This is a genomic window from Massilimicrobiota sp. An134 (assembly GCF_002160815.1).
Classification (GTDB): Bacteria; Bacillota_I; Bacilli_A; order Erysipelotrichales; family Coprobacillaceae; genus Allocoprobacillus; species Allocoprobacillus merdigallinarum.
Genome location: NZ_NFLH01000020.1, coordinates 1 through 45,294 on the forward strand (window position 1 = coordinate 1; position 45,294 = coordinate 45,294).

The window sequence follows — 45,294 nt, forward strand, 5'->3', positions numbered from 1 at the left end:
TTTATCAGTCATAATATCTTCACCTCGATATAAGTATAGCACTGATGAAAATATCATGTTTTATTTTAAAGGGCTTTAACACCGTTTTTATGGAGTTAAAATCAATTACCAACATTTAATTGAAGTTAGATTTAAACACAAAAAAAGCTTTCTAGATATAAATTACAATTTCTTTATTTCAATCTATTTGTCTTACATATATCCTATTTCTCGCTAAAATATTTTCCAATCTTAAACATAAAGATTTTATCTTTATACCCATTCCCACCGTTCTTCTATATTTAGATTCCAATACAACATTCCTTCATCCTTCACAGATAATTTAAAAATTAATATAAAAAACTTACTCAAAACGAGTAAGTTATTCATGACTAGATTCAAATTGTGACTGATAAAGATCAGCATAGAAGCCACCTTTTTCCAATAATGACTCATGATTTCCTAATTCAACAATATCTCCATCTTTCATCACAATAATAGTATTGGCATCTTTGATTGTAGAAAGTCTATGTGCAATAATAAAACATGTTCTTCCTTCCATTAATTTGTCCATACCACGCTGAATTAAAACTTCAGTTCTGGTATCAACAGATGATGTTGCTTCATCTAATATTAATATCTTAGGATTAGCAAGGAAAGCTCTCGCAATCGTTAATAACTGTTTTTGACCTTGAGATATATTACTAGATTCTTCATTAATGATGGTATCATATCCATCTTCCAATGTATTAATAAAATGATCAGCATACGCCAAACGACAAGCTTCATACATTTCTTCATCTGTAGCATCCAATTTTCCATATTTTAAATTTTCACGGATTGTTCCACCAAATAGCCATGTATCCTGCAAGACCATTCCAAATAGACTTCTTAAATCACTTCTAGCAAAATGAGTAATATCTTCACCGTCAACTAAAATATGTCCACCATTCAATTCATAGAAACGCATCAACAATTTCACAATGGTTGTTTTTCCTGCACCCGTTGGCCCAACAATAGCCACACTTTGTCCAGCATGAACATGCATAGAGAAATCATGGATAATGGTTTTTTCTGGTGTATAACCAAATTGAACATGATTGAAAGTAACACTTCCCTGCATATGGTTAACTTGTTCGCTTGTGACTAAAGCGTGTTCTTCTTCCATTTCTGTTTCATCTAAAAATTCAAAAACACGTTCAGCAGCAGCGGCTGTAGATTGTAATTGATTCATGATTTGAGCCAATTGTGTAATAGGCTGATTAAATTGACGCACATACTGAATAAAAGCCTGAATATCTCCAATAGAGATCATATTTCCTGTTGCTAAAAATCCACCTAATAAGCAGACACCAACATATCCAATATTTCCAACAAATGTTGTCAGTGGCTGTAATAAACCTGAAAAGAATTGTGACTTCCAAGCTGAATTATATAAATCATCATTATATTCTTCAAATCTGGCAACAGAATCCTCTTCACCATTAAAGGCTTTGACAACCTGATGAGCACCATACATTTCTTCAATATGACCATTGACATTTCCTAAACTTGTCTGTTGAGAAATAAAGTATTTTTGTGTTCTTTTCATGATTTTTGACATGAAAAACATAGAAACAGGTAACACACATAATGCTAATAATGTCATTGGAATACTGATTGTCAGCATCATGATAAAAATTCCAATAACCGTTACTGAAGATGTCACGATTTGCGTTAAACTCTGATTCAATGATTGAGCAATCAAATCGACATCATTTGTTACACGTGATAATGTATCGCCACTCGAATGTGTATCAAAATAACTGAGTGGCAAACGATCCATTTTTTCAGAAATTTCTTTTCTAAAATCATAAGCAACTTTTTGCGAAATACCAGAAGTTAAAAATCCTTGTATATAATTAAGAAGTGCACTTAATAAATAAATACAAACCAGGAAAAAGAGAATCTGGAAAATAGCATCAAAATCAATACCACCAGTATGTGTGACTTTCGCCATAATTCCTTCGCTCAATTTATCTGTGGCTTGAGCTAAAACTTTTGGTCCAAAGATTAAAAAAACAGTTGAACCCGCAGCAAATATAAAAATAAATATAAATTTCACATAATAAGGTCGTAAATGAGCAAACAATTTTTTAATTGTTCCCTTAAAGTCCTTAGCTTTTTCATTAGACATCTGTCTACCACCCATATGTCCTCTAGGCATTGGCTAATTCCTCCTTTGAAAGTTGTGAATAAGCAATTTCCTGATAAACCTGACAATTCTTCATCAATTCATCATGAGTTCCTTTTCCAACAATTTTTCCATCATCTAAAACAATAATCTGATCTGCATCCATGATAGAAGCGATTCTTTGTCCAACGATCAAAACAGTATTTTGATTTTTTTCCATCAATTGACTTAATTCTTTTCTTAAAATAGCATCTGTTTTAAAATCCAATGCTGAAAAACTATCATCAAAAATAAGAATTTCTGGATTTTTTGCTAAAGCTCTGGCGATAGCTAAACGTTGTTTTTGTCCTCCAGACACATTTGTTCCACCTTGTGAAATAGCTTCATCTAAACCATGTGGTTTTGCATCAACAAATTCTTTTGCCTGAGCCACACGAATGACTTCATTTAATTCTTCATCAGTAGCCTCATGAGCGCCATATTTTAAATTGGAACGAATCGTTCCTGAAAATAAGACTCCTTTTTGAGGAACAACACCAATACGTTCTCTTAAATCATGTTGATTCACATCTTTGACATTGACACCATCAACAATAACCTCACCTGCAGTGACATCATAAAAACGAGGAATCAAATTGATTAATGTACTCTTTCCTGAACCCGTTGAACCAATAAAAGCCGTTGTCTGTCCAGGTTTAGCTGTAAAGCTAATATGACTCAAAACAGCTTCATGAGCTCCAGGGTATTGAAATGAAACATCCTTAAATTCAACAACACCTTTTTGTTGTGAATCAAATTCAACAGGTTGTTTTGGATCTTGAATTGTTAATTCTGTTGATAAGACTTCATAAACACGATCAGCAGCCACACTGGCACGAGGAATCATAATGAAAATCATCGCAATAAATAAGAATGACATAATAATTTGCATTGCATATTGAATAAAGGCCATCATTTCTCCAATCGCAATATTTCCTAAATCTAATTGTTGAGAACCAACCCAAACAACCAAAACAGTCGCAAAATTCATGATAAACATCATGATTGGCATTAATGTTGCCATAGCGCGGTTAACAAATAAGTTAACAGTTGTTAAATCATCATTAGCTTTATCAAAACGTTCTTCACTGTGCTTTTCATTTCCAAAAGCTCTAATAACCAAAACTCCAGTTAAATTTTCACGCATTGTTAAATTCAATCTATCAATCAAAGACTGAATGACCTTAAACTTAGGTAAAACAACTTTCATCAAAACCATAATGACAAGTGTAATGACAATGAGAATCATTAAAATAATCCATGTCATTGATGATGAATGCGTAAAGGCTTTGATTAATGCACCAATTCCCATCATAGGTGCAAACAATACAATTCTCAGTAACATAATCATTAACATCTGAACTTGCGTAATATCATTAGTTGTACGTGTAATTAATGAAGCTGTTGAAAATTTATTAAACTCGCTATTTGAAAAACTTTCAACTTTCTTAAAAACTGCTCGTCTTAAATCTCTCGCAAACCCAGCCCCTACTCTTGAAGATAAAAAGGCTGAAGCCATAGCTGCTAAAGAGCCTAATAAAGCAATGCCTAACATCTTTAACCCAGCTACAAATATATATTGTGTCTGTATCTGGTCAACATCTGCTCCTAAAGCCATATATTCATTTTTGACACCATTACCTGCAGCGACAAGCATTGTTGATTCACCCATTGTCTCAATTTGGGCATCAATTTTCTCTGTCATCTGATGACGTGTCTGTTCATCCATCATTTCAAAAACCTGATAAATATCCATCCCCTCAGGAATATTTTGAAATTGTTGCTGATATTCCTTTGAATTGGGATCCATTGAATCAATGGCAGAAACCATTAACATAGGTTTTATTAATGCACTTTCTAATTCTTCTGTTTCTTTTTGAGAAAGATCATGAAGTACATAGGCATCCTTTATTTTTGGAAATTTATCTTTTATATCTTGTGATAAATTGTCGTAAGAAGTCAAAGTATAGCTTGATTCAATCGTTTCTTTTTGCTTGTCATCAGCAAAAATCAAGAGATGTTCAAAAGTATCCTGACTATAAACATCACCTATTGATGTATCAAATCCACCAGCTTGTATCCCATTTGTTACAATATCACTCATATAATCTGGTAAGGCCAATTCTGATTGAGATTGAATAAAAACAAATCCAATACACAAAATGATTGGTAACCAAAACTTATATGCAAATTTTCGTAACTTAATCACTTGATTTCCTCCTTTAAATTCCTTTTTATTTTTTTGACAACATTCAAAACAGCCATATAATCTTCATCTGTCATCCCTTTACAGACAATCTGATGAACATGATGAAAATCTTTCTTCATCTCGTCAATGACTGCTTCTCCTTGAGAAGATAAAACAATATAATAATATCTTTTATCATCTTCATTCAGCTTTCTTTCAATAAGCCCCATATCCACCAATCTTTTGATCCTTACTGAAAGCGTAGCTTCAGTAATACGAAGTTTCTGTGCAATCTCTTTTTGATTCATCTGTTGATGAGCAATCAAAAAAATCAATTTTGCCTGTTCCACTGTTAAATGATGACATTTTTGAGAGGTTAACTTTTGAATCATTTTATGAATCTCTCGCATCTCCTCCATCATTTCACTAAAACAATCATATTCCATCAAATCCCTCCTATTACTTAGCGTACTCATCATTATACTTAGTATACTAAGTATTGTCAATAAAAAAGCGAATCATCATGATTCACTCTTTATTCTCTCACTTGTCCCTGACCATAGATTTTATATTGATATGATGTCATTTCTAACAAACCTAATGGTCCTCTGGCATGTAGTTTTTGCGTGCTGATACCAAGTTCCGCACCAAAACCAAATTGTCCTCCATCACTAAAACGTGTCGAAGCATTATGATAAACACATGCTGAATCTATACTATTTAAAAACATATGGGCAGTATCCTGATTTTCAGTAATAATAGCTTCAGAATGTTTAGTAGAATACTGATAAATATGTTCAATAGCCTCTTGTAAACTATCCACAATTTTAACAGCCACAATATAATCGTCATATTCTGTCGCATAGTCTGTTAATGTAGCTAACTGACATGGAATGATCTTTTGAACTTTACTATCCCCACGTATGTCAACACGTTCATGAAAAGCCTCATACAATAATGGTAAATACGTATCCGCTATATCCTGATGCACGAGAATGGTTTCAATGGCATTGCAGACAGATGGTCTTTGAATCTTTGCATTGACGGTGATATCTATGGCCTTTTTCAGATCTGCTTCTTTATCAATATACAAATGACAATTTCCAGCACCTGTTTCAATAACAGGAACAGTTGCATTTTGCACAACATGCTGAATTAAGCCAGCTCCTCCTCGTGGCACGACAACATCCACATAACCATAAGCATGAATCAATTCATCAACCATTTCTCTTCCACCATAGTCAATCAATTGCACACAATCAACAGGTAATGTCTCTTTGATGGCTTCTCGCATAAGCTTTGTTAAAATGCGATTAGAATGCATAGCCTCTTTACCACCTTTTAATACACAGACATTTCCTGATTTGATACATAGACAGGCTATATCAACTGTTACATTTGGTCGAGATTCATAAATGATTCCAAAAATCCCAATAGGAACACGCACTTGTTTAATAAGCAATCCATTAGGTCTTTTGATCTCTCTAATTATATCACCAACTGGATCATCTAAACTTACTAATTTCAAAACATCATCTGCCATTGCAACAATTCTATCTTCATTCAGCAACAAACGATCAACCATCGCATCTGACATTCCTGATGCTTTTGCATGTTCTATATCTTTTTGATTTTCATTGATAATCTCTAAGACATGGTCTTTTAAAGCTTGAGCAATCTTTATTAAAGCCTGATTTTTAGATTGCGTATTCATTGTCATCATGTGACGGCTGGCTTGTTTTGCCTGTGTCAATTGTTTGAAAAGTTGTTCATTCATGAGATTCACCTCCTAATATAACCATATTATCAGCATGAATCACTTCATCATAATCATAACTTTCCAATATATTTTTAATATCCTGACTATGATGTCCTTTGATTAATGCGATTTCAAAACTTGTATACTGTACAATCCCTTTTGCAATTCTTTGTCCTTGTTGATTCATAACATCCACAACCTGTCCCGCTAAAAACTGTCCATGAACATCACTAATGCCTGAAGGCAATAAACTTTTATGATGTCTTAAAGCTTGACACGCCCCATCATCAACAATAATTTCACCTTTAGATTGTGTTCGATAAGTTAACCAATGAGCTTTCGCATTAAGATGTTTACCCGTTTTCCCATTAAACCATGTACCTTCTTCACACTCATCAAAAATATGCAACAAACTCTCTTTCTTTTGACCATTTACAATCACCATATGCTTACCATAATCATTCACAATTTTCGCTGCTTTAATTTTTGTAGCCATACCACCTGTCCCTAATTTTGAAGTTGAACCGGAAGCCATGTTTTCAATCTTTTCATCAATCTGTTCAACATATTTTAAAAGCTGAGCCTGTGGATTATGATGAGGATTATCCGTATATAAACCATCTATATCACTAACCAAAATCAATAAATCGGCATCTATCACAGGTACTAACAATGCAGATAAAGTATCATTATCTCCTACTTTAATTTCATCTACTGCCAAAGCATCATTTTCATTCACAATCGGTATAACCCCATAATCAATTAAAGCATTCATTGTATGTGAAAGATTTAAAAGACGTTGACGATGATCAAAATCATCATGGTTCACTAAAACCTGTGCACATTTTAAGTGAAACAGTTGAAATATTTCTTCATAAATCTGCATCAGCTGTGCCTGTCCAATAGCCGCTAAAGCCTGTTTTTGTGGTAACGTTTCAGGTTTTTTCTCTAATTTCATAGCCCCCATTCCAGCACTGATGGCACCTGAAGAAACGACCACAACTGTCATTCCCTGTTCAATTAATTGCGCTATTTGCATCACTAAATACAAAATCTTTTGTTGATCTATATAACCATTGGCATGACACAATGATGATGAACCAATCTTAATAATGACTTTTTTGATATTTTTAATCTCTCTCATGATACTCATTCCTCATTTCCTTATAAAATAAGTATTTTGCGATTTCAAATCTTCCTTTAAAAACTTCAATATATAAAAATAAAGATGTCACAATACAAAACAACATCAAAATATCATTTAAATGTCCAATCCATAAAACAATACAACCAGTTATAACCCAATAACAGGCATGACGTAAAATATATAATATATACAGATGAGCAAATTGAAAAATTCTTGTTTTCATCAATTGAATTGAATAGCTCATACATTCGCTCCATGAAAGTTCTTCTAATTCCATCATATAAGGAACAGGCATAAATAATGCTGTTAAAAAAAGATAAACGGCAATACAGATCAGAATATTACCAACTAGAAATATATTTTGTAAAATCAATGCTATATATTCAAATTGAGGTACAAAATATTCTGTTTGTATTAATGTATTCCCCAATGACGAAAACCATTCAATAGAAAATTCTGGTATCAATTCATGAATTGCCAAAAAAGATGGTAAAAAGCATATAAGCGTACACAAAACAATAATAGCTTTACGCATTAAATATGCAGGAGCTACTTTGGGAAAACAGAAAATACCATTCAATGAATCATGATAATCAAGAACCGGCTTTTCTTCATCAACCAGTTTCATTGCACATTTCACATAACCATGACTTATTGGACATAAAAACAGTGATACAAAAAAAGAGAAAATACCACTTCTTAAATATTGTGCTAAAATTCCAACATATCCAACATAGAAAAATTCAGGAATAACCTGTTTTTTATATTTTTGATATAACTGATTAGATTGTTGTTTAATGACATGAATATCCATAAATCTATCTCCTTGTTGAAAACATTATACACAACTTCCTATCATTTGTAAAAGAAGTTCATGAAAAATTATTTTTCTTCACAAAAAAAAGGCAGTTGAATACAACTACCTTATTCTTCTGCAAATTGTGCATTATATAATTGACTATAAAACCCATTTTGAGCCAATAATTCTTCATGTTTTCCCTGTTCTACAAGGTAACCATCTTTAATGACTAAAATCAAATCAGCATTTTTAATTGTGGATAAACGATGCGCAATCACAAAGCTTGTACGACCTTTCATCACATTTTGCATAGCATCCTGTAATCTCTTTTCCAGTCGTGTATCAACCGATGATGTTGCTTCATCTAAAATCATAATTTGTGGATCTTTTAACATCGCTCTGGCAATCGTCAGTAATTGCTTTTCTCCTTGAGAAATATTATTGGCTTCTTCATTCACAATCATATCGTAGCCATCTGGCAATGTTCTGATAAAATGATCCACATTAGCCTGTCTAGCTGCCTCAATCACTTCATCTTTTCTGGCATCTAAACGTCCATAATGTATATTTTCATAAATAGTCCCATGAAATAGCCATGTATCCTGCAAAACCATCCCAAACATAGAACGTAACTGTTCTCTTGGAATCTGTCGAATATCAACACCATCAATGCGAATGCTACCAGAAGTTACATCATAAAAACGTAACAACAAACTAATCAATGTTGTTTTTCCTGAACCCGTTGGCCCAACGATAGCTACCATCTGTCCACTTTGAATATCAATATTCAAATCATGTAAAACTTCTTTATCATGATATCCAAAACAAAGATGATCAAATTGAACATGCCCTTTTGCATGAGTTAAGGTTTGTGGATTTTCAACTGGTTTTTCTTCAGTTTCATTTAAAATTTCAGATATTCTATGTAAAGCCGCAAAAGCCGATTGAATTTGTGAAGATAAATTGCTGACTTGAGATATAGGATCATTAACCTGCCATATATAGCGGACAAAAGCCTGCAATTCTCCTACAAGTATACTGCCATTTAAAACAAATAAGCTCCCAACAAAACCAATTGTTCCAATAACCATATATGTCACAAGAGAAATACATGGTGAAATAATTGATGACATAAATTGGGCCTGAAATGCATTACGATAAAGTGTCTGATTGATATCTTTAAATTTTTCAATAGCATCTTGTTGTTTATTAAACAAAAGAATTTCACGATAACCACCATACATTTCGGTAATAGCACCATTTAAGTTTCCTAAAGCATCCTGCTGGGCCTGGAATTTCTTTTGTGAACGTTTAACAATAATCTTGGTAATGACCAATGCCACAGGAATGATCAATAAGACAATGCAAGTCATGACAATATGTATACGTACCATCATGACAATAGCTAAAATCAGCATCAATACACCTCTTATGATTTCCGTGAGTGTCTGTTGTAAGGCATTCGAAAGTGTATCTACATCATTTGTAATACGACTTAAAACATCACCATATTTATGTTTGTCAAAATAACTAACAGGTAATTTTCTAATCTTTTCTTGCAGGGCATTTCGCAAATCATGCATCGTTCTTTGAATAGAATTTGTCAAGGCTGTAATTGTGATAGACTGAGATATTGTCTTTAATAAATAAATGCCAAACAACATCACCATAATATGAATCACACGATCAAATTCAACGTGTGCTCCTGGCACATTATTCATCATAGCCATCGCATCTTCCATCAATAATGAAGTCATCATTCCTTCAATCATAGGTGCAACAGATAATGCAAAACATGTCACAACAATCATGAATATAGCGATAATAAATTCCCACTTATAGGGCGATAAAAACGGAGAAATCTGTTGGACTGATTTTTTAAATGTCTGCCATTTTTTACTCATAGTTCAATTCCTCCTCACTTAATTGTGATAAAGCAATTTCATGATAAATAGGACATGTCTGTAAAAGTTCCTTATGTTTTCCATGCCCCACAATTTGCCCCTCATCCAATACAATAATCTGATCAGCATCTTTAATCGTTGAAATTCTTTGAGCAACAATGAAAACAATAGAATGTTGCGTTTCTTCTTTTAAAGCATGACGTAAAATGGCATCCGTTTTATAATCCAGAGCCGAAAAAGAATCATCAAAAATATAAATCTCAGGTTTTCTGATTAAAGCTCTCGCAATACTTAAACGTTGTCTTTGTCCTCCTGAAACATTCGTTGCACTTTCTGTAATCATTTCATCAAAACCATTTGGTTTTTCCATAATAAAATCATAGCTTTGAGAAACTTCAGCAGCATGTTCTAACTCTTCTAAAGTTGCATCAGCCTTTCCATAACGTAAGTTTTCAGCTATTGTTCCTGTAAACAACATAGCTTTTTGAGGAATAAAACCAATTTTATTTCTCAAATCATCAATACGATAATCCTGTATATCAATACCATCAATAAGTATCTCTCCACTACTGATATCATAGAAACGTGGAATCAGATTAATCAGTGTACTTTTACCAGATCCAGTACTTCCAATAAAAGCAATCGTTTCTCCTTCATGGGCTTCAAAAGAGATGTTTTTTAAAACAGCTTCCTCACCATCAGGATAAGCAAAAGTCACATTTCGAAAAGATAAATGATGTTGAGATGTTGAAGACTGTGGTGTTTGTAAAACATGATCTTTAATATCACTTTGCGTTGATAAAACACTCATAATACGTTTCGCTGAAACAGCGGCACGTGGATACATCACAAACACATTACAAAATAACATCATTGAAAACATGGCATGGAAAAGATATTCCTGAAAAGCAATGAGTTTTCCAACCTGTAATGTTCCAGCATCAATCATATGACTGGCTACATAAAAAATAACAAGTGTAACCAAATTCATTAAAAAATAAAAGATGGGCTGAGTTAAAAGCATCAGTTTAAAAATCTTTCTTGTATAACTTGTAAATTCATCATTTGTCTGATTAAAACGAGCTTGTTCATAAGCATCATTATTAAAAGCTCTAATGACCTTTAAGCCTGATAAATTCTCTCTTGTAATACGATTTAAACGATCCAATGATAACTGCTGTTTTTGTGACATTGGTTCTGATATTTTAGCTACCACGATAACCCCTACAACAATCACTGGTAATGTTGCGGCAATAATCAAAGAGAGTTCCAATGATGTACGCATTGTCATAAAAACACTAATGATAACCATAACTGGTGTTAATAAAGCTGTTCTCAAGATGACATTGACAAACAGCTGAATTTGAAAAGCATCATTATTTGTACGTGTAATTAATGATGAAATCCCAAAATGATTAAATTCATGTGGTGAAAATGTTTGAATATGACTAAAAATATCATTTCGCATATCTCTTGTAATAGATGTTGAAATTTTCGCACAACAATACCCTAAAACAATAGTTCCTGCCACTCCAATGATTGAAATCACAATCGCTAGAAACCACATAGAATAAAGATATTCCACATTTCGATTGGTAACCCCATTGTCAATCATATTGGCAATGATTGTTGGTAAACCTAATTCAACCAAAGCAAAGCCAAAGACAGATATAATATTTAAAATCAATAACTTTTTATATCTTTTGAGATAATGTAATATAAGTTTCATATAGTTCCCCCTTCCTTTTTAAACAGTATTAATCTTATTATATACTAAATAAAAATAAGAGTATAGCTCTAACATCATTCTATTAAAAAAAGAATATCAACAAGATATTCTTTCTCTTCTTTACTGCTCTATTTCACAAGTGAATGGAGCATCTTTTAATCTGATAAAATAACCTTGATCATGTGAACAAACTGGACATAATTGAGGGGCACGTGTTCCTTCAAAAATAAATCCGCAATTCAGACACATCCAATAACAAGGCTGTTTGGATGCATAAAGTTGTCCATTTTCCAACAACGTCGCCATTTTTTCAAAACGATCACCATGTGTTTTTTCAATTTCAGCAATATTGAAAAAATCCTGTGCAATCTTATGAAACCCTTCTTCTTTTGCAATCGCTCCAAAATTCTGATAGACATCTTCATATTCTTCATATTCATTATGTCTGGCACTCTTTAATAATGATAAGACATCATCATAAGTATCAACAGGATATCCTCCATCAATCACAATCGTTTCACCTGTTAACTCTTTTAAATGATTGTAGAAGATTTCAGCATGTTCCTTTTCCTGATTGGCTGTAAAATAGAAGACATCTGCCAACATATGATGACCTTTCTTGGCTGCCAATCCTCCTGCAAATGTATAACGATTTCTCGCTTGTGATTCACCTGCAAAAGCACGCATTAAATTATCTTTTGTCTGACTATTTTTAAAATCCATATTTTCACCTCATCAAGAGTATGGACATTATTTTCATAAACATTCGCTATTTTTTATTTTTATTTTGAATCCACCCCATAATAAGTGTTGAAAATTTTGTCAGCATCCAAACAATGATGACCATCCATAAAATCCATGCAAAAATACCAATCATATCAATTTGAACCCTAGCCAGATATAATTGCTTGCCTATCCCATGTTGGGCTGAAACAAAAACTTCTGCCATGACACCGACTTTAAAACTTAATGGTAAACATGTCTCAACAGCTGATAAAATATAACCTTTAATCAATGGTAAATAGGCATAACGAAGATTATAGTACAAAGGATGATGATACAAGGTGATGATATCCTGTAAATGCTTACATATCAGACAAATATAAATAACCTGATACAATTATTAAGGGCTAATCTTGCAAAACTCTTAAACATGAAAGATGAATTCAGGAGACTCATAAATAAAATAATAAGAAAAGCCTCAAAAAATAAAGAGCCTATTCGACCCAATAGACTCTTTGGAAGATGGAATGTCTATACCAAGAAACCAACAACACTCAAATATAGAGTTGATGGCAAACGAAATCCCAAAGTTAGAAAAATGAAAAAGGGATATTTACGTATAAAACGCTAATCGGTAGTATAGACATCATTTTCTAAAAAAATTATAACTTAAAAACTTAAAAAAATCATTAAAAATGATCAGTATCTTTTTGTGCTTTTTTAGCACAGAAAGAAAAAAGGGAGAATTTTGAATTTGATCAAATATTCTCTCTATTTTAATGTCATTAAATTGACGACATTGACTAAGATTCAGTTCTTTTTTGTTGCGGTAAAACAATTTCAATCGTTGTTCCTATATTCAATTCACTCTTCAATGAAATCGTACCTTTATAATGCGATACTATATGTTTAACAATAGCCAAACCAAGTCCAGTTCCTCCGCGCTGTTTACTTCTTCCTTTATCCACACGATAAAATCTTTCAAACACACGTGCCTGATCTGCAAGTGGAATACCAATACCCGTATCTTTGACAACAATTTTCATACCATCGCCTTGCGCTTCAATATCCACAAAGACACTTCCATGATCTTTATTATACTTAATGGCATTTCCTATAATATTGTTTAATAATGTATAGATTTGTTGATGATTTCCTATATACACCATATCTTCAAAAGAATATTCCATATGGATATCATGTTTCGCTATTTCTACTTCATAACTTTCTAAAACTTCGTCCACGATACTTCGCATTTTAATTGGCATCATTTCTGCTTCAATATCCATACTTTCTAATCTTGACAGCATCAATATATCATTAATCAATCGTGACATACTATCAACTTCTGTTTGAATCTTTTCTAACATAACTTGTTTTTGACTTTCATTTTGGACAACACCTTGAGCCAATAAATCACTATATCCCCTAATAGATGTCATTGGTGTTTTCAATTCATGAGAAACATTAGAGAAAAATTCACTACGCATTTTTTCTGCTTTTTTCGATGCCGTAATATCCACAAAAAGCAAAGTTGTCCCAAAATCAACTCGTGAAATATAACAAGCATAAATATTATGATCTATTTTTAGCTCAACCTGTTGTTTTGTAATGTTATTTTGTAAAGCTTGTATAATATCAGGAAAATAAAGATAATCTAAAATACGATCATGTACTTTCATATCTCCTAATATAGATATTGCCTTTTCATTAATACTTAAAATTTGATAGTCTTCATCCAATAAAACAAATCCCTCATTCATTTGTTTTAAAATTTCATCTATTTTAATACGTTCCAGTTTGACCTGACGCATAGATTTACGTAATCGATGTGATAAATTATAAATCGTGTCTACAATCACATTAAATTCCTGATAATCATAATCCTTCAAATCAACTCTAAAATCTTTACTCATATGATCAAGACTTTCACTAATTTCAATAATAGGTTTAGAGATTGTCACTGCCAGCTTACGTGATAGTATAAACGCAATTAAAAACGAAATAATACTGCTTACTGCAAAAGCTGGAATTAACGAACCTAAATAATCAGTAATACCGTGATAAGGAATAGCCAGTCTAATTATATAGTCTTCATGATTATATAAAGCTACATAAAGTGTATCCTCACCTGTTGTTTCAGATTTTCTTTGAGCATATCCTTCACTGGATTTTAAAGCTTCCTGAATTTCCTCACGATTCAAATGATTTTCAGATATAGAATCTTTTGCCGTATCAGCAACAACATTACCTTCAAGATCTATCACACTAATACGTGTATCATCACTATATGCCAAGGGATTTAACTTTTCAATTTGTCCATCAAGCGGCTGCTGATAATCCAAGGCATAATCGATCAGTTTTAAAGAATACAGCATATCGTGTTCAGTTGTATCTAAAATGCTATTAGATAACAGCGCTCCAGAAATCACACAACTGCTTAATAATGCAACAACCAGAATCACAATAAAATAACGGAGGATAGATTTAGTCATACTTATCCTCCTCTTTTTCTACAAAACGATAACCCACCGAACGAATTGTTTTAATATATTTTTCTCCATCATCATTTAACTTCTTACGAAGTGAACGAATATGAACATCTAATGCTCTTGATTCCCCAATAAAATCATATCCCCAAATATTATTTAATAATTCATCTCTTTCGACAACACGATCTTTATTTTCTATTAAATAAACAAGCAATTGATATTCTTTATGTGTTAAATCCATAGTTTCTTGATGATGTTTTACCACATGTGTTGACTTGTCAATAGATAAGGATGGTGTTCTTAAAACTTTTGATTTAGGATGAACTCTTCTTAATAATGTACGAACGCGAGCACAAAGCTCCAATACACCAAATGGCTTTGTCATATAATCATCACTACCACTATCTAAGCCATGAATCTTATCAATTTCACTATCTTTGGCACTTAAAATCAAGATAGGCATTTCTGTATTTGTTTCTCTAATCTTTTTGACAGCAGAAATCCCATCCATCTGTGGCAACATCACATCAAAAATAGCTAAATCTGGTGCCTCTCTTTTTATTTCTATTATAGCATCAATAGCATTATCAAATAGTGTAACCTGATAACCATTAGATTCAAGAGATAGTTTAACTATCTCCTGAATATTTTCATCATCCTCTATGACAAAAATACGTTCGTTCATTGTTAACCCTCCTAAATCAATCTTTGATCATTCACTGAACCAGTTTGATTAAATTCTAACCATTCACAGATATTGACTGCATGATCTCCAACTCTTTCTAAGTATTTCGCAATCATTAAGAAATCAATACAGTAATCAATTCTTTCGCTGTTTTCTTTAATAATTTCTGCAACTTCCTGTTTCACTTCTTCAAACAAAGCATCAATTTCATCATCCATGCTTTTCACTAAACGTGCAGTAGATAAATCTTTTTTAATAAATGAATCTATAGATTCATGAACCATAATTTTAGCCTTTTTAGCCATTGTCGGAATATGCTCAACAGTCTTATAAGCATGTTCACCTTCAAAATTCATAATAATTTCTGCAATATCAGCAGCCTGATCCCCAATTCTTTCCAAATCAGTAACAATTTTTAAAGCTGTTGTTACATTTCTTAAATCAGTTGCGATAGGTTGTTGACGTAAAATCAAATTAAATGCTCTTGATTCAACAGTTCTTTCCATATCATTAATTAAACGGTCATTTGTAATAATCTCTTTTGCAAGAGCTTTATCCTGATGTTTAAAAGCATCAATCATATTTTCAATAGCAACTTCTACAAGATGCCCCATTTTTGTTAAATCAACATTTAACTTTTCTAATTCTTCGTCAAATAGTTTTCTCATCATTTTACATACCTCCATTATATTTGTTTTTCATGCAAAACACAACTCTTAACCAAAACGACCAGTAATATAATCTTCTGTACGTTTATCTTTAGGCATTGAGAAAATGTCCTTTGTTTCACCATATTCTACCATTTCTCCAACCAAGAAGAAAGCCGTATAATCAGCAATACGTGATGCCTGCTGCATATTATGTGTGACAATTGCAATTGTATATTTATCTTTTAATTCCATTAATAACTCTTCAATTTTCAATGTAGAAATAGGATCCAAGGCACTTGTTGGTTCATCCAATAAAATGACTTCTGGTTCTACCGCTAAACATCTTGCAATACATAAACGCTGTTGTTGTCCACCAGATAAACCAAGTGCTGATGTATGCAAACGATCTGCAACTTCATCATATAAAGCTGCTGCTTTTAAACTTTTTTCAACAATTTCATCTAATTTCTTTTTATTTTTAATACCATGAATTCTTGGTCCATAAGCAATATTATCATAAATACTCATTGGAAATGGATTAGGTTGCTGAAAAACCATCCCTACTTTTTTACGTAACACTGTTGTATCAACACGTGGATCATAAATATTTTCTCCATCTAATGTAATTTCACCATCAATTTTGACATTATTTACATAATCATTCATTCTATTTAAAGTCTTAAGAAATGTAGATTTCCCACATCCTGAAGGACCAATAAATGCTGTGATTTTATTTTCTACAATATCTAAATTCACATCTTTCAATGCATGTTTTTCTCCATAATGAAGATTTAAATTTTTAGAACTAATTTTTACACTCATTTTTTTAACCTTCCTTAATCAATTTTATTGACATCAAATCTTTTAGAAATCCATTTTGCTAAGAAATTCAATACTAACACAACAACAATTAAAATTAATGCAATGACAAAGGCAACCTCATAATTCGCTTTTGCCATTTCTAGATAAAGTTGAATTGTTAAAGTTCCACCACTTGAGAATAAGTGTTCAAATAACCCTCTAGGTAATGTTGCTAAACTTCCTGCAGTGAATAGTAATGCAGCTGATTCAGCAACAATTCTTCCCATTGCCAAAATGATACCTGTTAAAATTCCAGGAATCGCACTTGGTAATAAAACTGTACGAATCATATACCATTTTGTCGCTCCAATTCCTAGTGCTGCTTCACGATAACTTTTTGGTACTGCCTGCAAGGCAACCTGTGTATTTCTAGAAATGATTGGTAAAATCATAATAGCTAATGTTAAGGCTCCTGTTAAAATAGAATAACCTAATTTTAATAAATTTCCAAAAAACAACATACCGAATAAACCATAAATAATAGATGGAATACCAGCTAAAACTTCAGTTGTAAATGAAATGATTTCAACAAATTTCTTATTTGTTGCATATTCATTTAAGTAGATTGCTCCCCCAATACTAATAGGACCAGCGATCAATAATGTCACAACAATCATATAAACTGTATTAATAATATTAGGTAAAATCCCTACTGTATCCTTTAATACACTTGTTGTATTGACAAGATATCCAAAATTGAAGCTTGGAATACCTCTTATTAATATATAACCAATAATAACGATCAATAGACCAACAGAAATGAAAGTGGATAATTGAATAAGAAAACTTAAGACTTTATCACTTAATCTACTTTTTTTATCAAAAATACTATTTTCCATCTTCTCCACCTCGTTTTAAAATAAATGTTAATATCAAGTTAATTGCTAAAATAAAGATAAATAATACCAAACCAATTGTAAACAATACTTCACGATGTGTTCCTGAAGCATATCCCATTTCAGAAACGATACCAGTTGTTAAGAAACGAACTGAATTGAATGGTAATGGGAAATTGACTGAGTTCCCTGCCACAAGCAAGATAGCCATAGCTTCACCAATCGCACGACCAACTCCTAAAACAATCGCTGACATAATCCCATTTTTAGCAGCTGGTAAAACAACTTTAAAAATTGTCTGCATTTGACTTGCACCTAGCGCCAAAGAACTTTTACGATAATCATCTGGTACTGATTTTAATGATGTTTCCGTAATATTAATTAAAGTTGGTAAAATCATAATGGCCAAAACCAAAATAGCTGAAATCAAATTGGCTCCACCTGTAAATTGATGTGTTTTTGATCCAGCAAAAATAGCCAGCTCCAATTGATACATTAATGGATTGATAATTAATATTCCTAAAAGTCCATAGACGACTGATGGAATCCCTGCTAACAATTCAACTGCTGATTTTACAATATTTCTCACTTTTGGATTAGCAATTTCAGCTAAGTTGACAGCTGTTAAAATCCCAATAGGAACTCCTATCAAAATCGCAAAGATTACCCCAACAATTGATGTTAAGATTATATTAAGAATTCCATAATGTGGATCAGCCGCAGTTGGTGCCCATACATTGCTGAATAAAATTTCAGTTAATCCAACTTTAAAAATAGCTGGCGTTCCTGAAACAAACATATACGCTGTAATCCCAACAACAGCTACAATAGAAACAACAGCACAACAAGTAAAAATAATAGACGCTATTTTTTCTACCATTGATTTTGTTTTTCTATTTGCAATAATAGATATCATCTTCTTTTCCATATTTAACCCCTTCTTTTATATATAGCTCCACAAATCAATGCTAGTTTATATCTTTTCATGTAAAAGAAATAGCAATATTTTGTATAAAAAATGTTAAGATTATGTAAAATATTTAAATTTCTATGTATTTAATCCATGATTTTTGATGTTTTTTTACATTTGTTTCTTTACTTTTTCTTTACAAACAGTATAACTTTAAAATTTATTTTTATACAAAAAAAGAGGCATAACCCTATGCCCCTTAAAAGACTATTTTGCTGAAACTAAACCAACAGATGAGATAACTTCTTGTCCTGCATCACTATTAATGAATTCAAATACAGCTTGAACTTGTGCTGATTGTTCACTGATTTCACCTTTAGTTGCCATAACGAATGGTCTTTGTAAAGTATATGAACCATCTTTTACTGTTTCTTCACTTGGTGCAACACCATCTAATTGTAATGCTTTAACTTTATCATTTAATGCATCTAATGAAATATATCCAATTGCTCCTGGTGTAGATTGTACAGCTGCAGCAACTGCTCCAGTTTCATTTAATGTTTGAGCTAATTGACATTGATCAGCGATATCTAAGATTTCTTCAAATGCATCTCTTGTTCCTGAACCACTTTCACGTCCAATAACAACGATATTTTGGTCAGCTCCACCAACTTCGCTCCAGTTAGTAATTTTTCCAGTGTAAATATCTTTTAATTGTTGAGTTGTTAAATTTGTAGCTGTGTTCGCTGTATCAGTAACAACTGCGATACCATCTAAAGCAACAATGTTTTCTACTAAACCACCTGCTTTTTCTTCATCAGTTAAAGCTCTTGATACATCTCCAATATCAGCAGTTCCATTTGTTACTGCTTCAACCCCAGCACTTGAACCTGTAAATTGTGGTTCTAATTGTAAATTTGGATAAGTTTCTACAATACCTTCTTTTAATCCATTAACAAGTTTTTCCATTGATGTTGAACCATTTAAAGCAACAGTTCCACTCACATCTCCACTTCCTGAAGCAGCCGCATCGCTACCTCCATCATTATTTCCGCATCCTACCAAGCTAAAGCTTAATACACATGCTAATAATAAAGCTCCGAATTTTTTCATATTTTAACCCTTCCTTTTTATCATTTATCATTCGTCTTTATTGACAAACATAGTGTATATCTTTTTAAATGGTGGAAAAATCATATTTTTGTATAAAATTTGTTAAGATTATGTAAAAGCACATGATTATTGGAAGCAATAATCCAAATAAAATCCTAAGCCTCCGCTTAACACATAAACTTTCTGATATCCTCTTTGCATCAGAATTCTAGCACAATTATAAGCTCTGACTCCAACTGCACAATATATCACAACGGTCTGTTTTGGATCTATTTCCTGATAACGATGAATCAATTCACCGTATGGAATATGATAAGATCCTTCAATATATCCAGCTTTTCTTTCATCGTTTTCTCTGACATCCAATGTGATGACATGATCTTTGATTTGTTGATATTCATCAGGCAGCATCAACTGTATATAACCATTTTGCATATTCTCAGCGACATATCCTACCATATTGATTGCATCCTTAGCCGAAGCAAACGGTGGAGCATAAGCGATATGAAGATCTTTTAAATCCGTTACTTTCCCATGATAATGAATAGCTGTGGAAATCACATCAATACGTTTATCAACACCTTCATAACCTATAACCTGTGCTCCTAATATGTTCTGTTCAAGGTCATAGATCACCTTTATTGTCAGTGGCTTGGCTCCAGGATAGTATCCCGCATGGGATTTTTGTTGGATAATAACCACTTCATAATCTTGATGTCTATGTAAATCTTGAGCCTGTAATTGTTTTTCATTGAAGCCGGTGCTTGCTGCGGCCATCTCAAAAACTTTAATAATACTACTTCCTAATGATCCTAGATATTTTTGAGGATGCCCTGCCAGATTATCTGCCAGAATTCGACCTTCTTTGTTAGCCGGACCTGCTAAAGGTATCATTGTTTTTTGATGATGAATATAATGTTCAACTTCAATCACATCTCCAACTGCATAGATATCTGGAATATTTGTTTTTAAATATTCATCTACAACAATACCACCTCTTGCATTACAGTCAATTCCAGCTTTTTTAGCTATTTCACTTTGTGGCTTTACACCGACTGAAAGAATGACCAAATCATAACTTTTTGTAAAAGAGTTCGTTTTGACTTGTATTTTGGATTGATGATCTTCAAAAGCTAATAATTCTGTATTCAAATATAAATGAATACCTTTTCGATTTAAATATTTATGTATGGGCTGAACCATCTCAAAATCTAAATTATTTAAGATTTGTGGTCCTTTTTCTATAACATCAACATCTACATTCAATTCTTTTAAATTTTCAGCTGTTTCAATCCCTACAAAGCCTCCACCAATAATACATGCTGTGTGAATATTTTCCAGTTCCACTTTTTGGCGTATTTTTTCAAAATCATCAATTGTCCATAATTGTTGAATATCAGGATGATCAATTCCAGGAATCGGCAATTGAATAGGCGATGATCCTGTCGCAATAACCAGCTGATCATAATTTTCTTCATAAGTTTCTCCTGTCATATGATTATAAACGGAGATACTCTTGTTTTCAGGATGAATCGCTGTGACTTCACTCGCCACTCTGACATCAATCTGAAAACGATCATAAAATAACTGTGGTGTCATCAACAGTAAATCATCTTTACCTTGAATTTCACCAGACACATAATAAGGCAATCCACAATTGGCATAAGATACATAATTTCCCTTTTCAAAAACAATCATTTCTACATCTTTATTTAATCTTCTCAGTCTGGCAGCTGTTGTGGCTCCAGCAGCTACACCTCCAATAATTAAAACTTTCATTATCTTCACCTTCCTATTTTTATTGTAAAGAACTTTTGATATAAAGTAAAATAACGTGCATTAAAAAAGGCATTTTATGAGTTTTTCATAAAATACCTGACGACTCTATAAATCACATATTCCTTTGCCTTCTCCGTACATGCTATACCAGTCGGCATTGAAATCATCTACTGCTTTTTCTATGCTTGGATTCTTGAAAATCTGTTTCAAGATCTCTACTGGTGCTGTAATGGACTGCGCTCCATAATTGAAGGCTTCTCTAATCTGTTGCACTCCCTTGAATGATGCTGCGACTATCTTTGTATCATATCCATCCATGACAATACGATTTGATAATTCATTGATGAGCTCCATTGGATTTGCTCCTAGATTCCCAATTCTATTGACATATGGTGCAATATAGTCTGCCCCTGCTGCCAGTGCCATATAAGCCTGCATCAAATCATAGACAGCTGTCGCTGTGACATGAATGTTTTCTTCCTTCAACATCTTAATCGCTTTGATTCCTTCATAAGATACGGGTACTTTGATATAGACCTGTCTGTCTATTTCTTCAAGGATTCTATGTGCTTCCTTGACCATGCTTTGACAATCCTTAGAAATCACCTGAATATGAAGACTTCTATCCTTTCCAATAATATCTCTGATTGCTCGCATATGTGCAAAGAAATCCTCTGGGCTTGTCTTCTTGACAATAGAAGGATTGCTTGTGACACCTACGATAGGCATATAAGAAACGGCTTCCTTAATTTCTTCTAAATCAACTGTATCAATAATAAATTCCATAATCTTCTCCCTATAAACTTTGTTCTGTTCTTCCAATAATATCATCTTGTGTTGCTTTTGATAACACATTAAAGAAAGCTGAATATCCTGCCACTCGCACAATTAAATCCTTATGCTTTTCTGGATGTTTTTGAGCATCAATTAAAGTTTCTTTAGACACAACATTATATTGGACATGATATCCTTCTAATCTATTAAAGAATGTCTTCATCAACATTTCCAGTTTCTGTTTATTTTCTTCTGTTGATAACATCTGTGGTGTTACTTTCTGATTCAATAAAACACCACCCGTAATTTCATGAGTTGGTAATTTGGACACAGATTTAAAGACCGCTGTTGGACCACTTTTATCACAACTATGTGCTGGTGAACATCCTTCTGCCAATGGTGTATGAGCATGTCTACCATCTGGTGTTGCCATCGTTCCAAATCCCTGCCCTACATTAGCGGAAATAGAGGATGTTCCAGCATAACGAATACCTCCAATTGGCCCTCTGCCATAACGCGTATTTGGATACTTTTTCATTTCATCAATATAAGATGCATAGGCATCAACGACCAACTGATCCACTTCATCATTATCATTACCATATTTAGGCGCTTCTTCAATCAACATTCTTTGAATTCTTTGACTTTCTTCACTTTGAAAATCATCAACTAAAGCATCCCATAATTGTTGTTGAGTGATTTTCTTTTCATCAAAGACAAGTTTCTTAATTGCTGCCAGACTATCAGCCATATTCGCAATACCTACCTGCAATCCTGAAATGAAATCATAGACAGCTCCACCTTCTTTAATTGTCTTTCCACGACCAATACAATCTTCAGTAAGGGCTGAACATAAAACATCAGGAACATCTTTTTCAGAAGCTAAATCAATTGCATTTTCAACAATCACACTCATACGTGTTAATTCTCTGACTACCTGATCCCATACTTGCATCAATTCTTCATAAGATTTCATTTCTGTAAAATAACCACATTCTTTTACAAAACGTTTTCCAGAAGTCATATCCACCCCATTATTCATCGCAATCAATAAAATTCTTGGGAAATTCATATAACTCATACCTGTACAACGATAACCCCATTTTCCTGGCACTGCTGTTTCCACGCAACCAATTGCAGAATAGTTATAAGCATCTTCTTCTTTGACACCTTTTTCAATAAATGAAGGAATAATCACTTCATCATTATTAAAGGCTGGCATACCAGTTCCTAATTTCATCACTTCAATAGCTTCATCAAAAAATTCCTGATTGATATGAGCATGGTATCTCACCGTTAAGTTTGGCTGAGGCAATCTTGTTTGTGCCACTGACTTCAAAACTAAGAAAGATAATTGATTCACGGCATCTTTTTGATCTGTTGTCTGTCCTCCAATTGTCACATTTTGATACATTGGGCTTCCAGCACTTGAAAATGTATGAGCCTGACTACGGACTTTATTGATTGTGAGAGTCTTAATCCATAAATTTGTTAGTAATTCAACTGCTTCATCTTCTGTGATAATATTGTTATCTAAATCATGTTTTAAATAAGGATACATATATTGATCAAAGCGACCATATGATAATGAATGTCCATTAGATTCAATCTGTAAAATCAATTGAATAAACCATACTGATTGAATCGCTTCATGAAATGTTTGAGCTGGCTGATAAGGCACTTTGTCACAAATACGACTGATTTCCAATAATTCTTCTTTTCTTTTTCCTGTTTCTTTTTCAGCTTTTTCTTTTGCTAGAACACTAAAACGCTTTGCAAATGTTTTGACTGCTTCAATAACAATCAATACTGCATTATAAAATTGATATTTATTAAGATTTTCAGGAACACATAAATCCAAATGATTTTTGATATCTAAAACTCTGTCTTCATAACCCTTTAAACCGATTTCTAAGACTTTTTGATATTCAACAGCCAAATGAGCATCTCCTGAATTCAGTTTCCCTTCCATACCAAAAAATCCTGTTTCCATAAAAACACTGACTTCTTCAGGAAGTAAAGCTTCACCTTTAGCTCTTAGATTATTATTTTCCCAAAATGGCGCAATAGAGCGTAAAGCTTCTTTTGTTTCTTCTGTAATATAAAAGACATCTCCATCACGTTTTTCAAACGTATCTAATTCATCCATAACAAACTTCATTGTATACTCAGGAAAGATCGGTGCATCTTTATTTGATGAAGCCTGATTTCCTACAATTAAAGTTTCATCTTCAATATAAATAGACATTTTTTCCAATATTTTTTTTAACATATAGGCACGTTTCATGACAGGTGTCTGATTCTTATATTTCTCATAAGCTTCTGTCACAAGCAATGCACGCTGAGCATCAATATAAGGTTTCTTATCCAATACAGCTTCTCTAAAATGATTCATACGTGGTGTTAAATCACCAAAATGTTCAACATTCTTCATTTTTCTTCTCCTTTTTATTTCATTTGAAAGTTTTATGTGTTTCATTTTCAAATATATCTTAACATATATCTAATTAAAGTCAATATTTATTTGAATAAAAACATATTATATTTCATTTGTAACTTATTTATTTACTATTTAAAACATTTGTGATAACATATAATCAAAAGGAGAATGACTATGACAAAAGGTATCATTTTTAATATTCAAAAATTTAGTATTCATGATGGCCCTGGTATCCGTACAACAGTCTTTTTAAAAGGTTGTCCATTAAGATGTGAGTGGTGTTCTAATCCGGAATCACAAAATGAAAATATACAGATTCTATGTCATCACGACACATGTTTACATTGTTGCCATTGTGTAAAAACTTGTCCTCAACAAGCAATCTCATTTCAGGATGGATATATCCATGTTCATTTTGATCAATGTATTGGTTGTTTACAATGTGTTCAGCAATGTCCTTCACATTCTTTATCATGTGAAGGAGAGTATCAGGACATTGATGAAATTGTTCGTATCTGCAAACAGGATCTTCCTTTTTATGAAGAATCTCAAGGTGGCGTGACGATTTCTGGTGGTGAAGGTATGGGACAACCCCAATTCGTTGAAGCACTCATTCAGGCATTAAAAAAAGAACATATCCATACTGCAATTGAAACGACAGGATATGTTCCAGAAGAAACATTTCAACATTTAGCCCCACAGTTTGACCTTTTATTATTCGATGTCAAGCACTACGACAGTCAACAACATTTCTTAAAAACTGGCGTTCATAATGAACTGATTATAAAAAACTTAACCTGGGCTTTTCAACAGGGTATAGATATATTACCACGTATCCCTGTCATTCCTGATTTCAATTATTCTTTAGAAGATGCAAGAGGACTTGCTGGAATGTTACATAAGATTGGATTAAAACGTGTGCAACTCTTGCCTTTCCATCAATTTGGTGAAAAAAAATATGACATGTTGAATAAAGAATATACCTATAAAAATCAAAAAGCCCTCCATAATGAGGACTTAAAAGATTATCAGCAAATTTTTATTGATGAAGGTTTAGATTGTTTTATTTAGGAGCATTGCTCCTTTTATTATACCTTTTTGACAATCACATTTTGACTTTGTAAATATTCTTCACTTTCTTGAGGAATCATTCCATCTGTAACAACACAATAGACATCTTGTGTGGGCAATAAATTAACCAAACCTACTTGTTGAAACTTAGAAGACTCTGTCACAACAATCACATGAGCAGCCTGACGAGCCATATCTCGCACTGTTTCACTACGCATATAATCATTTCCAGTAAATCCCGTATTTCTTGAAAAACCATCTGTACCAATAAAAAACTTATCAACAAAGAACGCTTCAACGCAACGTCTTGTCATTGGACCTACAACAACCTGTGCTTCTTTTTGATATTCTCCGCCAAGTAAAATCAGTTTGACTTGAGAATATTGACGAATGTAATCAGCAATAAAAGAAGAATTCGTAATAATTGTAACATCTTTTTTTGTTGAAGCAATTTCTTGAGCCAGTAAGGCACAACAGGAACCAGATTCAATCATAATTGTTTCACCATCTTCAATCATCTGACAAGCTGATTTGGCTAATTGTTGTTTAATATCATAATGATAGGCTAATCTATTATTCATATCATCCTGTCCATTCAGCGTCGCAAAGCCATGTTCTCTAACAATCAATCCTTTTTTCTCTAACATATCCAAATCTTTACGTATTGTCACTTGTGACACACCAAGATTTTGAGATAATTCTGTAACATCCACTTTATTCTTTTCAGTTAATAACTCCAATATTTTTGTATGACGCAATTCCATTTTCTTCATATTCATCACCTTAACATTTAGATTATCACATTCAACTTTCAAACGCAACTTTATATACCAAAGAAAAAAAGTAATCCGAAGATTACTTTTTATCATACACAAAATGTGTCTGTTAAAGGATAGAATATATCATAGTTACAAGTATGTCTAGATCTAATCTGGCTTTTTAATCTAAAATGACGATGAATAGGAGTATGAGGGCAACTATTTCTATCATTCATATCCTCTTTTATTCTTTATATATCTTTACACGCTTAGATATATCGGTTAGGATTTGCTAACTTTTAGATATTATTAATAGTTAGCTTTAACTAACTCTATAATCAGTATACTATATATAATAAATTTGTCAATAGTTTATATGATTTTTTAATCAATAAATTCATTGTTTTCCTTGTTGATTCAGCTATCAAAACATATTAAAAAAGATGTTATAAAACATATCATCTATAACATCTCTTGATTACGATCATCTTCGACACTTTTCTATGAACAACTTATTGATTGAATATGATAACCAGCACTTTTTACAGCCTGATATAGCTCATTATCATTGATTTCTCGATCATAGAAAATCGTCGCTGTCTGTGATTGAAGATCAACCTTTGCACTAACTCCATCAATCTTATTTATAGCATCCATGACCTGTTTGGCACAGTGATCACAATGCATTCCTTCAATTTTTAATAATTTCTTCCCAATAACAGGTGAAGTCAATTTCTTTTCTTGCATATCTAAACTTTCATGATTTCCACCACAACATGCTCCTTCACCTTTAAAGTGTCTGATACTTCCTTTTAATGCAAATCCTAATAAGACAATCACAATAATGATAATAATGGCATCAACCATGACGATCCCTTCTTTCCTGGAACTTTAAATCACGACGCTTATGAAACCACTTCTTTATTCGTTGAAATCCTAGAAAGGCTAACATTCCTATAATATAAACACCAATCACAATGATGAACATATAAAACATTGAACCTGTTGAATTACCCATCTATAATTTCCTTTCTTTTTTCATTTTATCAGCAAAATATGTTTCTTTTAAATGACTCAAATCTCCACACCCACTACATCCATCACATATTCCATGACAATCATTTTGTGCTCCATTTTTCTTTTGACGATGTCGCTGAAAAATGACAAATCCACAATATCCTATTATCAATATAAGCACAATTATATCTGCCATTTTTTTCAACTCCTTTGATATGTCAAAACTGGACACCAAGGTATCCAGTTATTTGATTATGAATTCACTTGAACTGATCTTCTTGAATAAACTTTTTGATTTTTATATGGATCAGGTCTAAACAATAAGAATAATATCACAGCTGCTAAGACAAATGCAATAGCAGTCCAGATTCCAAAGGCTCCTCCCATCAGGAATGTTCCAATCTGATAAATACATAAACATACAACATAAGCGAAGACATTTTGGAAAATGATGGCAAACCAGAACCATTTACGAGATTGCATCTGTTGAGCCATAGTTGCAATAGCCGCAAGACATGGTGAATCTAATAAGTTGAAAATCAAGAATGATAAAGCAGATAAAGTTGTAGGGAACCATGCTTGGACACCTTGAGCAACATTGACTGCATCTTCGACATCTCCAGCAACATTCGCCAATAATCCCATTGTTGAAACAATCGCTTCTTTCGCTGTAAATCCTGAAAGCGAAGCAGCCACTGCCTGCCAGCTTCCAAATCCAAGTGGTGCAAAGATTGGAGCAATCAATCCACCAATCATTGCTAATAAACTATCGCCACTCTCTACTAGTCCAAATTGTCCATCTACAAATCCATATGCACCTAAGAACCACATCACAACACAAGCTAAGAACAAGATTGTTCCAGCTTTAATAATAAATCCTTTTAATCTTTCCCATACATGTAATAAAACTGTTTTGGCAGATGGAATATGATATTGTGGTAATTCCATAACAAATGGTGCAGGTTTTCCAGAGAATGGTTTTGTTTTCTTCAAAATAATAGCAGCAACCAATACGGCAACAATTCCCATAAAGTACATCATTGGCGCAACAAATGAACTTTCTGTATATCCAGCTGCTTCTCCTGCAATCACACCACCCATCAGTGCAATAACAGGAAGCTTCGCACCACATGGAATGAAAGTGGCTGTCATGATTGTTAAACGACGATCATTATCCTGTTCAATTGTTTTAGAAGCCATGATTCCTGGAATACCACATCCTGAAGAAATTAATAATGGAATAAAGCTCTTTCCAGATAATCCAAAATGTCTAAACACACGATCCATCACAAATGCAATACGAACCATGTATCCACAATCTTCTAAAATGGATAGGAATAAGAATAAAATAGCCATCTGTGGTACGAAACCAAGTACAGCTCCTAAACCACCAATAATTCCATCGACAACAAGTCCCTGAACAACTTCTCCAGTTCCAATACTTGTCAAGAAAGATCCAACAGCATCCTGAATCGCTACAACAAAGACATCATTTGTCCAATCTGTCACCCAAGTTCCTACTGTTGTGACAGATACATAATAAACAATAAACATCACAGCAATAAAGATAGGAATACCTAAAATACGATTTGTTACAATTTTATCAATTTTATCTGATACTGTTAATTTTTCTCCACCTTTTTTTACAGTTGTAGAAATAATTTTTTGAATAAATTGATAACGTTCATCAGTGACAATACTTTCCATATCATCATCATGTTTCTTTTCCAATGCTTCACGTTGTTGATCAATAAGAGTTTTATTCTGAATTTGATTTCCAATACTTTCAACAACTTTACTATCATTTTCCAATAATTTAACAGCGTACCATCTCTTTTTACCTTCACTCATAGAAACAGGAAGCAATTTTTCAACTTCTGCAATAGCTTTTTCCAATTCAGAAGAGAAGATATCTTTTGGTAAAGCCACTTCTTTTTTACGCGCAACTTTAATTGCTTCATCCATTAAATCATTTAACCCTGTCTGTTTTAAAGCTGATGTTTCAATAATTGGACAATTCAATAACATTGAAAGACGTTTTGTATCAATCTTAATATTTCTTTTTTTCAATAAATCAGCCATATTTAAAGCAATCACAACCGGTACCCCAGTTTCAATCAATTGTGTTGTTAAATATAAGTTTCTTTCAATATTTGTAGCATCAACCAAATTAATAATAACAGCTGGATTTTCATTTAAAATATAATCACGGCTGACCACTTCTTCTAATGTATATGGTGAAAGAGAATAAATACCAGGTAAGTCGGTAATAATGATATCTTCATCTTTTCTCTTCCCTTTTAATTTTCCTTCTTTTTTCTCTACTGTAACACCAGGCCAGTTTCCAACATATTGGTTCGCTCCAGTAAGAGCATTGAACATTGTTGTCTTTCCACAGTTAGGGTTACCAGCAAGAGCAATTTTCATATTCATAATCCAATACCCCCTCTATTTCACTTGGACACACTGCGCATCCATTTTTCTTACAGATAATTCATATCCTCTGACTGTAATTTCTACAGGATCACCTAATGGTGCAACTTTTCTAATATATAGACTCGTTCCTTTAGTGATTCCCATATCCATGATGCGTCGTTTATAAGCACTGTCCCCTTCTATTTTTGTAACAGTGACTGTACTTCCAACTTTCGCTTCACTTAAATTCATCATCATCTCTCCTCCCTTTTCAAACACCCTAAAAGCTATACCATGATATGACGTGCCATATCTTTGTTAATGGCAATTCTAGAATCTTTAATATTGACAATGACATTACCTTCAATGGCAGATAAAACAGTAATTTCACTTCCAGCAACGAAACCAAGATTTTCCAAAAAACGCCTTGTTTCTTCATTGCCACCTATTCTGCGAATTGTATTCACTTCTCCAACACCAGCTAATGTTAATGGCATCATAATCATCCCTTCTTTATATTAGTGTATGCTAACTCTTTGTTAAAAATATAAGTTAGACTTTACTAACCACATCATTAGAATACTCTTATTTCCTATCATTGTCAATATTCAAAAGCAAAAAAGTAGCTATTTTCATGTATTCATGTATAATAATTTTTTTAGTTAACTTGATTTCAATTATCATTATATTCATTGAAAACCTCATTAAACATGCATTTTGTGATAAAATACTCTTATATGATCATTTTGTTATTCTTATTTCGACATTAAAATGTAATATATTACATCAGTATTTCATATCATTTATTAATATAATGTTCAACTATTTAGTATTCTAAATCACACACCCTCATCTTTTATAAACCCAAATATTCTATTTTATAAGTATTTAGAAGATTATAAAGCAAGAAAAAAATAGAGTTGACCATGACTAACTCATAATATATGATAATATTGTAAAAGCTTTTACACCATATTTAGGAGGAAAATTTTATGAGAACAAACAAATTTACAAAAGGGCATAAAATCAAATGTACATTAGATTATACAGTGTCTTTAGTTAGTGGTCGTGTCCTTAATGGTGGACATATTACCAATACTGAACATGTCACAATTGTAAGATGATTATGTTAGAATTATGTTTTGATATCAATACATATCATATTTTGAAAATTCTTCAAGCTGAAAATGTTATTGATTCTTTTCATCGGATTATATATTTATATGATGATTTATCCATTGGTTCTTTGAATGTTAAAAATCTAGAAGAACGTATAACTTCATTACAAAAGTTAAAAGTCAATTATGATTTTCATAGGATGATTCAAAATTATAAAGACATATTATCACAACTCAAAAATCATCAGCAAATCAGAATATGGACTTCATCTTATGCCCATGAAAAAATAGGATTTTACATGATATGCTATATCTTATGTCAATTAAAACTTTATGATAAACAGATATATTTATGTCAATCTGCCAAACTTCATAACAACAAATATGCAACGATGTTTTTAACTGCACCTGATGATTTTGTAACCTTGATGAAAAAAGCTGAAATCATAGACCCAAGTCAATATATCAAATTTGCTGAAAAATTGATTCAAGAAAATACACCATTAAGATTGAAAATCAATAACGAAATCGTTTCAGAACAAATTGATTATTTTGATAATATGATTCTATCATACAAAAAACAGTGCCCAAATATATCTGATCAAGATTTATGCAGTCACATATTATTTGATTATCATAAACAAAATGATGCATTGATAAGAGATGATATGATATTGAATAGAATAAAATATTTGAAAAACAATCACTAGTCAAAAAGTCCTCACATAGTCAAATCAACTATATGAGGACTTTTTTATTAATCAATTTGCCATTGAGCACTCTCATTTTGTAAATCAAGCATATGACGATAGAGTCCATTTTGCTTATATAATTGTTCTGGACTTCCTTCTTCTTTCACTTTTCCATCTTCTAAAACAATGATTTTATCTGCAGATTGAACAGTTCGCATACGATGTGCAATAACCAAGACAGTTTTTTTGGCTAATAGTCTTGATAAAGCTTCTTGAATCTTTGTTTCATTTTCAACATCAAGACTAGCAGTTGCCTCATCTAATAAAATGATAGGTGCATCTTTTAAAAGTGCTCTTGCAATTGAAATTCTTTGTCTTTCTCCTCCAGATAGTTTTGCACCATTTTCACCAATAAGGGTGTCATAACCATTTGGTAGTTTTTGAACAAATTCATCACAATTTGCCGCTTTTGCAGCTTGATATACTTCTTCGTCCGTTGCGTTTCTTTTTCCCAGACGAATATTTTCTTTAATGCTGTCATCAAATAAAACAACGTCTTGAAATACCATGGAATAGTCACTCAACAAAACTTCAGGATCAACTTCATTTATGTCAACACCACCAACTGTTATCTTCCCCTTTTGAACATCAAATAGACGTGCAGCTAGTTTAGCACAGGTACTTTTACCAGAACCAGACGGTCCAACTAAAGCCGTCACTTCACCTTCCTTTGCTGTAAAACTGACATCTTTTAAAACATCTTGTAGATCATAGGCAAAGGAAACATGATGAAACTCAATGTTATGTCCTTTTGGTTCAAAGGTTTCTTTTCCTGATGCAACAGGTGTATCATAAATTTCCATCATACGATTGGCTGATACCTGTGATACAAACATCTCTGCAATTAATGCTAAACTTTGGTCAAATGGTGCATAAATTCTTGTAATAACCAACAAAAACATAAACAGTATCATGAAGTCAACTTGCCCTTGAACAATCAAATGTGCTCCAACCAAAATTGTCGTTGCTACACCTAAACGCATGATAACACTTGCAGCATTCACAAATATACCCGCCACAAGTTCTCCTTTTACCATTACCTTTTCATGCTCATCAATTTTTTGATATAGACCTCGAAGATAAGTCTTTTCTTGATTTGTAGCTCTAATTTCTCTAACATTTTCTAATGTTTCCTGGATTCCATCAGATACCTTAATTGCAGCTTGTTTAAGTTTTTCAGAGGCTTTTGAAGTCCATTTGCGTGAACCAAACAAAAGTCCAAATGCGACAGGTACACCCCAAAGACAGGCTATCGCTAAACGCCAATCATAAATAAATAGGAAAACAGCAATAATACCAGTTGAAATATAAGATCCATACAAATAACCTAAAACATGTGACCAGACATGTTCCATACGATTGACATCTCCCATGATTGTTTCTGTTAAATCAGCAATATCCTTTTTATTAAAATATCCTAAAGGTAATTGACGAAGTTTTTCAGCCAATGCAATTCTAGTAGCTTTTACTTCCCCATAAACAAGTCCATAAGTGGCTGTATACTGTTGAAGATGCGTTACAAATGATAAGAATACAAATACAACTAATAAAATAAAAATTGTTATTGTATTCATTTCTGTTTGATTACCAATAAAAACTGCCATCAAATCTTTCATCAGTAAATACAATACACTGACACCACCCATAACAACAATATTTACTACGACTGTCCAAAATGTTCCCTTTTTGACATTCTGAACGCCTTTCTCTGTTAAGGCATATTTTCGCTTAAATTCTTTTCCAAACATCTACGCTGCCTCCTTTCCACTTGTGATTTTCCATTTCACTGCTTGATTATAATCAGTCCACATCTTATGATATAGACCATTTTTATCTAATAATTCTTTATGAGTACCTTCTTCAATTATATGTCCCTCTTCTAAAACAATAATTTTATCCGCATTGACAATAGTTGATAAACGATGAGCAATCATGATAACTGTTCGATCATTGCATAAAACACTAAGAGCTTTTTGAATTAAAACTTCATTCTCAGGATCAGCAAATGCAGTAGCCTCATCCAATACCACGATTGGAGCATTCTTTAAAATGGCACGAGCTAAAGCGATACGTTGCTGTTCCCCTCCAGAGAGATAAGTACCTTCACTTCCAATGATCGTATGGACACCGTTCGGTAGTTTATCAATAATATCCTTACATCTTGCAGCCTTTAATGCATGCATAACATCATCATCTGAGGCGTTAGGATTAGCAATTTTAACATTTTCCAAAATTGATGTTTTAAAAAGCTTTGTATTTTGGAAAACAAAAGCAACCTGATCCATGAGAACATGCTGGTCAATTTCTTTAACATTAACATGACCTACCTCAACTACACCCTCGCTTACATCCCAGAATCGTGGAATCAAACTGGCAGCCGTTGTTTTACCACCTCCTGAGGGACCAACAAGTGCAACAGTTTGACCTGGTTCAACTCTAAAGGATATATGTGATAACGCAGGTGTCCTTGAGCCTTCATAGGTAAAACTGACATCTTTGAAAATCACGCTATTATCTTCTGGCATTTTTGGATGAATACATTTTTCAAGTGTTGGTGCTTTCATTACTAAATCAATACGGCTTAGTGCTGTACTTGCCAGCATAATGCCTGATGATGCAAACATAATCTTTGCCAATGCAGTCGAAATGATAGCAGAAAAAACAGCATAGAATACGAAATTTATGACAAGATTGCTGAAGTTCCCATCATGTAATGTACTTGGAACTAGAAAAATGACAAGTGGTACTAAAAAGATAAAGGCGCCTTCAGTAAATGTCAGGTTAATTGATTGGGGAACACGACAAACTTCTCCCTGATAATATTCAGCCTTATTGCTATATTCTTCAATTGCTTTTTTAAAAGTCTTAAATGAATAAACTGTCTGTTGAAAAATCTTAACAACCGGAACACCTCTGACATACTCTGTTCCTGCTTTTGTCATTCTATCCTGTGCAGCCTGATATTCTTCCATCAGTTTAGCATTTTTACCTCCCATCATGGAAAACATAGCAACGATGGATATAACCGCTGATAATAGACAAGCCGCTCCCATACGCCAATCAAATACAAACATTAAGATGACCATACCAGCAAATAACACGATTGTTCCAATGATATCCGCCAAATTGTGTGCCAAAAGCGTTTCCGTATCATTAGCAGCACTATCAAGTCTTCCTCTAATAAGTCCCGAAGCATTATTATCAAAATAACCAAGAGGTGCTTTCATGATATGATTCATCCCAATTTTTCGAATATTCTCCGCAGTTCTAAAAGCTGCCAAATGGGTACATAACAAACCAATAAAATAAAGCACAATCCCCAGCATAGCAAAGCCAAAAGCAATCCATCCATAGGTTTGGACATTTTGAACTTTGCTGAAATTTGGCATTGCTACAATCAAATCTCTCACAACAAGCCAAATACAAACATATGGCACAATACTACAAAACATCGAAATTGCTGACAAAGCAAGACCAACAAAAGTCAATGCTTTATAGTTTCCAGCATAAGCTAATAAAATTGATATTGTTCTCTTTTTCTTATCTTTCATCTTATCCCTCCTGTATCAACGCTCACTGTCGTTAGCATAAGCTAACTGTAGAGGTAAAAAATTGCAGGTTGCTGCATTCATTTATTTTTCTTCCATTAATGCTAACCAACCAGCAGTATAAAATGCTCGAAGTTGTCCTACATCACGCATAGCTTGATTTTTGGGAATATCATGAATAACAACTTCAAAGATTCCTCCAAACATGCCACTTGCAATAATATGACATAAAGTCCTGTCAAGTCTAGGTACCTTATGTCCCAATTCTCTAAGAACATCTATATATTTAAGCGTATATTCCACTTCAACCTCAACAATGTTATGAACAAAATTTTCATAACTTGTACCTTCTGCCTTTAATAATAAAAGTTTGAACGGTTCACGATGATCACAGATATAATCAACCATCCAGTCTACACATGCGCTCGATTCGATTCCCATATGTGAAGGTTGTTCATCTTTTGGCAAATCAGCAAATTGGAGTTGTGCTTGCATGAAATGGGCCATCAAAGCCTGTGCATGAGGTTCGACAATCGAAGCGAACAAAGCCTCCTTACTAGAAAAATACCCGTAAAATGCCCCTGTTGTCACCCCGGCATGTTTAACAATTTGGCGTAAAGAAGCTCCTCTAAATCCTTTTTCCAAAAACTCATCAATAGCCGCCTGTTGAATTTTATTCAGTGTCAAATTTGATGTATCTTGCATTTCTACCTCCATATGTAACAGTGTTATATAACACTGTTATGATACACCTATATTCTTCTTTTTGTCAAGGAAAAATAAAAACACGTCCCTGTTCATCTCTTATTTGACAAACCAGAATTGACTAAAAATCTATTATTGATGTTCATGAAAAGACTTGAAAATTCTCCACTTTCAAGTCTATACGCTTCTTTAATTTTGGGACTGATAAATTTCAAATACATCTCCTTCTACAAATAATGTCATTGTCCCCTCTGTATCAGCCTGAGTTTTTAAAATAGGCATAGCCAAATAAAGCGTTCTTGTTTGTCCAGCTAATATACTGCCACTTTCTGAAATTGATTGATGATCCTCACTCTCTAAAATAATTTGAGAATGAATGATTTCATCATTCATTTGATATTCACAATAAATATACTCTGCAGGATCTATATCCAGGGATGATTGATTTTGAATTTCTAATGACAACACAACAAAAATCTGGTCTTCACGATCGGTAGGATGATAACTATAAAAGAATCCTTTTTGTGATGGCTCAATACGTTCACTTTCCTGGCAATCTAATATGGTGATTTGTGAATTGGAACAGTTTATCACATCACCAATAGACTTCACTTGATTATCTTCCTGTACTTCTTCTAAAGAAAAAGTATATTGATAATCTTTTTGGTTCATAACTTGAAGAGCTAGCTGTGCCTGTTGTTTCGTATTATTTTTGGCGACTTCACAATAAAGATGTATATAGCGTTCTTCTTGTGGTTTTAAAGTATCTGTGGTACTCATTTGTGTATAATGGATTGATTCTATAGCCAACTGAACATCATGTTTTTCATTATTGAATTCAATGTTTCCACTATATAAATCTGATAACTCATACTCATTTTCTGATAAATTATGAGTTCTCACGATAATATCAATAAATATATGTTGATTATCCGCTGGCTTTAAATATTGATATGTTCTATTTTTATTAGCAGGTGCAATCTCATCGGTCAATGACGTTTTTATCATTTCAAATTCCAACCGATTATCAATTGTATAAACCTCTGTCATTTCCAGCTCTGTTTGTGTTGGTGTCACTTTTGTTTCCGTCGATTTTGGAGAAGAGCACCCTGATAGCATGAAAGCTACCAGCAAAATGATTATTTTCTTCATAAATATCAGTCCCCTTTGACAATATTTTACCATAAATGAATCTTTTAGCGAAAAAAATAATCTCTTCTATAAATAAAAGGCTAAGTCAAAATTTGATTTAGCCTTATTTAATCACTCTTACTCTAATAACATTTTCTAAAGTTTCTAATTCTTCTAACCCTGCAATATCTTGTGTATCAATCATTGTATAAGCATACTCACCCTTGGCTTTATTGACCATATTTTCAATATTGATATGTTTATTCGCAAGAATTGTCGCAAATTGAGCTAACATATTAGGAACATTTTTATGAATTAAACAAATACGATATTGTGTTGTGCGTGGTTCTTTCACTGAAGGAAGATTCACAGAATTTGTAATATTTCCATTTTCTAAATAATCCATCATTTCTCTAACAGCCATGATTGCACAATTATCTTCTGATTCAGGTGTAGACGCACCTAAATGAGGCATCACAATCACATCTTTTTGATCAATGATATCTTCTGTCGCAAAGTCTGTTATATATTTTTTGATTTTTCCCTGAGCAATTCCATCTAGAATATCCTGAGAGTTCACCAAATCTGCTCTAGCAAAGTTCAGAATACGAACTCCATCTTTCATTTTTTGAATACTTTCTTGATTGATCATTCCTTTTGTTTCTGGCGTGCTTGGTGCATGCAATGTAATATAATCACATTCAGTGAAAATCGTATCAACATTTTGAGCATTTTTGACCCATTTACTCATACCCCATGCTGCATCTACTGAAATATATGGATCATATCCATAGACTTCCATACCTAACTTAATCGCTGCATTCGCCACACTCACACCAATAGCCCCTAGACCAATAATTCCTAATTTCTTACCATCAATCTCAGGACCAACAAACTGACTTTTCCCCTTTTCTACCAGTTTTCCAACATTTTCCTGTCCTTTTAAAGTTTTGACCCAGTCAATGCCTTCAACAATCTGTCGTGAAGATAAAAACAAGGCACATAAAACCAGTTCCTTAACAGCATTCGCATTTGCGCCTGGTGTATTAAAAACAACAACACCCTGTTCACTGCATTTTTCAATAGGAATATTGTTGACACCTGCTCCTGCACGCGCAATAGCTTTTAATGATTGTGGAAACTTATAATCATGTAACGTAGCAGAACGAACAAGAATTCCATCTTCATCCTTCTGATCTTCTCCAACAAGATAATCCTGATTAAATAACGCTGTCCCTACTGAAGAAATTTTATTCATTAATTTGATTTTATACATTTTCATCACCTATTTTCTTCTTCAAATTTTTTCATGAAGGCAACTAATGTTTCAACGCCTTCTTTTTCCATTGCATTATAAATAGAAGCTCGAATACCTCCTACAGAACGATGACCTTTTAAATTCGTCATCCCTGCTGCTACTGATTCCTTCACAAACTTTGCATCTAAATCCTTGTTAGGACAAGTAAAAGTCACATTCATTAAAGAACGGTTATCTGGATCACTATGTGCAATATAAAAGTCTGACTGATCTAAATAATCATATAATAGCTTTGCTTTTTCTTCATTTCTTTTTTTCATAGCTTCTAACCCACCTAAAGAATCAATCCATTTTAAGACTTCTCCTAATACATAGATTGAAAAAGTTGGTGGTGTGTTATACATAGAATCATTTTGAGCGATTGTATCATATTCCATCAGCACTGGAATTTTTTCCTGATGGTCTTTGATTAAATCTTCTCTGACAATCACAACTCCCAGTCCTGCAATCCCCATATTTTTCTGTGCTCCAGCATAAATCATGCCATAATCATTCACATTGATTGGCTGAGATAAAATATTAGAAGACATATCCGCTACAATAGGTATTCCATGTGTATCTGGAACATACTTCCATTCCGTACCATAAATAGTATTATTTGAACATAAATGCACATAAGAAGCATCTTCTCTTATATCTAATTCATCTTGAGTTGGAATATGTTTAAAGTTCTGTGCACTGCCATCATAAACAATATGCACATCACCAAATTTCTTTGCTTCCTGAGCAGCTTTCTTTGAAAAAGATCCTGTAATGATATAATCAGCTTTTCCATTTTTCATCAAATTCAGTGGAATCGTTGAAAATTGTTGTGTCGCCCCACCTTGAATAAATAATATCTGATAATGATCAGGAATATTCATTACCTTTTTTAACATAGCTTTTGTTTCATTAAAAATGTCAAGATAGGATGATGATCGATGACTCATTTCCATTACGCTCATCCCACTATCGTTATAGTTCAACATTTGAGATGCGATTTTTTCTAATACAGATACAGGTAATGTTGATGGACCTGCTGAAAAGTTATAAACTCTTTTTTTTGTCATATCGACACCCTCCTTTTTAAAATATTGATGTCATTATATATGATTTATACAAATTTATCAAATGATTTTATAATTTTTCATAATTTGTAATTATTTTTATATAAATTGTATACAATTTCATCCATTTATCACCCATCCTTTAAACTATATTCATCTTTATAACAAAAAAGAACTAGCTTTTCACTAGTTCATCTGTAATGTTGCTTCACGAATATAATTGCCTACATCCTGTGGCTGATGAGCATCAGAAGCATAAATCAAATCCACATGATTGTCTTTAAAAATCTGTAAAAGTTCCTGAGATAATCCCATATCCGGATGATGATAACGATAATAACATCCCACATTGTTTTCAGCTTTCATATGATGTGCTTTTAAAAGCTCTGCCATTTTTTGGTAAGTTGGCTTTAAATCATATGTAGGATAAATCTGAAAAAGTTTAATCGTATCTGGATGTGCCAGTTGGGTAAATAATTGTGATTCTATTAATTGAAAGACAAGTTCGTAATAACGTTTATAGATATCATTGGCATCATAGCGATTCCATAATAAATCTTTTGAAAAACTCATATCATATAAAATACCATCAATAGAATGAATAGCACCTACCAGAAAGTCGAAAGAATATTGTCCTAATAATTCTTTTAAAAAGTTCTCATACTCTGGAACATAACAGACTTCCAGTCCATATTTGACTTTAACAGGCAAGTCCATTTGTTGGATATCTTTCATCAAATCAATGAAATCACTTAAATGATCTTTAAATTTCATGTCTTTATTTGCTAACCATGTCTTTTGTACATCATATTGTTTGAGTCTTTCATAGATGGGTTCAAATTCAATAAAACGATGTGTATGATCTAAAATTTGAATTTCATCTAATCCCTTTTGATGTGCTGCTTCTACAAATTGTAAAACATATTCTTTTGTGAGTGGCCCATTTTCTAGATGCATATGTCCATCAATATACTTCATTATTTCATCAACTCCTTTGATTTATTATATGAAGATATTTGAGATTTGTAAAATCTTATCATCAATTATTTTTTCATGATATAATCATTTTAGAGGTGATCAATATGCCACAATGCTGGAAAGAAGAAATTGTTTATCAAATTTATCCAAAAAGTTTTCAAGATAGTAATCATGATGGAATCGGTGATATTCAAGGAATCATTCAAAAACTTGATTATTTAAAAGATTTAGGTGTCACTATGCTTTGGATTTGTCCAATTTACTGTTCTCCTATGGATGATAATGGCTATGATATTGCTGATTATTATCAAATTCATCCTGATTTTGGAAGTATGGAAGATGTCGATGAACTGATTGTCAAAGCGAAAGAAAGAGATATCAAAATCATTATGGATCTTGTTATTAATCATACATCCGATGAACATGCCTGGTTTCAGGAAGCATTAAAAAATCCTGATAGTCCTTATCGACAATATTATATTTTTAAAGAAGGTCAAGATAACCAGCCTCCTACAAACTGGCGTTCTGTTTTTAGTGGTTCTGTTTGGGAAAAAGTCCCTCACGAAGATAATATGTATTATTTTCATTCTTTTTCTAAAAAGCAACCTGATTTAAACTGGGAAAATCCACAAATGAGAGAAGACATCTATCGCATGATTAACTGGTGGTTAGATAAAGGAATTGCAGGATTTAGAGTTGACGCTATTAACTTTATAAAAAAGGATCAATCCTGGCAAAATGGTCCTGTTGATGGCGCAGATGGACTCTCATCATGTTTTGAATTCACAAGAAATCAGCCCGGTATAGAAGTCTTTTTCAAAGAATTGAGAGAAAAGACATTTGATATTCATCATTGTATGACAGTGGCGGAAGCTGTGGGTGTTCCTTATGATCAGCTAGGCATTTTTATCGGTCAAGATGGATGCTTTTCAATGATGTTTGATTTTAATTATTCACATATTGATATTACTGAACATGAAGAATGGTTCCCACTTCAAAATTGGACAATGCAGGAATACAAAGAAAAGCTCTTTTTAAGTCAAAAGGAAATCTTTAAAACAGGATGGTGTGGAACTTTCCTGGAAAATCATGATATGCAAAGAAGTTTAAACAGACTTATTCGTAACCCTCAAGAACGTACGCCAAAAGCCGCAAAAGCTTTAGGTCAAATGTTTATGTTTTTAAAGGGGACTCCTTTCATTTATCAAGGCGAAGAAATTGGAACCATCAACAATCATAGACTTTCTATCCATGATTTTGATGATCTTAATTCACATGCTCAATATCGTAGAGCTTTACAGGAAGGTTATAGCGAAGAAGAAGCTTTAGATTTTGTCAATCGTCGCAGTCGAGATAATACCCGTTCTCCTATGAGCTGGAATTCACAGTTATATGCAGGTTTTAGTGATGTTCAACCTTGGCTTGCGAATAATGAATATTATCAAGATATTAATGTTGCTAAACAGGCGAATGATCCCGATTCTGTTTTATCTTATTATAAACAGATGATTGCTTTAAGACAGAATCCTTTGTTGTTGAATGCCAAATTAAATGATAAATAGTTCTTCAATTTATTTGGTTAGGATACAAGGTGAGATAACTATAATATTCAAATTAAATTGTCCTGGCTATTCATATTATTTGCTACGTGAGATAACTAAAAAATGCATCTAAGATGCACTTTTTTTGTTATAGTTTTCAAACACCGATTTGATTCCATATGCAATTCTAAGACTTATATCTAAATCTTCGAACACCTCGTATATTGCCTCTGTATTCCAGAATATATCCGTTGGGTGGGCAAGCCCTATTGTCATATCTCTCATAACGAAACATATTTCCCAGTCAAGTTCATTCTCTATTAAACGACACCATTCACTTCGATTATTAATGACAATATCAAATGAATAATAAGCGAATGTTTCTATGCTCCTGATTGTACCAACACATTTGACCTCATCTTTATTTTTATATATATAATCCATTTTCTTATCCCAACTCATTATCATTAAAGGCCATCATGACAGTATCTGTATCTATGATATTCTGATTTCTATTATTGCCTGCCAATAGACTTTTATTGCACAATTGATTAATCAATCGTGGTACACCATTTGATACATTTATAATGGCCTCTATGGCACTTGCTTCAAATACCTGTTGATGGCATCCAGCTCCTTTAAGCTTCTCCTGAATATATTTTCGTGATTCCTCTTTGTTAAGATTTTCTATATGATAGTTCATGACTATTCTCTGTTTTAATGGCTCGTGTATCGCCAGATTAAACGTATTATTGAGCTGCGGCAGTCCTGCTAACAGAACGACTGCCTGATCACTTGAATCCATTTCAAAATTAAAGAGTATTTTTAGATCGTTAAGTATTCCATTTCTTAAATAGTTTGCTTCATCGAGAATGATAATCAGTGTCATTCTTTTTTCGATGGTATATCTTTCTATGGCTTTTTGAATGGCCTTGAAATTATCGCTTTTTCGATGATATGCTTCCAGTCCCAATGCTTCTGCCAGCTGTCTATAGAATTCCATCACTGTTAATGTTGACATGGGTATATAGATAACTTTATATGCTGATTGATTAAGACTCTTGACCCAATGCCTTATCATGGTTGTTTTGCCTCGACCTGGACCTCCAGTTAAGACACCAAATCCTTTTGTCTGTACAAGATAGTTCAATCTGAATATCAGTTCCTTATAATCATTTGTTTCTACTAGGACATCTTTTGAATTCTTGATGAATGGATTGAATTCCAGTCCATATCTGCTGGTATAGTTCATGTTATTTTTCCTCCGTAAATTTTATTTTATTTCGTTTAACAGTTGCATTTGCCTGTTTGTCAAGCAGATGTATTTCTTCCAGTTCACCTGTTTCCTTATCGACGATATAAATTTTAGATAAATCTGGTGAATATCTTAAAAGCAGTTTCTGTCCTGCATATCTGTAATTGACCTCATATTCTTTTTGATCTATCATGATGACGTTATCGTTAGATACTTTTCTCTCTTTTTCTATAAGGAATATTTTGTCTATCTTTTCATCATCATATCTTTGGATGAGTGATGATTCTTCAAAGAATCTATCCTGTGGTGTCTTTTTGTTCAAGGACCTGTGGATGGTTTGATTATATCGTTGCACATACTGCATTAATGATTCCCTCAATTCATCAAGACTCTTATAATCATTCATATGAAGTCCTGACATCCATTGTTCCTTCATCGTTTTAAACCATCTTTCTATCTTGGCTTTTGATGTAGGTGTCCTTACGGCACAGTAATTGATAACTGTTCCCATTCGTGCTGCTAATAATGTCATTTGATTGCATCTGTAATTTGCACCATTGTCGAAGTTAAATATCTTTGGTTTTCCATGCTTTTTTACCGCACTTTTAATGACACTCATCAGATTTATGTAATTATCATTTAAGAATATATCTATGCCAACGATATATCTTGAGGCATCATCTATTAATGCGATAATATATGTTCGCTCTTTTTTTCCATCAATTTTGAGGTATGGTCCTACACTCGAATCCCCACACCAGACTTCGTTGATATGTTTTCTTTCATATCTTCGCATATCCCTGTTTCTTGTAGGTGTATCTTCTTTTTTGAGTCGATTGACGACTCTATTGACAGTGGATAGGGATATTTCTTTTGACCTGATGGTACCATTATCTTTTAGCTTTTGATAAACGAGTGTTGCGGGTAGCCTAGGATATTCCTTAATTAAATAGGATATTTGAGTCATGATATCCTCATCTACCTTTCTATATGTCGCCTTGTCACTTCTTGACTGTGGCTTCAATCCATCAAAGCCATTTTTCATATATGCTCGATACCATCTTGCAATCGTATATGCACTTATCTTATAGTCCTCACCATTTGGATGCTCATATACCCTGGAAGCTGCCTGAGTAAAAAATGCTGACTTGGATAAATTATCATCAATTGTCCCAGTGACCAGCGGGGCTATGATTCCATATCGAAATAAAGCGATATCTGTTGATTTTTTTGCGTTCATTTGTCTTGTTCCTCCTTATACAGCTGCCATTGTATATGAAGTTTAAGGTATTCGAAAGTCAGGCTATGTGGGTAAGATTATATAGAATATTTGGTGTGCATTTAATTTGCATAAACTGTCTTTTAAAATGAAAAAAGCACTGAAAAACCAAAGAACTATCTAATTGAATATTTTCAGATAGTAGTCTTTGTTTCCAATGCATCGTATACTGTTTCTTTATGTAGGAAATATTGGATTCATCTATATTTGGATTTTCAATCATAAGCTGATTCAAATCCTGCATAGAATTTGAGCGAATAATGGATAGAGTGTCATGAAATAGAATTTGACTATAAGGAATAATGACAGATAGTAAAAATGCATGTGTATGATGACAATGCTTACATTTGAATCTTTGGATTTTAAGGGGAATGATGCCATC

42 protein-coding genes are annotated in these 45,294 nt (G+C 33.0%); 4 read left to right on the forward strand and 38 right to left on the reverse strand.

The annotated features are described in order from the left end of the window. Positions 1-361 precede the first annotated feature (361 nt). The 20 genes from B5E79_RS08670 to B5E79_RS08770 all read right to left on the reverse strand — a co-directional run bounded on the left by B5E79_RS08670 (position 362) and on the right by B5E79_RS08770 (position 24,974). A complete protein-coding gene (locus tag B5E79_RS08670) occupies positions 362-2,185 on the reverse strand; it encodes an ABC transporter ATP-binding protein (RefSeq protein ID WP_087297705.1) in 1,824 nt (607 codons plus the stop codon). Continuing rightward, positions 2,178-4,400: an ABC transporter ATP-binding protein gene (locus tag B5E79_RS08675; protein ID WP_087297706.1), complete on the reverse strand. Its 2,223-nt coding sequence runs from the start codon at positions 4,398-4,400 to the stop codon at positions 2,178-2,180. The genes B5E79_RS08670 and B5E79_RS08675 overlap by 8 nt, the downstream gene beginning before the upstream one ends. Beyond that, positions 4,397-4,825, reverse strand: a complete 429-nt coding sequence (locus B5E79_RS08680) for a MarR family winged helix-turn-helix transcriptional regulator (protein ID WP_087297707.1) — start codon at positions 4,823-4,825, stop codon at positions 4,397-4,399. The genes B5E79_RS08675 and B5E79_RS08680 overlap by 4 nt, the downstream gene beginning before the upstream one ends. 89 nt (positions 4,826-4,914) lie before the next feature. Continuing rightward, positions 4,915-6,156: a glutamate-5-semialdehyde dehydrogenase gene (locus B5E79_RS08685; RefSeq protein ID WP_087297708.1), complete on the reverse strand. Its 1,242-nt coding sequence runs from the start codon at positions 6,154-6,156 to the stop codon at positions 4,915-4,917. Further along, positions 6,149-7,291 (reverse strand): glutamate 5-kinase, encoded by a 1,143-nt coding sequence (gene proB, locus B5E79_RS08690; RefSeq protein ID WP_224762512.1) that lies wholly within the window; start codon positions 7,289-7,291, stop codon positions 6,149-6,151. Before proB ends, B5E79_RS08685 begins: the two co-directional genes overlap by 8 nt. Beyond that, the gene (locus B5E79_RS08695) at positions 7,269-8,099 is read right to left on the reverse strand and encodes a hypothetical protein (RefSeq protein WP_087297709.1); all 831 of its coding nucleotides are present in this window, start codon (positions 8,097-8,099) and stop codon (positions 7,269-7,271) included. The genes proB and B5E79_RS08695 overlap by 23 nt, the downstream gene beginning before the upstream one ends. Before the next feature lie 110 nt (positions 8,100-8,209). Further along, the gene (locus B5E79_RS08700; RefSeq protein WP_087297710.1) at positions 8,210-9,988 is read right to left on the reverse strand and encodes an ABC transporter ATP-binding protein; all 1,779 of its coding nucleotides are present in this window, start codon (positions 9,986-9,988) and stop codon (positions 8,210-8,212) included. Further along, positions 9,981-11,717 (reverse strand): ABC transporter ATP-binding protein, encoded by a 1,737-nt coding sequence (locus B5E79_RS08705; protein ID WP_087297711.1) that lies wholly within the window; start codon positions 11,715-11,717, stop codon positions 9,981-9,983. Before B5E79_RS08705 ends, B5E79_RS08700 begins: the two co-directional genes overlap by 8 nt. 120 nt (positions 11,718-11,837) lie before the next feature. Continuing rightward, positions 11,838-12,440, reverse strand: coding sequence for a rubrerythrin (gene rbr / locus B5E79_RS08710; protein WP_087243265.1), 603 nt, complete (start codon positions 12,438-12,440; stop codon positions 11,838-11,840). Positions 12,441-12,486: 46 nt separating this feature from the next. Continuing rightward, positions 12,487-12,780, reverse strand: coding sequence for a hypothetical protein (locus B5E79_RS08715; RefSeq protein ID WP_087297712.1), 294 nt, complete (start codon positions 12,778-12,780; stop codon positions 12,487-12,489). Between the two features lie 463 nt (positions 12,781-13,243). Then, the gene (locus tag B5E79_RS08725; RefSeq protein WP_087245996.1) at positions 13,244-14,935 is read right to left on the reverse strand and encodes a sensor histidine kinase; all 1,692 of its coding nucleotides are present in this window, start codon (positions 14,933-14,935) and stop codon (positions 13,244-13,246) included. Further along, positions 14,928-15,617, reverse strand: coding sequence for a response regulator transcription factor (locus tag B5E79_RS08730; protein ID WP_087245998.1), 690 nt, complete (start codon positions 15,615-15,617; stop codon positions 14,928-14,930). The genes B5E79_RS08725 and B5E79_RS08730 overlap by 8 nt, the downstream gene beginning before the upstream one ends. Positions 15,618-15,628: 11 nt before the next feature. Further along, complete coding sequence (phoU, locus tag B5E79_RS08735) at positions 15,629-16,288, reverse strand: phosphate signaling complex protein PhoU (protein ID WP_087246000.1); 660 nt, start codon at positions 16,286-16,288, stop codon at positions 15,629-15,631. A gap of 45 nt (positions 16,289-16,333) precedes the next feature. Beyond that, positions 16,334-17,089: a phosphate ABC transporter ATP-binding protein PstB gene (gene pstB / locus B5E79_RS08740; RefSeq protein ID WP_087297714.1), complete on the reverse strand. Its 756-nt coding sequence runs from the start codon at positions 17,087-17,089 to the stop codon at positions 16,334-16,336. A 14-nt stretch (positions 17,090-17,103) separates the two neighbouring features. Further along, positions 17,104-17,967 carry a phosphate ABC transporter permease PstA gene (pstA, locus tag B5E79_RS08745; RefSeq protein ID WP_087297715.1) on the reverse strand — a complete coding sequence of 288 codons (864 nt, stop codon included), beginning with the start codon at positions 17,965-17,967 and terminating at the stop codon, positions 17,104-17,106. Beyond that, complete coding sequence (pstC, locus tag B5E79_RS08750; protein WP_087297716.1) at positions 17,957-18,892, reverse strand: phosphate ABC transporter permease subunit PstC; 936 nt, start codon at positions 18,890-18,892, stop codon at positions 17,957-17,959. The genes pstA and pstC overlap by 11 nt, the downstream gene beginning before the upstream one ends. A 249-nt stretch (positions 18,893-19,141) precedes the next feature. After that, complete coding sequence (locus B5E79_RS08755; protein WP_087297717.1) at positions 19,142-19,987, reverse strand: phosphate ABC transporter substrate-binding protein; 846 nt, start codon at positions 19,985-19,987, stop codon at positions 19,142-19,144. 126 nt (positions 19,988-20,113) lie between these two features. Then, positions 20,114-21,766, reverse strand: coding sequence for an FAD-dependent oxidoreductase (locus tag B5E79_RS08760; RefSeq protein WP_087297718.1), 1,653 nt, complete (start codon positions 21,764-21,766; stop codon positions 20,114-20,116). A 105-nt stretch (positions 21,767-21,871) separates the two neighbouring features. Beyond that, positions 21,872-22,552: a fructose-6-phosphate aldolase gene (locus B5E79_RS08765; RefSeq protein WP_087297719.1), complete on the reverse strand. Its 681-nt coding sequence runs from the start codon at positions 22,550-22,552 to the stop codon at positions 21,872-21,874. A gap of 10 nt (positions 22,553-22,562) precedes the next feature. Next, a complete protein-coding gene (locus B5E79_RS08770) occupies positions 22,563-24,974 on the reverse strand; it encodes a glycyl radical protein (RefSeq protein WP_087297720.1) in 2,412 nt (803 codons plus the stop codon). A 180-nt stretch (positions 24,975-25,154) separates the two neighbouring features. Here B5E79_RS08770 and B5E79_RS08775 point away from each other — a divergent pair, with 180 nt between their 5' ends. Next, positions 25,155-26,051 (forward strand): glycyl-radical enzyme activating protein, encoded by an 897-nt coding sequence (locus tag B5E79_RS08775; protein WP_087297721.1) that lies wholly within the window; start codon positions 25,155-25,157, stop codon positions 26,049-26,051. Positions 26,052-26,068: 17 nt separating this feature from the next. Here the strand turns inward: B5E79_RS08775 and B5E79_RS08780 are convergent, their stop codons facing one another. From B5E79_RS08780 to B5E79_RS08805, 7 genes are all read right to left on the reverse strand, one after another. Next, a complete protein-coding gene (locus B5E79_RS08780; RefSeq protein ID WP_087297736.1) occupies positions 26,069-26,815 on the reverse strand; it encodes a DeoR/GlpR family DNA-binding transcription regulator in 747 nt (248 codons plus the stop codon). 495 nt (positions 26,816-27,310) lie between these two features. Beyond that, on the reverse strand, positions 27,311-27,676 hold the full coding sequence (locus B5E79_RS08785) for a heavy-metal-associated domain-containing protein (protein WP_087297722.1): 366 nt from the start codon (positions 27,674-27,676) through the stop codon (positions 27,311-27,313). Next, complete coding sequence (locus tag B5E79_RS13580) at positions 27,669-27,827, reverse strand: hypothetical protein (protein WP_164483499.1); 159 nt, start codon at positions 27,825-27,827, stop codon at positions 27,669-27,671. Before B5E79_RS13580 ends, B5E79_RS08785 begins: the two co-directional genes overlap by 8 nt. Next, positions 27,828-28,022 carry a FeoB-associated Cys-rich membrane protein gene (locus B5E79_RS08790; protein ID WP_087297723.1) on the reverse strand — a complete coding sequence of 65 codons (195 nt, stop codon included), beginning with the start codon at positions 28,020-28,022 and terminating at the stop codon, positions 27,828-27,830. Positions 28,023-28,078: 56 nt separating this feature from the next. Further along, entirely contained in the window at positions 28,079-30,259 is a 2,181-nt protein-coding gene (gene feoB / locus B5E79_RS08795) for a ferrous iron transport protein B (RefSeq protein ID WP_087297724.1), read from the reverse strand. A gap of 15 nt (positions 30,260-30,274) precedes the next feature. Next, positions 30,275-30,493, reverse strand: coding sequence for a FeoA family protein (locus tag B5E79_RS08800; RefSeq protein WP_087244908.1), 219 nt, complete (start codon positions 30,491-30,493; stop codon positions 30,275-30,277). A gap of 35 nt (positions 30,494-30,528) precedes the next feature. Next, positions 30,529-30,741 (reverse strand): FeoA family protein, encoded by a 213-nt coding sequence (locus B5E79_RS08805; protein ID WP_204209694.1) that lies wholly within the window; start codon positions 30,739-30,741, stop codon positions 30,529-30,531. Between the two features lie 492 nt (positions 30,742-31,233). Here B5E79_RS08805 and B5E79_RS13930 point away from each other — a divergent pair, with 492 nt between their 5' ends. Both B5E79_RS13930 and B5E79_RS08810 read left to right on the forward strand, forming a co-directional pair. Beyond that, on the forward strand, positions 31,234-31,365 hold the full coding sequence (locus B5E79_RS13930; protein ID WP_255374760.1) for a hypothetical protein: 132 nt from the start codon (positions 31,234-31,236) through the stop codon (positions 31,363-31,365). Positions 31,366-31,367: 2 nt separating this feature from the next. After that, entirely contained in the window at positions 31,368-32,069 is a 702-nt protein-coding gene (locus B5E79_RS08810) for a DUF1835 domain-containing protein (RefSeq protein ID WP_158095490.1), read from the forward strand. Positions 32,070-32,116: 47 nt separating this feature from the next. Here B5E79_RS08810 and B5E79_RS08815 read toward each other — a convergent pair whose 3' ends face one another. From B5E79_RS08815 to B5E79_RS08845, 7 genes are all read right to left on the reverse strand, one after another. Next, a complete protein-coding gene (locus B5E79_RS08815; RefSeq protein WP_087297726.1) occupies positions 32,117-33,859 on the reverse strand; it encodes an ABC transporter ATP-binding protein in 1,743 nt (580 codons plus the stop codon). Further along, positions 33,860-35,662, reverse strand: a complete 1,803-nt coding sequence (locus tag B5E79_RS08820) for an ABC transporter ATP-binding protein (RefSeq protein ID WP_087297727.1) — start codon at positions 35,660-35,662, stop codon at positions 33,860-33,862. 81 nt (positions 35,663-35,743) lie between these two features. Then, positions 35,744-36,364, reverse strand: a complete 621-nt coding sequence (locus tag B5E79_RS08825; RefSeq protein WP_087244880.1) for a TetR/AcrR family transcriptional regulator — start codon at positions 36,362-36,364, stop codon at positions 35,744-35,746. A 189-nt stretch (positions 36,365-36,553) separates the two neighbouring features. Next, positions 36,554-37,516, reverse strand: a complete 963-nt coding sequence (locus B5E79_RS08830; RefSeq protein WP_087297728.1) for a putative periplasmic lipoprotein — start codon at positions 37,514-37,516, stop codon at positions 36,554-36,556. Positions 37,517-37,619: 103 nt separating this feature from the next. Beyond that, positions 37,620-38,771 (reverse strand): phosphoglycerate dehydrogenase, encoded by a 1,152-nt coding sequence (locus B5E79_RS08835; protein WP_087297729.1) that lies wholly within the window; start codon positions 38,769-38,771, stop codon positions 37,620-37,622. A 5-nt stretch (positions 38,772-38,776) separates the two neighbouring features. Then, a complete protein-coding gene (gene serC / locus B5E79_RS08840) occupies positions 38,777-39,862 on the reverse strand; it encodes a 3-phosphoserine/phosphohydroxythreonine transaminase (protein WP_087297730.1) in 1,086 nt (361 codons plus the stop codon). A 183-nt stretch (positions 39,863-40,045) separates the two neighbouring features. After that, positions 40,046-40,837, reverse strand: coding sequence for a PHP domain-containing protein (locus B5E79_RS08845; RefSeq protein ID WP_087244884.1), 792 nt, complete (start codon positions 40,835-40,837; stop codon positions 40,046-40,048). 104 nt (positions 40,838-40,941) lie between these two features. Here B5E79_RS08845 and B5E79_RS08850 point away from each other — a divergent pair, with 104 nt between their 5' ends. Further along, positions 40,942-42,399 carry an alpha-glucosidase gene (locus B5E79_RS08850; RefSeq protein ID WP_087297731.1) on the forward strand — a complete coding sequence of 486 codons (1,458 nt, stop codon included), beginning with the start codon at positions 40,942-40,944 and terminating at the stop codon, positions 42,397-42,399. A 108-nt stretch (positions 42,400-42,507) separates the two neighbouring features. Here the strand turns inward: B5E79_RS08850 and B5E79_RS08855 are convergent, their stop codons facing one another. The 4 genes from B5E79_RS08855 to B5E79_RS13690 all read right to left on the reverse strand — a co-directional run. Next, a complete protein-coding gene (locus tag B5E79_RS08855) occupies positions 42,508-42,846 on the reverse strand; it encodes a hypothetical protein (protein ID WP_087297732.1) in 339 nt (112 codons plus the stop codon). Then, a complete protein-coding gene (locus B5E79_RS08860; protein WP_087297733.1) occupies positions 42,827-43,630 on the reverse strand; it encodes an ExeA family protein in 804 nt (267 codons plus the stop codon). Before B5E79_RS08860 ends, B5E79_RS08855 begins: the two co-directional genes overlap by 20 nt. Position 43,631: 1 nt before the next feature. Then, complete coding sequence (locus B5E79_RS08865; protein WP_087297734.1) at positions 43,632-44,873, reverse strand: DDE-type integrase/transposase/recombinase; 1,242 nt, start codon at positions 44,871-44,873, stop codon at positions 43,632-43,634. A gap of 58 nt (positions 44,874-44,931) precedes the next feature. Then, on the reverse strand, positions 44,932-45,294 hold a 363-nt coding region (locus B5E79_RS13690; RefSeq protein ID WP_206393176.1), incomplete at its 5' end, for a hypothetical protein.

Coding starts and splice junctions, on each gene's coding strand:
- rbr (WP_087243265.1), bottom strand. CDS start 12,440: ATGGATTTTAAAAATAGTCAGACAAAAGATAATTTAATGCGTGCTTTT.
- B5E79_RS08680 (WP_087297707.1), bottom strand. CDS start 4,825: ATGGAATATGATTGTTTTAGTGAAATGATGGAGGAGATGCGAGAGATT.
- pstB (WP_087297714.1), bottom strand. CDS start 17,089: ATGAGTGTAAAAATTAGTTCTAAAAATTTAAATCTTCATTATGGAGAA.
- pstC (WP_087297716.1), bottom strand. CDS start 18,892: ATGGAAAAGAAGATGATATCTATTATTGCAAATAGAAAAACAAAATCA.
- B5E79_RS08780 (WP_087297736.1), bottom strand. CDS start 26,815: ATGGAATTGCGTCATACAAAAATATTGGAGTTATTAACTGAAAAGAAT.
- B5E79_RS08695 (WP_087297709.1), bottom strand. CDS start 8,099: ATGGATATTCATGTCATTAAACAACAATCTAATCAGTTATATCAAAAA.
- B5E79_RS13930 (WP_255374760.1), top strand. CDS start 31,234: ATGAGAACAAACAAATTTACAAAAGGGCATAAAATCAAATGTACATTA.
- B5E79_RS08830 (WP_087297728.1), bottom strand. CDS start 37,516: ATGAAGAAAATAATCATTTTGCTGGTAGCTTTCATGCTATCAGGGTGC.
- B5E79_RS08865 (WP_087297734.1), bottom strand. CDS start 44,873: ATGAACGCAAAAAAATCAACAGATATCGCTTTATTTCGATATGGAATC.
- B5E79_RS08805 (WP_204209694.1), bottom strand. CDS start 30,741: ATGATGCCATTAACATTAGCTGGTGTTGGAGAAGTGAATACAATTCGC.
- proB (WP_224762512.1), bottom strand. CDS start 7,291: ATGAGTATCATGAGAGAGATTAAAAATATCAAAAAAGTCATTATTAAG.
- B5E79_RS08845 (WP_087244884.1), bottom strand. CDS start 40,837: ATGAAGTATATTGATGGACATATGCATCTAGAAAATGGGCCACTCACA.
- B5E79_RS08755 (WP_087297717.1), bottom strand. CDS start 19,987: ATGAAAAAATTCGGAGCTTTATTATTAGCATGTGTATTAAGCTTTAGC.
- B5E79_RS08700 (WP_087297710.1), bottom strand. CDS start 9,988: ATGAGTAAAAAATGGCAGACATTTAAAAAATCAGTCCAACAGATTTCT.
- B5E79_RS08770 (WP_087297720.1), bottom strand. CDS start 24,974: ATGAAGAATGTTGAACATTTTGGTGATTTAACACCACGTATGAATCAT.
- B5E79_RS08730 (WP_087245998.1), bottom strand. CDS start 15,617: ATGAACGAACGTATTTTTGTCATAGAGGATGATGAAAATATTCAGGAG.
- B5E79_RS08800 (WP_087244908.1), bottom strand. CDS start 30,493: ATGAATTTAAGTGAAGCGAAAGTTGGAAGTACAGTCACTGTTACAAAA.
- B5E79_RS08765 (WP_087297719.1), bottom strand. CDS start 22,552: ATGGAATTTATTATTGATACAGTTGATTTAGAAGAAATTAAGGAAGCC.
- serC (WP_087297730.1), bottom strand. CDS start 39,862: ATGACAAAAAAAAGAGTTTATAACTTTTCAGCAGGTCCATCAACATTA.
- B5E79_RS08820 (WP_087297727.1), bottom strand. CDS start 35,662: ATGAAAGATAAGAAAAAGAGAACAATATCAATTTTATTAGCTTATGCT.
- pstA (WP_087297715.1), bottom strand. CDS start 17,967: ATGGAAAATAGTATTTTTGATAAAAAAAGTAGATTAAGTGATAAAGTC.
- B5E79_RS08825 (WP_087244880.1), bottom strand. CDS start 36,364: ATGCAAGATACATCAAATTTGACACTGAATAAAATTCAACAGGCGGCT.
- B5E79_RS08835 (WP_087297729.1), bottom strand. CDS start 38,771: ATGTATAAAATCAAATTAATGAATAAAATTTCTTCAGTAGGGACAGCG.
- B5E79_RS08705 (WP_087297711.1), bottom strand. CDS start 11,717: ATGAAACTTATATTACATTATCTCAAAAGATATAAAAAGTTATTGATT.
- B5E79_RS08670 (WP_087297705.1), bottom strand. CDS start 2,185: ATGCCTAGAGGACATATGGGTGGTAGACAGATGTCTAATGAAAAAGCT.
- feoB (WP_087297724.1), bottom strand. CDS start 30,259: ATGAATATGAAAATTGCTCTTGCTGGTAACCCTAACTGTGGAAAGACA.
- B5E79_RS08760 (WP_087297718.1), bottom strand. CDS start 21,766: ATGAAAGTTTTAATTATTGGAGGTGTAGCTGCTGGAGCCACAACAGCT.
- B5E79_RS08685 (WP_087297708.1), bottom strand. CDS start 6,156: ATGAATGAACAACTTTTCAAACAATTGACACAGGCAAAACAAGCCAGC.
- B5E79_RS13580 (WP_164483499.1), bottom strand. CDS start 27,827: ATGGGTAATTCAACAGGTTCAATGTTTTATATGTTCATCATTGTGATT.
- B5E79_RS08785 (WP_087297722.1), bottom strand. CDS start 27,676: ATGGTTGATGCCATTATTATCATTATTGTGATTGTCTTATTAGGATTT.
- phoU (WP_087246000.1), bottom strand. CDS start 16,288: ATGATGAGAAAACTATTTGACGAAGAATTAGAAAAGTTAAATGTTGAT.
- B5E79_RS08725 (WP_087245996.1), bottom strand. CDS start 14,935: ATGACTAAATCTATCCTCCGTTATTTTATTGTGATTCTGGTTGTTGCA.
- B5E79_RS08790 (WP_087297723.1), bottom strand. CDS start 28,022: ATGGCAGATATAATTGTGCTTATATTGATAATAGGATATTGTGGATTT.
- B5E79_RS08815 (WP_087297726.1), bottom strand. CDS start 33,859: ATGTTTGGAAAAGAATTTAAGCGAAAATATGCCTTAACAGAGAAAGGC.
- B5E79_RS08850 (WP_087297731.1), top strand. CDS start 40,942: ATGCCACAATGCTGGAAAGAAGAAATTGTTTATCAAATTTATCCAAAA.
- B5E79_RS08860 (WP_087297733.1), bottom strand. CDS start 43,630: ATGAACTATACCAGCAGATATGGACTGGAATTCAATCCATTCATCAAG.
- B5E79_RS08775 (WP_087297721.1), top strand. CDS start 25,155: ATGACAAAAGGTATCATTTTTAATATTCAAAAATTTAGTATTCATGAT.
- B5E79_RS08855 (WP_087297732.1), bottom strand. CDS start 42,846: ATGATAATGAGTTGGGATAAGAAAATGGATTATATATATAAAAATAAA.
- B5E79_RS08810 (WP_158095490.1), top strand. CDS start 31,368: ATGTTAGAATTATGTTTTGATATCAATACATATCATATTTTGAAAATT.